Below are 57,671 nucleotides of genomic sequence, written 5' to 3'. Positions count from 1 at the left end.
GCGGAATTTCAGCTTGTCCAGCTTCGAGACGCCATCTACCAGTTCGGCGACGCTCTTGCCGAATTGTTGTTCAATATCCTGGTAGGTGGTGGGGGTATCTTCGATGGTGTCATGCAACAGCGCGGCCATCAGCGTCTCATAGTCAAGACGCATCTCCGCCAAAATGCCGGCAACAGCGACGGGATGGGTGATGTAAGGTTCACCGCTGGAGCGAGTCTGCCCCTCGTGAGCATCACGTGCAACAATATAAGCCTGCTGAAGGCGCTTGATCTGGTCTTCCGGCAGATAGCGCTGTATCAGCAGATTGAGGCTTTCGAAGATATACAAGGGCGACCCGTAGCGAGATTAACGACGACCTTCAGCAATCGCGGTGACCGCCTGGATCTCTGCGGCTTCTTGCTCTTGCTGTTCCTGACGCTCACGCACATCCAGAATCTGGTTGTTGATCAGGCCTTCTTCGATTTCGCGCAGCGCAATCACGGTGTATTTGTCGTTCTCTTCAGGGACCAGCGGATCTTTTCCGCCTGCTTGCATCTGGCGGGCGCGGCGAGCAGCGACCAACACCAGGTCAAAACGGTTACCAATTTTCTCAACAGCGTCTTGAACAGTTACGCGTGCCATAATGTGCTACTCCACAGGAAATAAAATGACTGCGCATCATACTGAAAGTGATGTCAGTCTGCCAATAGTTTGGTGATTAATGCATCATGCCGCAATGCCTGGCGGCTCAGCAATAGGCGTTCAGCACGGATGATGGTTTTCAGATCGGATAGCGCCAGATCGAAATCATCGTTGACGATCAGATAATCGTATTCCGCGTAGTGTGTCATTTCAGCCACCGCTTGCGCCATACGGCGTGCAATCACCTCATCGCTGTCCTGGCCGCGTCCGCGCAGACGGCGCCCCAACTCTTCTTTGGACGGCGGCAGAATAAAGATACTGCGCGCCTGCGGCATTCGGCGGCGGATTTGCTCTGCGCCCTGCCAATCGATATCCAGAAAAATATCTACGCCAGTTGCCAGCACCTGCTCAATGGCTGCTTTGGACGTGCCGTAGTAGTTGCCAAACACTTCGGCGTACTCAAGGAAAGCATCTTCCTGAATCATACGCTTAAATTCATCCACAGAAACGAAGAAATAGTGTTCTCCGTGGTTTTCCCCCGGGCGTTTGGCTCGGATGGTGTGGGAAATCGACACCTGGGTGTCATACAACGGCTGCGTTTTCAGTAACGCATTTATTAAACTGGATTTTCCCGCGCCGCTGGGGGCAGAAACAATGTATAACGTGCCTTGAGCCATAATGATGAACGTAATGTATGGTGAATGTGATGGGTCGATTGGACGGCCTTGCCTGTACCAATTTTTGCATTATACACGATACGCGCACTAATCTTTACCGTCACGTCACCAGATATCACATCGTGTGATGACTGGATTCGTGATCGCTTTCGATAGTTTGCTTAAATTTTCATGTGCTATGCATTTTTCGCGCGTTTTTTGGTTTCTGAGGCGTTTTGGTGTGTGCCAGCATAACGGCAGAAACGTACAAGGATGCGCTTATGAGACAATCTGTTCTCCAATACGGCACGGTGTTGTTTTTCCTGGTGCTGTTGCAATCATTGACGATGCTGGTCCGAACATCAATATCCGATCCCCACGTGCGAACCGTGACGCTGGTGGCTTAGGAAAAGCGTTTTTCAGTATGCTGGGATCGTTATTCCTGGTGGCAGCGGTTGGAAAGAAGGCTTGATTCCGCGCCTGATACGACAAAAAAACCAATACCTCACCGGCACTCTTTACAAGTGGTGAAAATAATAACGCGCTGGATTAAGCAAGGAACGAAAACTATTCGCTGTATCCATAAAATTTCCTTGCAGCGGTAAAAGACTGTCCCCGGTCTTGTCTTATCAACAGCGTAGAGGGTTATGTGCTAATCGGCGCGTCTAATAAAAACATTAGTGGTGTTTACGTTTAGCAATGGTGCGTTTGTGAAAACCAAAGTGAGCGTTAAAAAAGTATATTATTCATGAACTCATCAATTATTCCTGTGTCCTAATTTTTTAAAGAAGCCTTGGTTGATGCTGGAGCCATAATAAGATGTCGGTGATTACCTCTTTTTCACTGTCTGCTTTATTGTTGTTTCTCGCCGTGTATATTGGATTGTTTCTCAACGCCTCCGTCTATTATCGCCGCTTCGATGATGTCGCTTCTCCTGCTGGATCTGCTCTTACCAAATTCCTGCCCGCGCTGATTGAATTATCGCTCAGCGTGCTGTTTACCTTTTTTCTGATGCGGTTGATCTCTCTGGGTGGTCGTTATTTCTACCGATTTATCGCCTCACTATTAGTGTTGGTTTCTGTTGCCACCAGTTACTACATGACGTTTTTTAATGTGGTTATTGGTTACGGGATAATTGCTGCGGTGATGACCACGGATATTGATTTGTCAAAGGAGGTGATTGGCTGACGATTTATGGTCTGGACGCTGTGCGTCAGCGCCATACCTTTGGCGATCATCTGGAAGGCCGATTTGCGCAATACCCTTATCGAACAATTAAAAACGCCAGGGAAACGTATTAAACCCGTGTCAATCCTGCTGGCTGTTGTCGCGTTGGTATGGGGCACCATGGAGTATATGGAGACCGAGCAAAAGCGCATGGAAAAACGAACCAATGTCGATTTGCCCAGCTATGGCGGTGTTATTGCGCACTCGTATTTGCCATCCAACTGGATCTCGGCGTTGGGGTTGTTCGCTTACACGCAATATGATGAAAGTCAGGATGCGGCGGAGCTGTTCGACCCCGCCCAAAATTTTACCTATATAGCCCCCGCTGGCATTGAGGATACCTATGTGGTTTTTATCTTGGGGGAGACGGCCCGCTGGGATCATATGGGGCTGCTCGGTTATCAGCGTGATACCACACCGCAACTGTCAAAAGAGCGTAATCTGGTGGCGTTCCGGGGTCAGTCTTGTGATACCTCAACCAAACTCTCCATGCGCTGCATGTTCGTGAGTTCACTGGGCTTCACCTCAGAACTTTTTGCGATACAAAGTGAGGTCTGGTTTTATAACAGCATTAATGCCAACAACTACTCATTCCGCGAAATGATCGCTTCCGAAGAGCGTAATGAAGGCAAATCTGTTGACGATATGCTATTGGTCGATGAGGTGAAGGGGTCATTAGCGCGTTATCCCAAGGGTAAGCATTTGATCGTGTTGCACACCAAAGGCTCCCATTATCTCTATTCGATGCGCTATCAGCCTGAATGTATGGGGGTTGATGCCTCCTGCTCACGTGAGCAACTGATTAACGCGTTTGATAACAGTGTGTTGTACACCGACACCTTTATTAAAAAGGTGTTGGATCAGGTGCGTGACAAGAAAGCGCTGGTGTTTTATGCCTCAGATCACGGTGAATCGATTGACGAGAACTACCATTTGCACGGCACACCACGTGACGTTGCGCCGCCGGAACAGTTCCGCTCGCCAATGCTGGTGTGGGCATCAGACAAGTTTCTGGCACAGCCGCAAAATACGCAGCTGTTTGAACAACTGAAAGCGCAGCAGCGTGTGGGGGCTCCCTATCGCCATGAAGCGTTGTTTGATTCCATATTGGGCTGCCTGGGCTATTGTTCGACCGACGGTGGTATTAACGCCAGCAATAACTGGTGTGCGTTACCGTCGCGTTGATGCGAGAGGGGCTGTGCATTTTCGCGTCAACCACGCGCCGAGCGTGCTCTTTTATCAAAAAGGGATTGACGCTTTTTGGAGGGCGCAGTAAGATGCGCCCCGCATTCGGCGAGTAGCGCAGCCTGGTAGCGCAACACGTTCGGGACGTGTGGGTCGGAGGTTCAAATCCTCTCTATCCGACCAAATTTCCCTCCGTTTTGTCTGATTATTTTCAGACGACACGATAAGAAAACGGTAGATGACATCATCTGCCGTTTTTTTTGCATAATATCTTGTCGTATTGTTCATTTATTTAAAAAAAACAATAATGTATCCCAAAAGATAATAAAAAATATATTTTATAACTTGCTGATAATAATTGAATTGGCGCTTTAGTAAGGTATTTCACTGATTTACACGTCAGACGTCAACTGACATTTTACGCTCTGTCTTTGGGATGTTACATATCATAAAAGGAGCGTGTGAAAGTGAATATCAATAAAAAGCTATTGGCATTATCTGTGGTATTGGCTGCAATGGGTGGTTGTGCTATCGCTAAGGCAGATACACATACACTCAGTATGGGTTATTCTCAGGGAAAGGTGACTAATTTTAAAAATCTCCGCGGTGTCACAGCGAAATATCACTATCAGCCCGATAATTCATTGGGCTTTATCAGCTCGCTGACCTATATGGGCGGAGAGGGAAAATTTAATCTTGATGGGGATAAGGGAAAAGCTCAGCTAAAATATTATTCGCTGTTAGTGGGCCCTTCTTATCGCGTCAATGAATTTGTGAGCCTTTATGGCTTAGCGGGTGTCGCGCATGGTAAAGGAAAACTTTCTGGAACTTACGCTGACGGCGATAATATACCTTACAAGGATAAAAAATCAGGTTTTGCTTATGGAGCCGGTGTTCAGATCTCTCCAACAGCAAACTGGAGTATCGATCTGGGTTATGAAGGATCGACAGCCAAAAATATAAAAATCAACGGATTCAATATCGGCCTTGGCTATCGCTTCTGATACTGAATAGCGCGATTACGCCGAAGAAGACTTCGGCGTTCTCCAGAAAATCTGTCATGGCATGCTCGTCGTCAGGCGTAAACTGACGTTTGGCGTGGTAATGCTGCCAGACGGTAAAATTTTCATTATCCATAGGTTTGGCATATAAAAATCCCTGAATGTAGCCCACGCCGTGTTGTGTCAGGTAGTGAAGCTGACGCGCGGTTTCTACCCCTTCTGCTACTATCTTCAAATTAAGGCGGTGAGCGAGACTGATAATGGTATCTAAAATCGGAGTCTCTTCTTCCTGTGACGAAATGGTGTGAACAAACCCCTGATCGACTTTCAAATAGTCGAGCGGGAAGCTTTGCAGGTAAGACAGAGAGCAATGGCCAGTGCCAAAATCATCAATCGCGACATGTATGCCTTCCTGACGTAGTTGTTGCAAGCGCTGTGCCACTTCCGGTCCTTTGCTAATGTGACTGCGCTCGGTCAGTTCTGGCGTTATCAAAAAGCGCTGTGCCGCCACATTCGCCGCAAACTGGCGGATATCGGCGATAAATTCGCTGTCTTGCAGATGTTCAGCCGACACATTCAAGCCTAGATGAAAATTCGGCTCAATGTGCCAACTGGCAACGTCTTCCTCCACCAGTTTCAACAAATGGCGTGTCAGCGGGATAATCATATTTTCCGCTTCAGCGGCGGCAATAAACACATCCGGGCGAATCCACTGTCCATCGGCACGCCGCCAGCGCAATAACGCTTCTGCGCCAGTGCAGCGTTGCGCCGCAGTACCGTAAACCGGCTGATAGTAGACAGAAAACTCATTGTTGGTGATGCCACGGCGTAATTCGTCCTGAAAGGAGAGCTTGCGTTTTTGCCAATACAGCGGAGCCAGAATAAACAGCGCAGAAAGTACCAGTGTGAGCGGCAACAGCGTCAGAAAGGCAAATTGCCAGGCTTTACCCATTTCTGTCGCGGGGGGGGGTAATGGAGACAACAATGGGGAAACGTTCCGATGTGATGTGATATTCGACGCCAGAAAGCCATTCAGGTTGATGCGGTACTGCGCTGACACTGGGATGAATTAAATCGCCATCCCCCACCCTGATATTCAGTTGAAAGCCGCGCAGCTTGTTGACAGCATTCATTAACGTCACCAGATATTGCGCATCAACCAAGCCAAAAGCGCCCCAGCCATCGTCCGGCGTGCGAATAAAAATGAGCGTTGGGCTGATGTCGGCATCTTTGATCTGATCGACGGAGAGGCTCCAGGCGGGAGGCAGTTTTGCCGGAAGCGGCATCATGATCACGTCGCTGATGTCCAGAGCGTTATGGGCAAGCAGCGAGGAGCAGTAAATGCTCTTGTCATAGGTCAGACCGATAGCGCGAAAATAAGCGAACTGCGCGCTGAGCCGTTGGAGATCGTCTCTGATATCCTCGCACAGCTTTCCTTGCAGCGGTTGCAGGGTTTCCAGCAGTGGGTGGTAATGCTTTCCGCCTGATCGAGCGCCAGAGTTGACGTGGATTGCAGATCCCGTTGCACGATTTGTCGTGATTCGACAAAGGTAAAAAGTAATACCAATAGCAATGGGAATACCCCGGCGCAGAGAATCAGCCAGCGGCCCCGTTGTTGCGCGCGTTTATGCTGTGGACTCACGTCACTACTCCTTGGTACCACGTAGATATGACTCTGCCTGTCGTGGCGTATAGCAATGTGAAGAACCAGGCAGCCAGCGGACCCTGAAACGCGTTGCGACATAAATATGTCTACGCGCTTTTTAAGTATATCAATCCGCTGTAAATCGATCGGAAATTGTTTTGAAAGCAAAGGATGAAAAAAAGAGAGTCACGAGTGGGCTCCCTGAAGGGGTCGGCAAGCGGTAGCCTTCGTTGAGAATAAACATGCCGTAAGGGTGAATCTGCAAATATAGATCGTCGCCCACGTTGGGTTGCAACTGGGTGGCATTTACCTGTAGCAGCAGCGATTGCCGGTGCCAGATGACGCTCACTTCATACTGTGAACCCATGTATGCCACATGGCGCACCGAACAGCGCTGGCTTTCATCACCCTGCGTATTCAGCGTAATGGCTTCAGGACGAATACCCACGGTGCATGTCTCGCTTTCCGCGCCAAAATGCGTCGGTTTAGGTATGCGGTAGCCGAAAATTTCTACGCTATCAGCCTGCCGCTGTGCCGGGAAAATATTGGCCTCGCCCATAAAACTTGCCATAAAACGTGATGCGGGCTGACGGTAGAGCGCTTGCGGCGACCCCATCTGCATGATGTGACCTTTATTCATCACCGGTACGCTGTCAGACACGGCGAAAGCTTCGCTTTGGTCGTGGGTGACGTAGAGTGACGTGATGTTGAACTGCTGCTGTAATTCGCGGATTTTTTCCCGCATGCTGCGCCGCAGGTTGGAATCCAGGTTACTCAGTGGCTCATCGAACAGCAGTACTTTAGGCTTTAGAATCAATGCGCGCGCTAACGCCACGCGCTGCTGCTGGCCGCCGGAGATCTGATCGACATAGCGATCGGCAAAGCCTTCCAAATCCACCAGCGCCAGTGCTTCATTGACCCGATCGCGAATCTCACTTTTGGGCCGGCCGAGCATCTTCGGCCGTAGCCGATATTCTCCCTCAGTGACATATGGGGGAACAACGCATAGGACTGAAACACCATACAGATATCACGCTGCTGGATGGAGCTATCGGTCACGTCCTCGCCGTCGATATAGATGCGGCCTTCACTGGGTTTTTCCAGCCCGGCCACCAGCCGTAGCACGGTGGTCTTGCCGCAACCGGACGGGCCGAGCAGGGTCACCATGTGACCCTGAGGGATCGCCAGATCGAGATTTTCCAGCACGGTGTTGGTGCCAAAGCGTTTTGTCACGCCTTTGAGTTCAACGAAGTTTTTACGCGGTGCCTGCTCCGCTTCAGCGGTGGCGTGTTGGGTTAATACAGTATTCACGATAGTCACCTTCTGATTATTGTGCGTTTTTGGCTTTGGAGCGGGCGGTGCGAGATTCACCAACCAAATAGTCAAACAGGAAAATGATCGCCAGCATCACCACGATCAAGATAGAGCCGTAAGCGATAGCCACCCCATATTCGCCGTCCTCAACGCGGTTCAGGATATAGGCGGTAGCGACGCGCGTGTCCGGTGTCACCAGGAACACGATGGCGCTGACGGTGGTAATAGCGCGCACAAAGCTATAGATCAAAGCGGAAAGAATGGCCAGGCGCAGTAGCGGCAGTAAAATGTAGACGATAGTGCGCATTGCTCCGGCACGCAGGCTGAGGGAGGCTTCGTCCAGCGATTTATCCAGTTGGCCCAAGCCTGTGATACCTGGGCGAATCCCCACTGGCACGTTGCGCATCACCATTGAGATGATGACGATGGCGGCGGTGCCTGTCAGATAAATAGGCGCGCTGTTGAACGCCAGAATATAAGAGATACCTGCCACAGTGCCCGGTACGGCAAAACAGAGCATGGTGGTGAACTCGATGGTTTTTTTGCCGCGGAACTGCTGGCGCACCACGATATAGGCGATCAACAGACCAAACAGCGCGGTGATGGGGGCGGCGATCCCGGCGTAGAACAGTGTATCGAGCAGTGAAGGCCATGCGCCGTCGCTAAAACCTTGTCCAAACAGGGTAATAAAGTTTTGCAGCGTCAGCGTGTAATCCACGCCCCAGTTAACGGTGAAGCTGCCGTAGAAAATGCTGCCGTACAGCAGACCGTTAAACGCCACCCAGGCAATGAGGATAAGGTGACACCCCACACCATCAGACGCGGCAGCGGTTGTACATCGCCCCGGCTGAATTTACCGGAAATGGTGACGTAAGAGCGTTTCCCTATCCACAGGTATTGGATACAAAATACCACCAGCGAGAACACCAGCAGAATCACGCCTAGTGTATTGGCGGCCTGATAATCCAACTGTGCACCAGTGATGTAGAAGTAAATCTGCGTCGCCAACACGTCGAAGTTGCCCCCCAGCACCAGCGGGTTACTGAAATCGGCCAGAGACTGCACAATGACGATCAGGAAAGCGTTCGCCAGCGCCGGTTTCAGCAGTGGCAGGAAGATGCGGTTAAAGGTTTGATAGCGGTTGGCACTCAGCGTATAGGACGCCTCTTCCAGTGACGGGTGAATGCTCTTTATTGCACCGTCGAGGATCATAAAGGCCATCGGGGTAAAGGCCAGTACCTGTGCAATCCAGATGCCGGTGAAGCCGTACAGCCAGTTGGTGTTGGTCAGCCCGAACCAGGAAACCATCAGTTCAGTCACATAGCCGGAACGGCCCATCATCAGTGTTACGCCCAGCCCAACGATAAATGGCGGCGTGACAATCGGTAGAATGGAGAACACGCGCCTGACAATGGCGGTACGCTTGGCGATGCGTGAGGTGTAAATCGCCAGCATCAGCCCAAAGAAGGTACAACCAAAGCCAACGGCCATGGCGAGTAGGAAGGAGTTCCAGATCACCTGAAGAATGTGCGATTGCCCTAACACCGTCATAAAACCCAACGGTACAAATTCGCCCGTGCTGTTGGTGAACATGGGGATGAAAATGGCAATGCTGGGATAGAGTATAAAGATACCGATCAGCACAATGATGGTTATCAGTGAGCCGATGACGAAGCGATCGCCGCCCAGCCATTCAAGGCGCGCCATCGCCAGCGTCATGATGGAGCCTAACGCGATAAAGATTCCGGTGGTGGCATAGCCCATACCCTGTTGAACTACGGTGGCGCTGAGCAGCATAAACAGCATGCAAAACAGGGCATAGCCAGCATCAAACAGATGGCGGCCTCGCTGTTTTCGCGAGGCGGGGGTGCGAGGACGCAGTAACAGCGCACAGGGTAACAGCAGTCACAGCAGGCTGATGTTGATGCCAGACCAGCCGTAAGCGTGCAGCACTTCTTCCCGGGTGGCACCGAACAGGTCGTAATCTAAACTCCAGGCAGGCATCAGCGCAAACGAGAGCGGGATAACGGCGAGCCAGAGAAAGATGGCGTCCAGTGCCTGCGGGCGTTGAGCCGAGGCGAGTGAGTGAGACATGGGTTTCCCTCTGAGTATACTAAAAGTCACCATGGTAACGAATGACCGAGACTGAAGACAACGTCACTCCGCCGACGCGTCATCCTCCGCGTAGACGGAGGACCTCCCGCAGAAAACGTTTCGTCTGTACGAAATTCCCGCCTGCGCGGGAATGACGGAAGATGTACGGGAATAACGGTGTTGGCGTCAGTCTGTCAGCAATCTGTGCCCCGGCTTATGCCGGGGCAGTGGGCTTATTTGCCCATCTTGACTTCAATCACCCATTTGGTGATAAGCGCTTTACGCACATCTTCCGCGCCTTATTTATCCATGTCGTAATTGATCAATTTCAGCTCTTCGAGTTTGAGCGACAACGGTGATGCTTCGGCCTTGGTGTTCGTCAGGATCTGGTAAGACTGGCCCTTCTGCCAGGAGAGTTCCTGGGCTTCTTTTGACAGCGCCCAATCGACAAACAGTTTGGCATTCTCCAGGTTGCGCGCATTTTTCAGGATGCTGACGCCACCCACTTCATAGCCGGTGCCTTCACACGGTGATACCAGTTGCAGCGGTGCGCCATTCTTTTTTTCCTGCGAATAATCGTGCAGGAAGCCGATGCCGATGGCGCTTTCGCCACGGGCATCGTTACGTGCCGGGGCAATACCCGATTTAGTGTACTGCGACACGTTGGCATTGAGTTTTTTCAGGTAATCAAACGCCTGATCTTCACCCCACAGTTGTGAGAAAGTGGCCAGCGCGGTGTAAGCGGTGCCAGAACTTTGCGGGTCGGCAATCTGGATTTCCCCTTTGTAGATAGGATCGATGAGATCTTTCCAGCATTGCGGTACCGGCAGGTTTTTCTCTTTCAACCGTTCGGTGTTGACGCCAAAGCCGAGAATCCCGATGTAGACCGCTGAGGAGTAATTGCCTTTGCGTTTCGCTGGATCGCGAAACTGCGGCATGATATTCGCCAATTCAGGGGAGACATAAGGTTGCAGCAGATCCATTTCACCGGCCTGTGACTGTGGATCGAGCGTGCCGCCGTACCAGACATCGGCTTGCGGGTTACGTTTTTCCGCTTCGACCTTTGCCAGCGTACTGCCGGAACCGTTGCGGATGAAGGAGGTTTGTACATCATATTTCTCACCAAACGCTTTGGTTTCTGCTTCACAAAACGCGTTGGTGGCACTGCAATACACCACGAGGCGGCCTTTGGCTTGTGCTGCACTGGACAGCGTGGCCGCAGCGATCCCGCTAACGATAAGGGCAGAGAGAAGAGAAAGTTTCATAATGCTTCCTTATTATCAGTGGTTAACAGTGTCAAGGCGGGCCTGAAGCGTTTGGCCCCCGAGACGGATGCATTTGCGATCGACTGGTGCCCGCCATCATCAACCGCATCAGCAACAGCCCGACACAGGCTGCCGCCAGTGTCAGTAAGGCAAAGAAACCGGACCAGCCGTAGAATTGCATCCACTGTGCCAGCGGCCACCCTGCCAATGCGGCCCCAAGATAAGCAAACAGGCCAAGAAATCCGGTAACGGTTCCTGCTGCTTCCTTATGGACGTACTCTGTGGCCGCCAGACCGATAAGAATCTGAGAGTCAAAAACAAAAAAGCCGATACTGAAAAAATTCACTGCCAGCAGGGCGTAATGGTGAATTGGCACCAGCCAGATGGCGGTTACGCTGAGAAATAAGCCCAGCGAGAACAGCAAAATCATCGGTGCACGCTGACCGCGAAACAGCAGGTCTGAGCCCCATCCGGCAAACAGCGCGCCGAACAATCCCCCCAACTCGAACAGCATCACCGTGGCATTGGCGCTGAGAAGCTGAACGCCGTGGCTCTCCGTCAGCCACAAATTGCCCCAGTTATTCAGTGCGATGCGAATCAGGTACACCAGCACATAAGAGAGCGCGAGGATCCAGATAATGCCGTTACGCAAAATAGTGCGGTTTAGCATTTACCCCAGATTCATGGGCGGACTCTGTTGCTCCTGTCGTAACTCCAGCGGATCGCGCCGCCATTGCCCCACGGTGGGCAACCCCTCTTCCCGCGGCGTGCTGCACAGTTGGTGGCAAAGTATGCCACCCAACACAATCGCCACCGCGCCCGGTATCAGCAGTGCGGCTTGCCACCCCTGGCTGGCGGCCAGTACGCTGGAGAGCAGAGGGACAGCGGCACCACCAATATTGATCGAGGTGTTCCAACATCCCCATCACAATCCGCGCTCATTACGCGAATACCAGTGGGTCAGTAGCCTGACACACGGCGGCCATCCCCATCCCTGAAAGAACCCGTTTAGCGTCCAGACCAGCAACAGCGAGGGCAGGGAGGCGCTGAACGCGAAAGCGATATTCAGCACGCCGGTCATCAGCAGGCCGACGCCCATAAACTAGCGTGCGCCTATGCGGTCATGCATCATGCCGGACACAAATTTTGAACCGCCATACGCCAGATAAAACAACGTACCGAGCAGACCGATATCCGCTTTATCCAGTCCCAGCTCCACCTGCATGACGGGCATGGCGAAGGTGACACTGCGCCGGGTGAGATAAAACGCGGCGTAACACACCACCATGGAAATCAGCAAACGTCCGCGCCAGTAGCGGTAGTGTGCGGTGATACTGATAGGGTCTGCGCTCATGAGGTTATCCAGCGGTTGAGGGGAGTGTAGGAAAGCCGTGCGGTCAGCGGATGAGATAAGGTAGTAACCTGATAGGAATTATTCCTAGTTCAAACCACCTTTAAGGCAAATTTGTCGGCAGCTTAACAATTATGCGTGTTCCTTTACGTCGTTGTAACATCCATTCGCCGCCCAGCGCATGCACGCGTTCTTCAATGCCACGTAAGTCGAAGCCTTCCTGTACTTGTTCTGGTATGCCAATGCCGTTGTCTTTGACTTCCAACATCAGCATGCCGGGCAGTGGTGTCAGGAGAAAGCGCACCCGGCGTGCGTTGGCATGTTTGCTGATGTTATTGAGCAGCTCCTGCACCAATCGATAAAGGGTAAATACCATGGTATCGTCCGTTGGCGGCTGCGGCAGGCGATAATCGAGCCGGAAATCGATGCCGCGTTGCGCAAAAGCAAACTCATCCGCCAGATGGTGCAGCGCCTTTTCCAGTGACATCTCGTTTAGCACCGGTGGGCGCAATTGACGTAACAGTTGGCGCTTCGTGTGGTGTACGCGTTGCGCCAGTTGGGTAATTTGCGCGGCGGCCTGCGTGGTCAGCAGCGGTTCTGGTCGGCGGGTAATCATCGCCGCTTGTATCTGAATTGCCGTAATATTTTGTCCGATGTCATCATGCAACTCGCGCGCGATATCCTTGCGAATATCTTCCTCGGTGGAGACCAAACGCTGCATCAACTGACGCCGCCTGTTCAGCTCTTGCTCCAGGCGTTGGCGATAGCGGTTCAGGCGCTGGGCCAGTTGCTGCTGACGGCTGTTGGTGATACCCAGACCAATGCTGAGCAGCGCCTGCGTGGAGAGAGACAGCTCCAGTTCGATAATGTCATGAAACGCGCCGCTCATCTGGCGGGTGATGGTAATCAGTAAGCTGCCTAATATCGCCGCCAGCACCCCGCATTGCCAGCCAAAGGCATAGGCCATCACCACGTTAGGCAGAAATACCACAATCAGCAATAAGCGCTCGACATCCGGCGACAACGAGATTTGCACGCCCACCGCCAGTGAGAAAAACAGAGAACACCAAACCAGCAGCGAGGTACGTAACGGCGGGTTGGAGAGGTTTTGCGCCAGCAGGTTTTGCAAGTGTTGCTGCTTGAGATACTCATAGATCAGGTAGATAAACGGGATCAGCAGCACGCCGCCGGTCAGGCTTGCCAGCAACGTATGGGTAAGCGGAGAAGGCAAACCGGCACCGGGCAGTGCCATTTGCAACAGGCTGTTGAGAGAAACCGCGATCAGCAGCAGCAAGAGCCGCTGCCAGTACAACGTGTAGCGATGCCATTGGCTGTGGGTCAGCCAGGCGGGCAGCAGACTGAACCAAACCGATGCCAAAATAACCCACTGGGTTTGTAGTTGCTGCGTGTGCAGCCAGAACAAGAGGGCGGTTTCCACCCCGATGATCACGGTCCAGTAACGGCGTGTCAGCAGAATCAGCAACGCCAGACGTAGCCTTTGGGGCAATAACAATGCCGCCTGCTGGCCGTTATCATTGAGATAGAAGCTGATGGTCCACAGCGCCAGAAACAGCATCAATCCGCAGCGCCGTAGTGCAGACATGGTCGTATTACGCTTTATTAATCAAATGGTGTTGCAAGGCGAAGTGCACCAGCTCAATGGTGGATTCGCATTGCAGTTTGCCAAGCACGTTGGCGCGGTGCACGTGCACGGTTTTATGGCTCAGTGCCAGGCGCTCGGCAATGGCTTTGACGCTGACACCCGCCTCCAGCAGATCGAACACCTCACGTTCACGCGGGGTGATTTCATGCAAGACATCTGATTTTTACGGCGGATGGCGCAGAGCGCGCATCGCATCGGCACATAGATAGGTACCGCCCGCGTGCACCGCGCGTAGCGCCTGCACCAGTTCTTCCGGGCCACAGCGTTTGGTGAGATAACCGCGCGCGCCCGCATCCAGCGTGCTTTGCACAAACGCTGAAGTGTCATAAATGATGAGGATAATGGCGCGAAAATCCGGACGTTTTTGCCGCAAACGAGCCAGCAGGTTCAGCCCGCTCTCGTCGGGCATATCAATATCCATCACCGCCACATCGCTATTCATGCGCAACAGTGACGACCAGGCGCTGGCGGCCGAGGCATATTGCCCGACCACCTGCATATCAGGCTCGAGTGAAAGCAATTGGGCAAAACCGGAACGTACCACTACGTGGTCGTCAATCAAGGCTACATTAATCATGTTGCTGTAACAGTCATGAAAACTTTCTGCATCATGCGCAGGAAAAAACAGTTACAGCAACCATCAATCTATAAATTGTCGGGGGGTTAACACTATTTGCCGGGCGATGGGTTAGCAGCCGCACAGCGAAGGGCGTTTTGCCTGCCCCTGACTGCCTTCTGTGGAGTAGCCATCCCGTTTCCACCAGTCCAGTCCGCCAATCAGTTCTTTGACTTCGAACCCCAGCATTAACAGCTTAAGCGCGGTTTGCGTTGAGCCATTGCAGCCAATACCGTCACAGTAGCAAATGTAGAGCGCCGATTTGTCCAATGTCGTGGTGGTGTCAAACGAGAGCGATCGATGAGGCAGATTGACGGCTCCGGGAATATGTTCGATCTGATAATAGCTGTGTTGCCGACCATCAACCACCACCAGGTTTCTGCCTTGCTGGCGCGCCGCGTGCAGATCGGCTGCGTCAATTTCGAACGTCAATTTTTGCTGATAGTAGTTGATTTGCTCAATGATAGACATAATTTCCCCCTTTTGATGACGTTATGTAGCACAACGAGCGTGGATAAACGCTCTTGTCGTAAGCGGGAAAATAGCAGGTCTGTTAATGCGGTAAATTCAATTGTTTTTCAGTCATATGAAGTTTTTTGAGGGCGCTTGCCAACGTTTTCACGGCAATCTCCAGTTCATAGGGCGTGTGGGCGGCGAATCCCATCAGAAAACCGGTGCGGTGTTGATGCAAGGCGGATAGCGTTGAGAGCCCGAGCAGGTCAACACCCGCCTGGCGGGCGCACTCGACCGCCTCACGTTCGGGAATATCGCGGATAAATACACAGGGCATCTGCATGCCGCCGCTGGGCACTAATGGCTCCACGACATCGGCCAGATGCTGTCGAACCAGTCGCGCCAACACATCGCGACGCTCGGCATACAGCAGGCGCATGGTGCGTACATGGGCACCAAAGTGGCCATCTTCGATAAAGCGCGCCAGTGTGAGTTGGGGGATGGGGGCACTGTGGCCGTCCAGCAGGGTACGGGCCACGGTCATCGGAGCCACCAGTGACGGTGGCAGCACCATATAGCTGATACGCAGGCCGGGAAACAGTGATTTCGTGAAGGTGCCGATATAGATCGTCCGCTCGTGCAGGTCCAGCCCCTGTACGCACGCGGTGGGCTTGCCCGCATAGTGGAACTCGCTGTCGTAATCGTCTTCGATGATCCAGCTGTGGTGCTGTCTGGCCCACTCAATAACGGCCAGCCGTCTGTCCAAAGATAGCGTTGCACAGGAAGGAAACTGGTGTGACGGCGTCAGAAACACCGCTCTGGGCAGGGTTTCCGAAGCGGCAGCGGCGGTAAACAGCTGGTCCACTCTTACCCCATCGGCATCCAGCGGTACTGGCACGCTGATGAGGCCAGCCGCATCGAACGCTTTGCGCGCGCCGTGATAGGCCGGGTCTTCGAGGAGGATTTTGTCGCCCACATCAAGCAAAACCTGGGCGCACAGCGTTAATGTCTGCTGGGAACTGGTCAGTATCAGCACCCGCTCAGGTGTTGCGCGTGCACCGCGCTCCAGATTAACGTGATTGGCAATGGCCCGACGCAGAGGCTCCATGCCCTGTGGTGGGCTGTGCAGCAATGCTTGCGTGCCATATTCTTTCAGTATCTGCCGTTCCAGACGTTCCCAGACGGCGAGTGGGAAACTGCGCGTTTCCGGCACGCCCGGAGCAAAAGGGCGGGAGATAAGAAAATCGCGCACGCCGCCGCCCTGAAACATGGCGCTACCACGCTGGCTCAGGCGCGGTGTCTCGCTATCAGCCTCTGCGCGCCGAGGTTTACCGCGACCGGGGAAACGCCCAGCGATGTCGCTAATGCGCGCGATGCGGGTAATGGCTTGCCCACATCCAACATGCCATCAAGGATCAACTGGCGTACCGCCCGCTGTATGCGCACGTACAGCGGCAGGGCGCGCTGTGCTGGATCGCCGATCCAGGCTTTGACCGACTCAAGCTGAGCATGTTTGAACAATTGGTCTGTATCCCTTCAGGTAATTGGCTGGATGAATCAGGCCATTTTAGCGCTATAAATAACGGGTACAACCGCTACGCGCTACAACCCGTTTTTTTCCTTTTTCAGAAGTTAACGTCAGGCCATGTCATCTTCTACTTAACGCGCATCGCTTTCTGAGAGCACGCAGACCCATCACGATCGCCACGGCCTTTATCCTGAGGCAACGAGCGTTGAGGATTTCCGACACAACCTGACGGTGGTACAGGCGCGTATCGCGGCGGCCTGTCAGCGCGTGGGGCGCGATCCTGCCTCGGTGCGCCTGCTGCCGGTCAGCAAGACCAAACCTGAAAGCAACCTGCGACTGGCGTATGCGGCGGGGTGCCGCATGCTGGGTGAAAACAAGGTGCAGGAGGCGTTGGGTAAGTGGGAGGCCATGCAGGATCTGAGCGATTTGCAATGGTCAGTCATCGGCCATTTGCAAACCAATAAGGCTCGGCTGGTGGCGCGTTTCGCCACCGAATTTCAAGCGCTGGACAGCCTGAAACTCGCCGAAGCGCTGGATCGCCGTTTGCAAAATGAAGGACGTTCGCTGGATGTGTTTGTGCAGGTCAACACCTCCGGTGAAGCGAGCAAATATGGCCTCGCGCCCGAGAACGTACCGGCATTTATTCAGACATTGCCTGCTTTCACGGTATTGCGGGTGCGTGGATTGATGACGCTGGCGCGCTTTTCCAGCGAGGCGGAACGCGTACGCGAGTGCTTTGTGTTGTTGCGCACCCTGCGCGATCAATTGCGGCAAAGTGCTCCCGCAACGATTGCGCTGGATGCGCTATCGATGGGGATGTCGGGGGATTTTGATATAGCGATCGAAGAGGGTGCCACCGTGGTGCGCGTCGGACAGGCCATCTTCGGCGCGCGAGCACTGCCTGACAGCCATTTTTGGCCCGGAGAAGCATCGCAATAATGCGCATTCTCCACCCATGAATCCAATACGATTATTTCAATTGAGAGGACCCTGCCATGTATGACGCTTCCCTTACTCTGACCGATGTCGATCCTGAACTGGCGGATGCCATCCTGAATGAACAACTCCGTCAAGAGGAGCATGTCGAACTGATTGCTTCTGAGAACTACGCCAGCCCGTTGGTGATGGCTATCCAGAATTCCGTGTTCACCAATAAATATGCCGAAGGTTACCCTGGCAAGCGCTATTACAGCGGCTGCGAGTTTGTTGATGTGGCGGAGCGGTTAGCCATTGAGCGCGCCAAAGCGCTGTTCGACTGCGATTATGCCAATGTGTAGTCCCATGCGGGCGCTCAAGCCAATGCGGCGGTGTTTCTGGCGCTCACCAATCCCGGTGATACCGTAATGGGCATGAATCTGGCACAGGGGGGCACCTGACGCACGGTAATCCGTCTAACTTTTTCGGTCGTCATTACAAGATTGTGCCCTACGGGCTCGATCCTGAGACCGGGCTTATCGACTATGGCGAGATGGAGCGTATTGCGCTGGAAACCCGTCCAAAAATGCTGATCGGCGGTTTTTCTGCCTACTCGCGCCACAAAGACTGGGCGCGCATGCGTGCCATCGCCGATAAAGTAGGGGCGGTGTTTTGGGTGGATATGGCGCATGTTGCCGGTCTGGTCGCGGCGGGGGAATACCCTAATCCGTTACCCTATGCTCATGTAGTCACCAGTACCACCCATAAAACCCTGCGCGGTCCGCGCGGTGGCATCATCCTCGCCAAAGGGCAGAGTGAGGATTTTTACAAGAAGCTCAATGCTGCCGTATTCCCCGGCATTCAGGGCGGGCCATTGATGCACGTGATTGCAGCCAAGGCCGTCGCTTTCAAGGAGGCGCTGCGCCCTGAGTTTACCACCTACCAGCGGCAGGTGGTGACCAATGCCCGCGCCATGGCGGCGGTGGTGCAGCAGCGTGGTTACAAGATTGTCTCGGGGGGGTACGGATAACCATCTGATGCTGATTGATCTTTCCGATCGCGCATAAACGGGAAAGGACGCCGATGCGGCACTGGGTGATGCTTATATCACCGTGAATAAAAATTCCGTGCCGAACGAGCCCCGTTCGCCGTTTATCACCTCAGGGCTGCGCATTGGCACACCGGCAGTGACCATGCGCGACCGGGTGCGTAAGAAGGTGGTGGATCTGTGCTGTTGCCATCCGGTGTACCGATAATCGGTGCACACCTTGCGCTGCGTTGAAAAGGATAACAACGGCTGCTATAAAGGGAGAATCAAGGTAGCCGGGTGGTGTATGGACAGCAAGGTACTGAAGCATTTTTTAAAAATCGTCCAGTTAGGATCGCTGACAGCGGCGGCCGATGACGCTTGTCTGACGGTTCAGGCGCTGGCGGCGCAAATCAAAAAACTGGAACAGCATATGGGCCTGCGGTTGCTCAACCGCACCAACAAGGCCGTGTCGCTGACCCCGTAGGGTCAGCAAATGCTGCCAGAAATCATGACGATGGTCAGAACGGCGGAGCAACTGCAACGCAAGGTCGATCAGTTGCGCCAGCATGCGCCGACGACGCTACACATCGCGCTGAACAGCACGTTTTCGCTGGATATTAACCACTGCATCATGAACTTTATGATGGATACGCTGCACGGTTACCGCATCGTATTCAGCAGTTCTGAATCGCCGGAAAATCTGACCAAGCTGGCCAATGGCGATGCCGATATGGCTGTGGTGATTGGCTGTCCGGTGCACTGTGATGACCCCATCTACCTTATTGATGCGTTGAAGGTGTCGATCGTGGCCGCGATGGCACCGGGCAGCGCGCTGGAACAGGCGCCGTTGATCAAACCGGTGGCGGAGTGCGCTTATGCCCGTGTGTTTGAGCGCTTTGTCGCCATGCATCAGCCGTGGGTGCAAGGGAAAGCAGTTTACGATTCCGGCAGTGAACAAGTCAGTATGTCATTAATGAAAAGTCGGGGTGGGGTAGGCATGGTGATTGCTGAAGCGCACCAACTGACCGTCGTACCGGATTTCAGGGATGCGCTGGATGCGTATCTGGTGATAAAAAACCCCTTACTCTCTGAACAAGATATCGCGGCGCTCAATGTGTTACTCTCATTGCCGACGGCAAACGTGTCGCCGGCATCGGCATGGGTTTAGAACGTCACGTTAATTTTACCCCAGAAGGTTCTTCCCGGCTCATTCACCGTGGTATTGGCGGAGTAGCCAAAGCTGCTGTTACCGGCGAGATTCAGGTGTTCGCTGTAGGCGGTGTTAAACAGGTTATCGACGCCTGCGCTGACCTTCACCTGCTCAGTGACCTTATACGCCAGATTGGCAGAGAAAATGGCGAAGCCGCTGCTGCTACCAAAGTCTTTACCGACCACATTGCCTTCATTAACCGCTAACCGGTTCTGGCTGCTGACCAGTCGCAGCAAGTCGCCGCTGCTCCAGTTGCCGGATTCCCAGGAGAGCCCTAAGCGCGTTTCCATAGGTGGGATTTGCGGCAGCGGGCGACCGTTTGAACGGTTTTCTGCCCAGGAATACGCCAGGCTGGCATCGGTTTTCCAATGATCGGTCAACTGATAGCTTAAGCCGGTCTCGCCGCCCAGAGTGAGTGCGTTGACGTTATCCGCCTGGCTTATACGAGCATTGTTGGCATCGTAACGAAACAGAATAAAATCATTCACCCGACCCACATAGGCAGAGACCCAACTGGTCAGGCGCTCCCCTTTGTATTGTGCGCCGATATCCAACTGGGTAGTTTTCTCCATTTTCAGGTTATCGAATGCGCTGGCGCTGCCTCCGGGCCCGTGAGTGGGTGAAAACAGCTCCCAGTAGTCGGGGAAACGTGTGGTGTAGCCTACGCCGGCATAGACCATCAACGGCAGTGAGGCGACGGAATGCTCCACACGCAGGAAGCCCGCGGGTAGCGTGGCGCTGCGGCTAGGTTGTTCTGCTGTGGTGAAGTTATCGACCTGTGCACGATCCAGTCGGGTACTGGCAATAACCTTGTTTTGTGCGCTGGCCTTCCAGGTCAGTTCACCGAACAGGCCATAATTGTGGAAACGGGCATCTTTATCCCAACGGCCGTTGTCCAAACTGCGGTGGGTATTCAACTGAGTATCGACACCCGTTTGAAGCTGGTAATCCTGCCACAACCAGGTGGTCATCATCCTGCAGCCGACGGTGCGGCGATCCAGACGCATCGCCATTGCCATCGGCATAGACATCCCCATGCTGCCCATCGACATGCTGCCCGGCGTGCGCAAACTGAAGTTATCCATCACGTGGTCGGCATACTTGTAATAGGCGCTGGCTTCGAACTTGTCGAGCAGGGGGCCAATGTTGCTTTTTTCAAAACGTAGGCCCAGGCTTTCGCGCTTAAACTGCGAGCCATCCATGCCGCGTCCCGCGTAGCGTGCTTCGCCATCGCCCTTGCCAGCGGAGAGTTTCAGCAGCGTATCTTTATCCGGTGTCCATCCCAGTGCGATATCGCTGTTTCACTTATCCCACTTTGACGGTACGCGGCGATTGTCTCCGTCCTTGTAGTCGTTGGCGCGGGATGTGTTTCCCGTTAGCCGCAGATAGCCCTGTTTGTTGCCAACGCTGATATCCGCATTTTGATCCCAGCGGCGGTTGGAGGCAGCCAGCAGACTGACATTTCCTTTGACGCCCACCTGCGTGAACTGAGGGGGAAGCCGCTCGAAACGCAGCGTGCCCGCAGAGTTACCCGGCCCCCATAACACGCTTTGTGGTGAGTACATCGTAACTTTCCGGCGAGATATAAGAGCTGGGGGCATCCATACGCGCCGGGCAGGCACCGAGCATTTCGCCATCGTTGGTGAGCAGCCGCAAACGCGATCCGAACATACCGCGGAACACTGGGTCACCGTTGGTGCCGCCATTGCGAATTTGGCTAAAGCCGGGGATGGTTTTCAGGTAATCCGACCCATCGCTAGCGGGCACGGGTTGGCGCGGCGTTTTGGGTGAGGTCACAATGGTTAACGGCGAACAGACCGGAGCCATCACCGTCATCACATCCTCTTCATCGTGGTGGTGTGTGTTTTCTTCGCTGGCCGTTGCCTGAAGCGGCAAGGTGCATATTACCGCCAGTGATGTGGTTAACATTTTAGTTTTTTTCATTACTCTCACCTGTCTTCGATCGCACGTATGACAAACGCCACGATCGGGAGCCACCTGATCCCGGTGGATAAAAAGGGTATGTCGTTGCGAAAAGGCGGATGCGCATTTCGAACGAAATGAGATCTCCCTGGTCCATAAGCGCGAGCGTTATGGGCACGACGTATCCACGGTGTTAATCCGATAGCCGGTTACTGTGAAAAAGGAGATTTACGCTATGGGTGACAGGTGAAAGCGTAGCGGCGCGCGCGGAAGATACGTGGCATCAAGCGGGGGACAGTATGGAGGCAAAACGCGGGGTAGCGGCGGTGCCCGTGCTAACAGGACCATCAGCCATACCATAGGGATAAAGATACCGATGATAAAGGGCACATGCACCAGCAGTTCACAGTAGCTGCAGGCGAACCCTTCTTCCTGCATCATGGCGGCGTGATGATGTGCCGCAGGCGTTGCGCTGTGATGATTAATTGCCATTTCATGCGCTTGCGGTAACGGCATCCGCTCGGCGCGCCCCTTTGATATCACCGGAGCGACAAACAGCAGTAGCACCGCCAGTAATGCCATGCAGGCTGCGCTTTTTTGTGCCGTTGCGTGTGAAACGATCATCGGGGTCAGAGAAACCAGAGTGGAAACAGAGGCGTAGTTTATCGCAGGAATATTGATGAGAATGAGAAATATTATTTTATATTATCGATTTCTTGCTTTATGTCATACTTGGTTGAACCTTGCCGTATCAGACAGAGTCCCTCTGCACTTGCCATAGTGAAATTAGGGTGATGGGTGTATGATTTTAGCCGTTGGATCTCAGGAGACTGATGTGAGTACGGATATTGCGCCACGCGGCAGAGGTCGGCCGCCAAAAACCGATGCGAGCTATAAAGACACGCGCGAAGTGCTGATTCGCAGCGGGTTGCATTGCTGACGCAAAACGGCTTTCTCTCCACCGGCATTGATGCCATCGTGAAAAACGTCGGTGTTCCCAAGGGTTCTTTTTATTACTATTTTGAAAATAAAGAGGATTATGGGAGAACGGTGCTCGCGTCCTATGACAGTTTCTTTCAACATAAGCTGAATAAATTTCTGTCGGATGCCTCCGTGACGCCGATGAAACAGCTCAGCCATTTTGTGGCGGATGCAGGCCGAGGCATGCAGAAATACGCCTTTACCCGGGGTTGTCTGGTGGGTAATTTGATGCAGGAAACTCCTGGATTGCCCGATGCGTTCCGAGGACAGTTGCAGCAGATTCTCAAGGCATGGCAAGGGCTGGTGGAAACCTGTTTGCGAGCGGCACCGATCGCGGGTGAAATCCGCACGACGACGCCACCCGAGCAGCTGTCGGAGATGTTCTGGAGCGGTTGGGAAGGGGCGGTGATGAGAGCCAAGCTATACCAGTCCACACAACCGCTGAATGAATTCTGGTACTTCTTTTCCCATGCCCTGGGTTATCACTCGGATGATGAAATATCACGCTGACAGCAGCGTGTTTTTCACCGTCGTGAAATTGATAAATAACAAACTTTTCTCACTCTTCACTGCTGGTTGCTGCGCTGCGCTTGAAACGCAATGTGATGACAGTTACCGTGGTATTAATTTATAGACGATCGGTCAATAATTAATTTGGTGAATTTTACGGCTGCGTTCCCCTGATGGGCGAACGATACGGAGACGAGGTTTACATGTTCAATGCAATCGAAGGTTGAAGGCAATTATCATGCAGCGCTGGTGGCACAAGAGGAAAGTGCATTGCCGGAAGGGGACGTTACTGTCGCCATCGACTACTCCTCCATCAATTACAAGGATGCGCTGGCTATTACGGGGCGCGGTCCAATCGTACGTAAATTCCCGATGGTGCCCGGTATCGATTTTGCTGGCACGGTAATAGAAAGCATTAACCCAGAGTACAAAACCGGTGACAAGGTGCTGTTGACCGGATGGGGCGTTGGGGAAAAACACTGGGGTGGTTTGGCGGGTAAGGCTCGAGTGAGCGCTGAGTGGTTGGCTCTGTTGCCACAGGGTTCAGACGCCAGACATGTGATGGCGATTGGTACGGCTGGGTTTACCGCGATGCTCTGCGTCGAGGCAGTGTTAAACCACGGGGTGAAACCGGAGGACGGTCCGGTGCTGGTAACTGGTGCCAGCGGCGGTGTAGGCAGCTGTGCGGCCCTTATTTTGGCGCAGTTGGGGTATCAGGTGGTGGCTTCTACGGGGCGCCCGGCAGAGGCTGATTGGTTGCGCAATGACGTCGGGGTGAGTGAGGTTATCGATCGTGCCGAACTGAGTGCGCCGGGTAAACCGCTGCAAAAAGAGCGCTGGGTGGCGGCGGTGGATACCGTGGGCAAGCCATACGCTGGCTAACGTGTGTGCCAGCCTTCAGTACGGCGGCATCGTTGCTGCCTGTGGTATGGCACAAGGGTTGGATCTCCCGGCAAGCGTTGCGCCGTTTATCCTGCGTAACGTGACCTTGCAAGGTATCGACAGCGTAATGGTCAGTACGGAAAAACGCCCGGCGCTCTGGGAAAAAGCCTGCAAATACCTGCCGATGGCAAAACTGGCTGCGTTAACGACGGAGTACCCGTTGACCCAGACCATTGATGTTGCCGGAGCCTTATTGGCGGGCAAGGTGCGAGGTCGTGCCGTGATCAAGTGCTGATAGCCTGATGTGACTGGCCCGCTTGATTATCGGGGTGGGCCAGATACCTTTATTTATGTCCTGCTGGGGTTACTGTTTTGGCAGCGGTGGTGAAGGTAATGACATACCCTGTTCGCTACTCTGCCTTGCTCCGCAGCATAGCTGTCGAGATTAAACTGTCGGATAGCACTAAGTCGTTGTTCTATTTTCTTCATATCTAATGCAGCCCTGAAGACTTTTATCTTTTTCAACCTGTACTCTATTTCCCTGTTTTTATCTTGCTCAGTGAGCGGTGATGATGCAGGCGGCTGTATTGCTTCATGACTTATATTATCCAGCGTGTGTTTAACTACGGTTTTAGCGCGTATCGATGCCTGTTTATTTATTTGGTGCAATAACATCATAGCTTGGTCTGGCGTTTTTACTGTTGTCAGATATTCGTCAATGTTTCGGTGGTCTATACCAGGGGAGGTTAATGTCATGCTGCTCATTTTTTTGTAAAATCACCGGCGAATACTGCTTGTTTTATCAATCTGTTAAGCTGATCGAAAAAATTATTTTTGCTGATATGTAATTGGCTCATCGTCACGTTGAGGGTGCTACCCTCTTCGTTAAACTCTTTTTCTTTAATGATGAACTTTATGTCAGGGAGGAATAAAAATTCATTTTCTCTATTATCCATGATTTCTGATAAGTGTGCACCGGAGTATGGTGTTATTTTATCTATAGTATAAAGTACATTTATTTCTCCCTGCCCTAACGCTTCCTTATCACCGAGGAAGGATTCAGCAATATCTTGATCGTCGGAAGTACTGAAGAATATGGGGGAGGAAAAAATGTCACCCATCTTCAATGTCCTCAAAATCCTTACTTTTTCTTACTTCTTCTCGGAAAAAGGGAACGGCGTTGCTGAAATACTCACTATCATTGGCTTGCTTCATGACCAAATGGTGTAGGGTTAATGCCAGTTGAGCAATATGCGGCGGTCTGAGGGTTCCCGGTGGAAGGGTTAATAAGGTTTTATTGATATTTACGTAGCCATTCTTACCGTAGTCATAAATCGAGAACAGGTCAATGAAATGAAATTTCGCATACAGTTTTTGCGTGTTAAATGAGTCTATTAATTCATCCATATTCTCATCAGGGCCTGCAATTGATTTATTGAGATACTCTTCTGAATAGATATCTTTCAGTTGCAGAATAGCCTGTTCTTTATCATTAATAGCACCTGAAATTTTGTAAGATGAGTCTACAAAATTTCTCAGGTGTTTCAAATGTTGCCCTTCAGCAATGGAAATATATGTCATTAAACCTGTTGGCTTATAAATTGAAACCACGGTTTCTTGTTCTTGGTGCTGTGTGAATATTGCCGCATTGTTTGCAATGAGATTGAGGTTTTCCGTGACGTTTCTGCAAGAGGGACTTGGTTTGCTGTCTGTATATCGGCCATCATGGGGATTATGTTGCTCTGTGTTCAGGGAGAAAGAGGTTGGCAGCGATGGGCTGTGACTCGGGATATGACTAAACATGGCGCATCCTTATGCAACGTGCAGAACGAGCCTGTACTGAATGACATAATCCCTCTGATTTCTTTCAAAATTCAATTTTATGATTTTGACATCATTAGTGTGTTTATTAACAATTAGTCTTGGGTTCAGTCATTATGGGATAGCGTGTTTGCTATCCCATAATGACTGAACCCAAGATGAGCATTGGCGGCACGGTAGTTATCTTCCACAAACCAATGCTTTTTGCTTATCCAGCAGAAAAGGACGCAAATAACCGACGATATTGGACATCGGTAGAACATCGGCATGCAATGGAATGTGTAATACCTCTTCCAGATACGTTCTGCGTGTGAGAATACGCTGCCACAGCGCCGGGTACGCGCAGGCCAATTCGGACCGCAGGTCTGCGTCAGCCAATGCCACTGTATCTTCAATGCTGGCGCCCGCATAGCCCGCTACCGAAGGGATGATATCGATCTGCAACAGCATACCGCTGGCGAGCGCGACGGGGGAATCCTGGCTGATGGGTGAGCAGAGCCACTCTTCATCTGCCACCAAATGGCCAGGATTCAGATGCCAGTGAAACCGCTCTTTGGGTAGGACATCCTCAATTAATGCGTATATTTCCCTGCCCGTGATACCGACGCGAAGCGCGGTCAGCCAGCAAACCACGGCGTGATAATAAGGAATAGCGACACGTTCCAGACAGTCATTGGTTTTGGCTGACAGCATTTCGCGATGTTTTACCACATAGGCCGCTCGGCTGCTGAGACCCCCTTTAAAGCCGGGGTGGTGAGGGACAACTTATCGCCTGGCGCTATCTTTTTATCGCTGGGATAAAGCCGGGCTTGCTCAAAGCGATCGCCGGTGGCAGCGATGGTCACCACGGTGTGAGGTTGCCCTTCGGCAGTCAGCAGCGCGGCAATCTCTTTTTCTGTTTTATCCAACTCTATCGCATTGAGCATGGCAGTGTAGGCCAGATTCGCCCCGTATTCATAATGCGCCAGCTCGTGGGCCCCCGTTGGGCGAAATAAAAATACCGGTGGTATTCACCAACGTGGTGGTGGAGGGCTGCGTGTCCCGAATGCTTTGATAAATAAAATGTGGAATATCAAACATGGCTTGGCCTGAAGACCCGCTTAACGTCAGGTGTTTCCAGCCAGCAATGCCGACTCGCTGGCAAAGCTGAATGCCCGATCGCGCAAGCAACGTGGTGAGATCGAAATCGGGCGGCATTGGTTGATCGGGCAGTGAGAAGCAGGGGCGTGTAAAACGGCGCCGGGCAGTCGGGCGTGAGGCACCAGCTTGAGATTTTCATTCCCCATGACATAGGTAGTGGCACCATTTTTTGTGACGATCAGTAGTGCCTCTTCAAAGCGGGCAATAAACCCACTCAGGTACTCGAAATTGCCGCCATGCTCTTTATCGGCATAGATAATCAATGCATCAAGACCCTGCTGACGCATGCCCAGTAAGACGAGCTTTAGGCGTTCTCGCAGGGTTTCATCGCTAAGAGGGGTGCTCTGCACACTCGCATAGGTTTCCGGCTGAGGAATGGCTTGCAGTGTGTATGATTCCGATTCATTCACTGTCATGATCGCCTCTGAATAACGGGGAAACGGTTTCTGCCTCTGATTGTATGAACGAATTATAACCTAACCTGACTTTATCTCGCGGTGTCGGGTCTAGCGAGAATAAAGATTTTTCAGCGGATCACATTTTAGTTATTGCCATCGAAGATTTAAACTATTTTTATATAATAAAATTATTTTAATGCTATGAATTTAATGGTTTTTATTTTTTTGTTTCATCATGTGATAGTGCTGTTTTTTTACCATGTTCATTTTTTCTTAACTTAGGTTCAGTGATGCACCGTTGCGGCCCGTGTGGCTATTTCAGATATTTATGGCGAAATGTTTTTGTGTTTATACAGAGGTTCGCAATGAATGATGCTGAATATTTAGCAAAGGTCAAAACACTGACGACGCCGGAACTTGCTGATGAGCTTGATTTCTTTTTTTTGCCTCGAACATTACTGGGTCTGAAGGCAATTACGGGAAATCAAAAAATAGCAGGATGGGCCTGGACGGTGCGTTATGTTCCTGTCGATCCCGATAATCCTGGCTAGGTGGGCGATTATATCGATCAGGTTGAGCCAGGGGATGTTGTTGTTATTGATAATGCTGGCCGACTGGATTGTACCGTATGGGGCGGCATTTTAAGTCAGGTGGCGGCGGCTAAAGGTATTGCCGGAACCATTATTAATGGTGTAAGCCGTGATACCGATGAGGCGATAAATGCACATTATCCGATTTATGCCTGCGGTAATTATATGCGTACAGGCAAAGACAGGGTTCAGGTCGCTGCGGTAGCCGGTGCCGTTAATATCTGTGGTGTGTTAGTGAATCAGGGTGACCTGATAGTGGCCGATATTGATGGTGCGGTAGTGATTGGTAAAAAACATATTGCTCAAGTCATTGATCACGCATTGGAGATGAAAGCAATCGAAGAGCAAATTGTTAATGATGCTCTGGCCGGAATGTCTATTTCTTCCGCCAGGAAGAAGCATAATTATCATCTGTTACAACGCAATCCCTCTTTATAAATAAGGCCATATCGTGAAAAATGAAAATACGCTGACTGATGCCGTGGTCGAACATTTAATTCGACTGGGAAGCGCTACCGTTTATGAAGCGCAAGGGGCCGTTGGGGCATTGTCTGAAGCAATAAAGCCGCTGGCCCGCGGTATGAAAATGGCGGGGCCTGCATTAACGTTACATATGCGTCCCGGCGATAATTTGATGGTGCATTACGCCTTAATGCATGCAAAGAAAGGGGATGTACTGATTATTAATTGTGATGGTTTTACAGGCGCGGGTATTTGGGGCGATGTACTGACGACACAGGCGCAGCATATTGGTCTGGCGGGACTAGTGGTCAATGGTGCGGTAAGAGACAGCGATGCGATTATTGAATCTAGTTTTCCTGTCTTTGCACGAGAAATCTCTATTCGAGGAACGGAGAAAAAACAACCAGGCACGTTCAATGGAACGTTGATTATTGGTGACTGTATTATCCGATCGAGTGATATTGTGGTCGGCGATTCGGATGGCCTGGTCGTCATTGAGCGAGAATAGATTGATAATGTTATAAAACTCTCCGATGAGAGAGAGGAAAAAGAAAATAACTATAAAAATAAAATTATCAATGGTGCAACAACAGCGGAATTGATGCAGCTGAACCGCGTCTTTGATTATCTCGATGTAAAATGAGGTTTTGAACATGAGTCTGAATATAGAACAGGCAGCATCAGGGGTTAAACCGACTCATCATCGGTGGTGGGTCGCTTTTTTATTTTTTCTGATTTATACCATTGCGGCAGCAGACAGGGCTAACCTGGGAGTAGCTCTGCCGTTTATCAGAAAAAAATTTACCATGACCAATGCGGAAGCCGGCGCGCTTGTCAGCCTGTTCCTGTTGGCTTATGCCTTTATCCAGATCCCTTCAGCCTGGTTGATTACGCGCTTTGGTGTGCGAAGGGTCTTCACGTCATCTATGATCCTCACCTCTATCGCGACTGCGCTGACGGGATTTGCCGGGTCCATCTTGCAACTGAAAATGTGCCGGGTGTTGTTAGGCATTGCTGAAGGTCCACTGCCTATTGGCGTAACCTCCACCATTAACAACTGGTTTCCGTCAAAAGAGTAGGGCATTGCCTCGGGTATTTTTCTCTCTTCTATCAAGCTGGGGCCGGTGATAACGCCGATCATCGGTTCGTTTATTATCATGCATTGGGGATGGAAAGAGGTCTTTATATTTTTTGCTCTGCCAAGCGTGATCACTGCCAGTGATGTGGTTTCTGTTTGTGAAAGACAAGCCTGCTGAGTCAGTCTTCGTTAACCAGCAGGAAGTAGACATCATCAATGAAAAGCAGACGACGGCGCAGGTGCAGGAGAAGAAAGTCTACAAACGGATACCTTATCTGGACCGGTTTATTCGGGTACGCAATACCCCTAAAGTCACCACAACTCAGCAAGTGTATCGCTCATGGAATGTGTTTGGTTGCGGTCTGGGCTACTACTGTCAGCTAGGGATTTCCAGCTTGTTGCTGGCCTGGATCCCTACCTATCTGCTGTCAGAAAAAAACCTTTCTGTGGTGGGTATGGGGTTTGTCTCTGCGGCACCTTGGGTCGGTGCAGTGCTGGGTAATCTGCTGGGTGGCATCCTCTCTGATACGTTGCTGGATAAACGCAGAAAACCTGGCATGTTGCTCTCGGCAGTTTCGACATAGGTAATGATGCTGTGCCTGCTCTATATGCCTGCGAATCCCGCGTTGTGTGCCTTGCTGCTGTTCATGACCGGTTTGTTGTTGAGCATTGGGTTCTCAGCCTACATGGTCTACCCCATGTCTTTCGTGGCAAAAGATAAATTCCCGGTTGCCAATGCTATTGTCAACATGAGGGGGCAATTAGGCGGTGCGGCCACGCCCTTTATTGCCGGGTTAATTCTTGACCATTACGGTTGGAATACTGTGTTTCTGTTTATGGCGGGTATTTCATTACTGACATTTTTGGTTGTCGTCACCATTGATGAGCCGATGGAAAACTGTGACGCCTAACCTTTGCTATTGAGATAATAAACGTAAGTTCCGGGGAAGCTGCGTATACGCTTCCCTTTTTTACTTTATTATTCAGCGATCTTTTTCATGGTATCAATAAAGGCATGGATATTCGGGTTGGTGTTTTTCGGGTTGTAAACCGCGTAGATATAGCTGAGGCAGCGAAAATCTTCAATCGGCAGAAAGATGATGTCTTGCCGGTTATTGGGAATGGTGGTTTTCCCCACCAGAGTTACATAAGTATAGTCATTATGACATTTTTCTTTTTTGAAGAAACAATAAAGTAATTTAAAAGCAAATAATTAATAACATGGCATGCCAATTGATATAGCCCAACTATCTTATTCGCATTACCGCATAATTTGAGGTTGATATGGCTATTCATGTAAAGAACAACATCCATTGGGTAGGGCAACGTGACTGGGAAGTGCGTGATTTTCACGGCACCGAATACAAAACCTTGCGCGGCAGCAGCTATAACAGTTACCTGATTCGTGAAGAGAAAAACGTGCTTATCGACACGGTGGACCACAAGTTCAGCCATGATTTCGTCCAGAACCTGCGCGCAGAAATCGATCTGGCGCAGATTGATTACATCATTATCAAACATGCGGAAGAAGACCATGCGGGCGCGTTAACCGAGCTGATGTCGCAGATTCCCAATACGCCTATCTACTGCACCGCCAATGCCATTGACTCCATCAATGGCCACCACCATCACCCGGAATGGCGCTTCCACGTGGTGAAAACCGGCGATACCCTGGATATTGGCAATGGTAAACAGTTGGTGTTTGTGGAAACACCTATGCTGCATTGGCCGGATAGCATGATGACCTACATGACGGGCGATGCGGTGCTGTTCAGTAACGATGCATTCGGCCAGCACTACTGCGATGAACGTCTGTTTAACGACGAAGTTGACCAGACCGAACTGTTTGAGCAGTGCCAGCGTTACTACGTCAACATCCTAACCCCGTTCAGCCGACTGGTGACGCCGAAAATCACTGAGATCCTCGGCTTTAATCTGCCGGTTGATATGGTTGCTACCTCACACGGTGTGGTGTGGCGTGACAACCCGACGCAAATCGTGGAGCTGTATCTGAAATGGGCGGCGGATTATCAGGAAGATCGCATCACTATTTTCTACGACACCATGTCCAACAACAAGCGCATGATGGCGGACGCTATCGCGCAGGGTATCAACGACGTTGACCCACGCGTCGCGGTGAAAATTTTCAATATATCACGCAGCGATAAAAACGAGATTCTGACTAACGTGTTCCGATCCAAGGGGGTTCTGGTGGGTTCTTCCACCATGAACAATGTCATGATGCCCAAAGTGGCAGGCATGCTGGAGGAATTGGCGGGGTTGCGTTTTCGCAACAAGAAAGCCTCTGCGTTCGGCAGCTATGGTTGGAACGGCGGTGCGGTCGATCGCGTGCAAACCCGTTTGATGGATGCCGGTTTCGAAACCACCATTGCCCTGAAGGCCAAATGGCGTCCCGATATCGATGCGCTGGAAATGTGCAGCGAGCACGGGCGTGAAATTGGCCGCCAGTGGGCGCTTTCCCCGTTGCCGGAGGCCGTGCGCGCAACGCCGCAACCAGACGCCTGCGCGTGTGCAGCGAAAGCTGCCGACGATCTGGGGCCACAGATGCAGTGCAGCGTCTGTCAGTTGGTGTATGACCCGGCACACGGTGAGCCGATGCAGGATGTGGCACCCGGAACGCCGTGGAGCCAGGTGCCAGACAGTTTCCTGTGCCCGGAATGTTCCCTGGGTAAGGCGGTATTTGATGAACTGGCGGTGGAGGCGGTATGAGTCACGGCATCGTTATTATCGGCTCAGGCTTCGCGGCGCGCCAATTGATGAAGCATATTCGCAAGCAGGATACGGCGATCCCGCTGTCGTTGATTGCCGCTGACAGCATGGATGAATATAACAAGCCCGATCTCAGCCATGTGATAAGCCAAGGGCAATGCGCCGACGATCTGACTCGTTAGTCGATGGGGGCATTTGCTGAGTAATATCAGCTACGGCTCTACCCAAATACACAGATCACCGACATCGATGTCGCACATCATCGTGTAAAAAGTCACGACAGCGAATGGTGCTACGGCAAGCTGGTGCTGGCAACGGGGGCTTGCGCATCGGTGCCACCGGTTCCGGGGCATGAGCTGATGTTGACGTTGAACAGCCAGCAAGAATACCGCGCGTGTGAAGCGCAGTTGCAGGATGCGCGGCGGGTGTTGGTGGTCGGCGCGGGGCTGATTGGTAACGAGCTGGCGATGGATTTTTGTCGTGCCGGTAAGGCGGTTACGCTGGCCGATTGCGCTGCCAGCGTGTTGCCAACATTGCTGCCGCCGGAAGTGAGTGGCCGCCTGCAACACTGTCTGGTCGATATGAGAACGAATCTGTTGTTGAAAGCAAAACTGCAATCGCTGGAACAGACCGAGAAAGGCATTCGTGCCCGATTCAATGGCGATCGCATCAGTGACGTGGATGTGGTGGTGGCCGCGACCGGCCTGCGCCCGGAAACGGCGCTGGCGCAGCGCGCCGGGATTGTCACCCGACGCGGCGTGGTGCTAGACAGCACGCTGCAAACCAGCCAGGCGGATATCTATGCGTTAGGTGACTGTGCCGAGATTGCAGGGCAGGTACGACCCTTTCTGCAACCGATCCAGCTAAGCGCTATCGCACTGGCGAAAACGCTGCTTGGCGTTAATACCGCGCTCGCGCTGCCCGCCATGCTGGTGAAGGTGAAAACACTGGCGCTGCCGTTACATCTGGCCGGAGAATCAGGTAGCCGTGACTTGCGTTGGCAGATTGCCACGGCACCGGAGGGCATGGTGGCACAGGGAAGGGATGAGGAGGGGAAGTTGCGTGCGTTTGTGGTGAGTGAAGATCGGATGAAAGAGGCGTTCGCGTTGCTAAAAGCACTATAACCTGGTGTATGGGTAAGATTTTTTAGGCTAACTTATCGAAAAGGCTGTCTATCTTCAGTATGGTGTAAGGCATAGTGCGATAACGTATTGGTTGCGTGCCGTGAGCGTGATTAATAGGTGTCGCCTTACTCCGTTTTATTCCGCCATGAGGTTGTGATGAGTCTTGCCAAACAAGGCATGTTGTACGTGTTAGTCGCCTCCATTCTGTGGGGCAGTTCTGGTGTTTGTGCCCAATACTTGATGGAGCATCTGCATATTTCCGCCGGTTGGTTGACGATGTCGCGTCTGCTGTTTTCCGGCATTATTCTGTTAATGCTCGGTTTCTTGCAGGGGCAGCCGGTGTTCAGCGTATTTGGCGAGAAGAAAGAGGCCATCAAGCTATTTATTTTCAGCCTGTGCGGCACGTTGACGGTGCAGTTTACTTTTTTGGTTACGATTGAAAAATCAAATGCGGCAACCGGGACTATCCTTCAGTTTCTTTCCCCAACGGTGATTGTCACCTGGTTTGCGCTGACGCGGAAAAAGCTGCTGGGTGTGTTCGTTAGCGCCGCGATACTCACTTCGCTGGCGGGCACTTTTTTGCTGGTGACGCACGGTAATCCGACGTCGCTGTCGATCTCGCCTGTGGCGTTGATCTGGGGGATTGCCTCCGCCTTTGCTGCCGCCTTCTATTCCACCTACTCCTAGGGGCTGATCTCCCAACACGGCACATTGCTGGTGGTGGGGTGGAGCATGTTTATTGCCGGGGTATCGATGATGCCGTTTTTCCTGCTGCCGGAAGAGAATATTGCGGTTAACGGTCTGGGCCTGTTTGCCTTCTTCTATCTGATTATCGTGGGCACTGCCGTGACGTTTAGCCTGTATCTCAAAGGCGCATCGCTGATTGGCGGCCAAAAGGCCAGCATTCTTAGCTGCGCAGAGCCACTGACCAGCGCCGTACTGTCCTTGCTGCTGTTGGGCATTACCTTCACGCTGCCTGATTGGCTCGGCACGCTGCTTATCCTCTCATTCGTGCTGCTGATTGCCATTGATGCCAAGGGTAAATTACACCGTTAATCTGAGGGGAATCTGCTATGAAACATGAACATGTCGGTGACGTTATCCTCGATTGCGCAAGGTGTCAGTCAGGTTGCCGCGCAACTCAATCAGGACTTTTATGAGGCCGTTGTCATTACGGTAGTGCCAGGTGGTATACTCTACACGGCAGACCTGACCAGACAGTTAACATTTGATATCAATATGGATTATATTTCCTGTACACACACCCCGGGAGACAGGAATAATCATTCCCCCATCGTGTTCCATAATAATATCGATATCAGTAACCGCCATGTCATCCTCATTGATGATGCGATTGAGTCAGGTGGGACAATGAAGCGTCTGGTTAACCATATCTCCGAGCACTTCACGCCAAAATCGGTCTCTGTGGCCGTTTTGTTTGTCAAACCAGGTCGGGTTGATATCCCTGTTAAACAATATTTTGCGTATGAAATGGACAACTATGATTTACTGATTGGCTATGGTATGCCGTGGGAGAATAAGTACAGAAATCTCCCTTACGTCGCCAAATTGAAGCGTTAAGCGCCTGTCAGCAACGATCAAACCGATCATGTGGGTACACCAGACCTACTTATGTTGGACAACGTTCAACGCCTGCGCACACGCCCAAGCGGAACTCCACGCCCACTGGAAGTTATAGCCGCCCAGCCAGCCGGTAACGTCCACCACTTCGCCGATAAAATAGAGGCCTGGCACTTTACTGGCCTCCAGAGTTTTTGACGATAACTCACGCGTATCCACGCCGCCGAGGGTGACTTCTGCGGTGCGATAGCCTTCCGTACCGTTGGGTTGCACTTGCCAGGCGTGCAGATTTTCAATGAGCGCTGCGATCTGTGGGGATTGCAGCTGCTTCAGTGAAACCTCGGGCACTATCCCCAAGGTTTGCAGGCACTCGACCAAGCGTTTCGGCAGCCACAGTGCCAGCGTATTTTTCAGGCTTTGATTGGGGTGTGCTGCACGTTGCTCGGCAAGCAGTACGTTAAGATCGTGCTGTGGCAACAGATTGATTGTCACCATTTCGCCCGGTAGCCAATAGCTAGACAGTTGCAGAATGGCCGGGCCAGAAAGACCACGATGGGTAAACAGCAGACTCTCTTTAAAGCTGACACCGTTTTTCGCGATCACCACCACGGGCACGGAAACGCCGGACAGCGTCTGTATCTGCTCCAGCAGCGGTTTATGTAGGGTAAACGGTACCAGCGCGGCGCGTGTGGGCAGAACCTTAAGGCCAAACTGTTGTGCGACCTGATAACCGAAGGGGGATGTGCCTAGTCCCGGCATGGAAAGCCCCCCGCTGGCAATCACTACCTGTGGAACTGTGAGCGCGCCATTGGCGAAGGTGAGGGTGAACGTTGAGCCCGTCCGTTCAATACGCTGGAGTTCACTGCGTAGACGAAACTGCACGTTGCCGAGTTCGCACTCGCGCATCAGCATGTCCACAATCTGCTGCGCGCTGTCATCACAGAACAGCTGCCCAAGGGTTTTCTCGTGATAGGCAATACCGTGCCGATTGACCAGATCGATAAAATCCCACTGGGTGTAACGCGCCAGCGCGGATTTGCAAAAATGCGGGTTTTCAGACAAATAAGTTGCTGGCTCGGCGTACATATTGGTGAAATTGCAGCGACCACCGCCCGACATCAATATTTTGCGACCGGGTTTCTTGCCGTTATCCATCAGCAGAACGCGCAGTCCGCGTTGTCCGGCCTGTGCGGTGCAAAACAGACCAGCAGCACCTGCACCCACAATGACAACATCAAACGTATTCACAGTGCGCTCTCCTGCCAATGGCGATATAAAAAGTTAGCATTTTCACCGATAACCTACGGGCGGCTGATTGTAGTGTCAGGCGCGAAGGGATGCCAGCGTAACAAAATGTATATTTATACAAGAATATGTATTTTTTTATTTTATTGAGATAAATCCGACCAATAGCCGAATTGGTCATCTTTTCGTCAAAAAAAGTCATATTTTCCTTTTCCCGTTTAGGCTTGTCGTAGATAATGCGCCGCGTTCATGACCACAAATGGCCTAACGCTTATGCTACATTTATTTACCGGGGTTGATTTTCATACCGGTCTGATGCTGATTTTGGCACTGGTATTTGTTCTATGAAGCCATAAACTGCTTTCACGATACGGCGAATGCTGTTGCCACCGTGATATATACGCGCGCGATGCGGGCGGAATATGCGGTTGTCATGGCCGGACTGTTTAACTTTTTCGGCGTGATGCTAGGCGGGTTGAGCGTGGCTTATGCTATCGTGCATTTGCTGCCTACTGATTTGCTGCTTAACGTCAGTTCCGCGCACGGCCTGGCCATGGTGTTCTCCATGCTGCTGGCGGCGATTATCTGGAACCTGGGCACCTGGTACTTTGGTTTGCCAGCCTCCAGTTCCCACACCTTGATTGGTTATATCATCGGGATTGATTTGACCAACGCCCTGCTCACCGACACTTCCGTCGTGGATGCGCTCAATGTTCCCAAAATGATCAGTATCTTCCTGTCGCTGATCCTATCTCCCATTGTGGGGATGGTGGTCGCGGGTCTGATGCTGTTCGTGCTGCTGCGTTTCTGGAACAACAATAAGAAACGCAAACGCGTTCACTTGACGCCAGCCGATCGTGAAAAGCTGGATGACAAACTCAAGCCGCCGCTCTGGACGCGTACAGCGCTGATCATTTCCGCTATCGGTGTTAGCTTCTCCCACGGCGCGAACGACGGTCAAAAACGTATCGGCCTGATCATGCTGGTACTGATTGGCGTTGCGCCTGCCGGCTTTGTCGTCAACATGAGCGCTTCCGGCTATGAAATCAGCCGCACGCGTGATGCGGTCGTCAATTTGCAGGAGTTCTATCAACAGCATGGCAATGCGCTCAAACACGTCATCGACCTCTCTACGCCGGTGCTAGCGACAGAAACTGTGCTGCCTGCTAATGGTGTTAAAGAGTTCCACTGCGACAGTTCGTGCGTAATTATCGCCATTGAACGTTCACTGGGTCTGCTGAATAACCTGAAGAGTTATGACCAGTTGAATGCCGAGGATCGCGGTCGCGTGCGTCGCTTGCTGATGTGCATCGCGGATACCATGGACAAGGTAGCGAAGCTGCCGGAAACCACGTCTGAAGATCGCCGCTACCTGAACAATCTGCGTCAGGATATGTTGAAAACCGTCGAATATGCGCCGTTATGGATTATCGTTGCTGTCGCATTGACGCTCTCACTGGGTACCATGGTGGGCTGGCGTCGCGTCGCGGTAACTATCGGAGAGAAGATTGGTAAACGTGGCATGACCTACGCGCAAGGGGTGTCTGCACAGGTGACGGCGGCGCTGTCAATTGGTGTGGCGAGCTATACCGGTATGCCGGTGTCCACCACCCATGTTCTTTCCTCTGCGGTTGCGGGCACCATGATCGTTGATGGTGGCGGTGTACAGGGCAAAACGGTTAAGAACATCCTGCTGGCATGGGTGTTTACGCTGCCGGTTTCTCTGGTGATGTCCGGCGTGCTGTATTGGTTGGCGCTGAAACTGATTTAATCCGTTAGGGTTGAAACTGCACGCAATAAAAAGGCGATTCGAGAGAATCGCCTTTTATCTTTGTCGGTTACACATTGTTAAATACCCAATCGATCAATACCACATCAACATGGACACCAGACTCACCAGGATGAGTCCGCACAGTGCGGAGGTCAGCATAAACTGGCATCGTACCCGCTCACAGCGGCGCATAAACTCTTCATCGTGGTGTTCCAGATAGCGTTGTGCGTAAATGTAGCGAACCAGCCGAATCTGCTTACTGGGCTGTCCGTGGGAAGTGAAAAATCCTCCGCCATCCACATACTGGTACAACAGCGGGTCGCAATCGCGCAGGATCATCAGCAGTACGCGCAAAGAAGAATAATAGCGCGCCATGTTGATGACACAGACGATGCACAAGGCCCAGAAAAGCGCAAATGTACTGATCATGCTCCCCTCCCGGATAATGTTATTCGTCAGAACGAGGATGTAGTGAACATCCTACGGCGTTTCTGCGAATCGTTTTGCCACACGTTCATTACGCGATTTTATTAAGCGGGCGAAGAAAGGGTAAATCGCCCTTATCTTTTGCTCTACCGGGCAGTATGCAGTACGGTAATCGAGAGACCTCAAGCACCGCAATGGAACACCGCTCGACTCACCCTGAAATGAGAGGCTCAGCAGCCGAATGGCACGTTTATATCCCCCCTCATTGTTATTGTAGAAGAGGAAAACAGATTTTTGCCACAGAGTGACCGATATCAAATAATTTTGACGATTTTCCCTACTCTTTTTCCTGGTTTTGTAGCAGATCGTCGGGAGCCCAGACGTGATAAGGAGCTGTTTCTACTACATTTATCAAGGAGTACAAGAATTTTACGGTCAGATCGCCGTTCCTGTGAGCCGTTGTGCAGTAATCACTTGCACGGCGCACGGGCGCGGTGCGGGTCATCTCGCAGAATGCGGTAAATATGCGGCGGTGTGATCTGCTGAACATAACAAAAATCGGCAGGGGTGGTATTCTATAACCAAGCCGTTAAGTATTGGATTAGCAGGCGGAAAAATCTGCTGAACCATTAATGTGTCTTTACGGAAGGAGCTTATTATGGCTTATAAACATATCCTGATTGCTGTTGACCTTTCTCCAGAAAGTAAAGTGTTAGTGGAAAAGGCGGTCTCGATGGCAAGGCCGTACAATGCCAAAGTCTCGTTGATCCACGTCGACGTCAATTACTCCGATCTGTACACCGCCCTGATTGATGTGAATCTGGGCGACATGCAGCAGCGTATTTCTGAAGAAACGCAAAACGCGTTGACCGATCTCTCTAAAAACGCCGGTTATCCGATCACAGAAACCTTGAGTGGCAGTGGCGATCTGGGGCAGGTATTGGTGGATGCTATCAAGAAATATGATGCTGACCTGGTGTTATGTGGGCACCACCAGGATTTCTGGAGCAAGCTGATGTCTTCCGCGCGTCAACTTATCAACACCGTGCATGTGGACATGCTGATCGTTCCGTTGCGTGATGACGAAGAGTAACGTCCTCGTTCTCTTCCTCTCCCCGGTTAAGGCCGGGGAGCCTTTTTAGCTAGTGCATTTTTTTGCAAATTGACCGATTTTTTAGTCGATCGCATTTTTTTACCTCCCCTCTGTTAACCGCTTTTTTGTGCACTGAATTGCACTTTCTTTTGTTATATAATAGAAACTTATGACCAATTTTTATCATTTTTTATGTGAGGATAAGTGCCTATCTCATTGGTTTTTAAGCATATAAAACGTTAAAAAACGCTTGCTTGAATATCCACCAGCAGTGCTATAGTCGAAGCGGCACAACATCATTCAACCGCGATCCCACAGGCTTTTAACGTGCATAACTTTCACCGTTTTCACGCGGCCAGGCACTTTGCTGCGCGTGAAAGGGTGCGAGATAAAAAAAGCACAGTCCACCGGACGCTTTTTCTTTTTTGCAGGAGTTGGTAATGGCTCAATTAGTCTCTCTGGAAAGTTTTCTTAATCAGGTTCAGCAGTGCGACCCGCATCAGCCGGAGTTTTCTCAGGCGGTCAGGGAAGTTTTCTCTACCCTGTGGCCGTTTCTGGAACAGAATCCGCGCTATGCAGAGCAAAGCCTGCTGGAACGTCTGGTCGAGCTAGAGCGTGTTATCCAGTTTCGAGTTGCCTGGACGGATGACAAAGGTCAGGTGCAGGTCAACCGCGCCTGGCGCGTGCAGTTCAGTTCCGCCATTGGTCCGTATAAAGGCGGGATGCGTTTCCACCCTTCGGTGAACCTCTCCATTCTCAAATTCCTCGGTTTCGAGCAAACCTTTAAAAACTCGCTGACCACGCTGCCAATGGGGGGCGGTAAAGGCGGTTCTGATTTCGATCCTAAGGGTAAAAGCCATGGTGAAGTGATGAGCTTCTGTCAGTCGTTGATCACGGAACTGTATCGCCATCTGGGGCCGGATACTGACGTACCTGCCGGAGACATCGGCGTGGGTGGTCGTGAAGTGGGCTTTATGACCGGGATGATGAAAAAGCTGACCAACAACACCGCGTGTGTGTTTACCGGTAAAGGACTCTCTTTTGACGGCAGTCTGATTCGCCCGGAAGCGACAGGGTATGGGCTGGTCTACTTCACGCAGGCGATGCTGGAGCGTCACGGCCTTGGGTTTGAGGGCATGCGTGTTGCAGTCTCCAGATCTGGTAACGTGGCACAGTATGCCATTGAAAAAGGGTTGTCTCTGGGCGCTCGTGTGATTACCGCTTCGGACTCCAACGGCACGGTAGTGGATGAAGCGGGCTTTACGCCGGAGAAACTGGCGCTGCTGGCGGATATCAAAAACCAACGTTATGGCCGTGTGGGAGATTACGCGCGCGAAGCCGGTCTCACGTACCAGCCAGGCCAAACGCCGTGGAACGTGCCGGTAGACATCGCACTGCCGTGCGCCACGCAGAATGAGCTGGACCTGACTAGTGCCAAGACGCTGATTGCTAACGGCGTGAAAGCCGTGGCGGAAGGGGCCAACATGCCGACCACGATCGAAGCGACGGATGCCTTCCTGGAAGCCAACGTGCTGTTTGGGCCGGGCACAGCGGCAAACTCCGGTGGTGTCGCAACCTCTGGGCTGGAAATGCCACAGAATGCGGCGCGTATGGGCTGGAAAGCGGAGAAAGTGGATGCGCATCTGCACCACATCATGCTGGATATCCACCATGCGTGCGTGGATTTTGGCAGTGAAGGCCAGCACACCAACTACGTGCGCGGCGCGAACATCGCGGGCTTTGTGAAAGTGGCAGATGCGATGCTGGCACAGGGCGTAGTGTGATCGGAATGCCTTGTCATCATTGATGGTGTCGATTCGGTTTTGGTCTTTTGGCCTTCACTCGCGTAAAAAATTACTCTGAGGTGGGCGTGACCGCCGGGTGAGCGGCATGGATGCCGCGAAAGTCAGCGCCGCGCCGGGAGCGCGCCGCTGGCGGCTCGAACCGCGGGCACGAACGCCGAAGGAACCGCATAGCGGCGTGATTTCTCGCGAAAAGCCTGGAGTCACGAGGCGGCGGCGATTAAGCGCCTCGTGTCGGGCGCGTGCTGCAACGGTTGCAGAAATCCGTGTTGGTTAACGCGCACGAAACATCATCGGTCTTGCAGAGAGTCGCTTCTTTTCCGCGGCGTTCTCCGTCATAACGGGGAAAATAGCTTCAGCCCAAGTACTCAATTATCGAGAGCCCACCGTTATAATCCGTGCTGTAAATAATGCCCTGTGCGTCCACAAACACATCACAGGACTGAATGACTCGTGGGCGGCCCGGACGGGTATCCATCATTTTCTCTGGTGCAGCAGGCACCAACGCGCCGGTTTTCACGGGGCGATACGGGTTGCTGATATCGTAAGCGCGTACGCCTGCGTTCTGGTAGATGGCGAAAATCAGGGTTGAGCTGATAAAGCTGCCCGGTCGGTTCTCGTGCCGGTTATGCGGCCCGAAGTGCGCACCTTTGGCTACGTAATCCACTTCATCCGGTTGCGGAAAGGTGGAAATGCTGACCGGGTTGCTCGGCTCGCGAATATCGAACAGCCAGATTAGTTTCTCGCCATCTTCCTGATTGTCCAGCACCGCCTCATCCAGTACCACCAGCAGATCGCGATCCGGCAACGGCAGCGTGGTGTGGGTGCCGCCGCCGAACGGTGGGCTCCAGTTACGGTGGCTGATGAGCTGCGGCTGATGGAGATCGCTCACGTCCAGCAGCGTCAGGCCACCGTCACGCCAACTGGCGTACGCGGTATTGCCGCTGATAATCGCGTGGTGCAGCGCATAGCGTTTTCCTTCCGGCCAGTTGAGCGTTTCGCCTGCGGCGCTGTGCATGCCCGGCAACCACCAGCGCCCCGCCACTTCCGGTTTACGCGGATCGGCAAGATCGATAGTCAGGAAGATATAATCACTAAAACCGTCCAACAGGGCAGAAACGTAGGCCCAACGCCCGCCGACGTACCAAATACGGTGAATACCAATGCCGTTCAGCGGCAGAAAGCCGATTTCACGCGGCATGTCCGGCGTTGAGATACCAAACACGCGCAGTCCGGTGCTCCAGCCTCTGTCTTGCACGTCACTCACCGTATCGGCAACGGAGCGCGTTTAATAGACCTTTTCATCGGCAAAGCGGGTGTCGGCAAACAGATCGCGTGCGTTAATCACCAGCAGCAGATCGTCATGTGCCTGCAAATGCACATTCCAGGTGCCAGGCGGGGCGGGCACATAACCCGCCGCCCTGGGGTTTTTCGCATCACGCACATCGACGATGGAGAACCCCTGCGACACCATGTGCCCGATATAGGAGTAGCCGCGATGGACCATCACCTGTACGCCGTCTGGCCCACCACCCTGATCGCTATGCCCGATCAACCGCATATTGCGGCTGTAATCGGGACGCGGCAGTTCCTGCTTTGCCATACTGTAGTTCCTTATTTTTTCTGTTTGGCTTCCAGTGTAGCGAACCACGTCGCAATGAAATCATCGCTCTGGCCCCAGCCGGGAATAATCTTGCCGAGTGAAGAGACGTTAACCTGTCCCGGCTGGCTCACCAGTAGCGCCTGTGGAATGGTGGCGGCTTTGAAATCATAGGTTGCCGGGGTAGGTTCGCCTGCAATCTTGTTGGCAATCAGGCGCACGTTAGTAGCACCGATCAGTTTCGGGTCAACCGCCACACTCACTTTCCACGGGCTGTTGGCCTCGCGCATCAGTTGCACATCCTGATTGGAAATATCGATTCTGTAGAGTTTGATTTCGGTGCGGCCATTCTCTTTTAGCGCCTTGTAAGCGCCCTGGCTGAAGGCATCCCAGGTCCCCCAGATGGTATCGATCTTACCTTTAGGGTATTTCGCCAGCACTGCACCCACTTTGTTGGCGGTGTCACCTTGTACATCGGAAGAGACCGCGCCAATGGACTCCAGCTCTTTAATGCCAGGATGGTCTTTCAGGATGTTTTGGTAGGCCGCCTGACGGCGCTCCATCGGCGGGAACCCGGCTACCCACAGCTTGATGATGTTGGCCTGATCGTTGAAGTCTTTCACCAGTTGGCCGAAGGAGAGCTCGGTGAGCGACGCGTCATCCTGCTGAGTCAAGGTCACACCGGGAACGGTGCCATTAACGGCGGTATCGAAGGTGGAGACCGCAATGCCACTGTCAACGATGCGCTGAACCAGCGCAGTCGAGTACGGATCGCGGCCCTGAGACAGGATAATCCTGTCATACTTCTGGCTGATGGCCTGATTGACGAAATCCTGAAAGCGGGCGTCATCGCCGTTGCTCAGGAAGGTATTGACGGTGAACCCCAGTTTCTTCCCTTGCTGGATGGCTCCCGTAATAAACTGGGTGGTGTTATCGTCAGAGCCAAGGTTACGGATGACGGCGATGCGAATCGGCCCGTCCTGTTTGGCGATAGCGTCCGGCACGGGGGCAGGTGTGGCGGCAAAGGTGGGGGCGATGGTCAGCAGGCTCAGCGCCAGCAGTGAAAACGTCAATTTCTTCATTATAGTTTCCTGTCTTTCGGGATTAACGGCGTTGAGCGTAAGTGATTGCCAGAGCGGCGGCCAGCACCAGCCCTTTGATAATATCCATGGCGTAATAGGGAACGGAGAGCATGACCAGTCCGTTCTGCAACACGTCGAGGATCACGGCGCCGACCAGCGTACCCAATGCGTTAGGTTTGCCAGAGCCAGCGAGTGAAAAACCGATCCAGGTCGTTGCCACTGCATCCATCAGGTAACCGCTACCGGCGTTGACCTGGGATGAGACGATGCGCGATGCCAGCAAAATACCGCCCAATCCTGCCAACAGTGAGGCAGGCCGCCACGCGGTAACGGGTGGTACGGATGCCGGAAAGCCGTGCGGCTTCGGCGTTACCTCCGATGGCATACATGCGGCGGCCGTGTTTGGTCAATGACAGGCCCAACTGTGCCACCAATGTGACAGCCAGCATGATAATCACGATGGTCGGCACCTGACCGAGCAGTGAGAAGGCATCAGGGATAACGCCCTCTGCCATCTCCCCGCTGGGTAGCACCATATTTTGTGTGATGGAGCCACCATAGCTGTAGCTCATCGCGACGCCCTGAATCACGAACAGGCTGGCAAGTGTTGCTAACATGTCGGGAATTTTCAGTACCACGATGAGAAAAGCATTAAACAGGCCGACCAGTGTACACAGCAGCAGTGTCACCAGAATCGCTTCTGTGGTGCCAAAGCCGTGCCAGACAAACAGTGAAATCACCAGTGCGTTAGCCAGCGAGGCGGTTGAGCCCACCGAGAGATCGAACCCTCCCACCGTGAGTGAGATGGAGACGCCAATGGCGATCACCGTGACGATGGCAATTGAGCGCAGAATATTTATGATGTTGTACGGATCGAGAAAGTTGTAGGAGGCGATACCAAACAGCGCGATCAGCGCTACCACCGTCAGCAGCATTCCCCACTTGTAGAGAAAATCAAACAGCTGTTGGCGGCCCGAAACTGTCGCCTTAAGGGAAAGTGCTTTGCTCACGCAGGGGTTCCTCCGTTGGAGTAAAGTAAAAGGGTTTCTTCGCTGGCTTTGCGGCCATCCAGTTCTGCCACAATGCGGCCATCCCACAGCACGCAAATGCGATCGCACAGCCCGACCAGTTCAGCGAATTCGCCGGAGGCGTAAATCACGCCTTTGCCTTCGCGAGCCAACTGATCGATTAAAAGAAAGAGATCGGTTTTGGCTTTGACATCAACGCCTTTGGTCGGCTCATCAAAGATCAAAACGTCGGCATCGTTGCGCAGCCATTTGCCAATCGCGACCTTCTGCTGGTTGCCACCTGACAAGCGACGCAGCGTCTGTGCTGGCCCGGTGGTACGCACGCCGAGACGTGAAATAATCTCCTGTGCCCAGCGCCATGCGCGCCGATGACTAAAAAGGCTCCAGCGAGAAAAGCTGTCGTTTGCGCTGATGCTCAGGTTCATCGCCACCGACTCGTCAATAAAAATGCCTTCTTTGCGGCGCTCTTCCGGCACCAGAGCAATGCCTGCGGCGACGGCATCCGCCGGTGTGGTCGGCTGCCAGGGCTTGCCGCGCAGTTCGCCGGATCGCACGCGGCTGGCATTGGCTCCAAACAGCGCTTTGCACAATTCGGTTTTCCTTGCGCCTGCCAGCCCGGCAATGCCAAGAATTTCGCCTCCGCGCAACTGCAACGAGATATCGTGCAGCAGTGTATTGTCATGCAGACCTTCAATCGCCAACAGTGGTTTACCGGTTATCGCCGGTCGGCGCGGCGGATAGATGCATGGCCGAGCATCTTTTCGACGATCGCTTCGCCGCTTAGCCTATCCATTGGACTGCTTTCAATCAGGCGACCATAGCGCAATACCGTCATGCGATCGCAAATCGCTTTTAGCTCATGAATACGGTGCGAGATAAACACCACGCCGATACCGCTGTGCTGCAAGTGGCGCACCACGTTGAACAGACGCTCGCTTTCATTCTGATCGAGCGGTGCCGTGGGTTCATCAAGGATCAGGAAGCGACAGTGGTGGGAGAGGGCGCGCGCCAAGAGAATCTGCTGCTTTTCGGCCAGTGAGCATTGCTCGATGCGACGACGCACGTCCAGATCGATACCCATTAGCTCCAGCGCGTTGCGCGCGCTATGGCGAATACGCCGCCAGCGATAGCTATGACCTGGCTCCGCCAACTGATCGAGCATAATGTTTTCCGCCACGCTCAGGCCTGGCACTAACGCGACGTCGACTTCCTGCTGTACCACATGGATGCCGAGCTGCTTGGCCTGACGCGGTGAGCGAATCTCAACGGGTTTTCCATCAATGACAATGGTCCCCTGATAGTGCTCATGCGCACCGGAAAGTACCACCATCAGCGTTGATTTGCCTGCGCCATTGGCACCGGTCAGCGCGTGGATAGAACCGCCTTTCAGGGTGAAATCGACCTGCGTCAGCGCAGCGAAGCCGGAAAAGGCAATGGAAATCCCGCGCATTTCCAGTTTGTGTGGCGTTGGCCGATGTGTGTGCGTCATGGCGGTCATCCCAGGAAAAAAATCATCTGATCGGCCAGATCTTTCACGGGGTGATAACGCCTGGCAATGAACGAAAACGCATAAGATAAAGCAAAATATTATTAGCCTTACAGATGTCCAGATGTAACATGAAGATAATTCATAAAACAGACGCTTACAGAGCAACATGAAAAAAATGCATCATGATGCCCTTAATATTTATAGCCATCCAGAAGTCTGTTTGTGATAAGGTAGTGATTATTCACCGATGACAGTCAACACACGACAGGATGTAGCATCATGACCAGCACGGCAATTCGCGTGGTAACCGGCCCCGCCAACTATTACTCCTACCCCGGCGCGTTGCAGGAGCTGGAAAACCTTTATACCCCGGCACAGTTGGAAAGCGCGGTTTGGATTTATGGTGAACGGGCGATTGCGGCAGCCACCTCGTTTTTGCCCGCAGCGTTCAACGTAGTCGGTGCGAAGCACATTGCTTTTGGCGGTCATTGCAGCGAAAGCGCGGTGGTGCAACTCTGTGCTCAAGCGGGTGACGATCGTCAGGTGGTGATTGGTGTCGGCGGCGGTGCGTTGTTGGACAAGGCTAAAGTGGTGGCGCGTCGCCTCGGCTTACCGTTGGTGGCTATCCCTACCATCGCTGCCACCTGTGCCGCCTGGACGCCGCTTTCCGTTTGGTATAACGATGAAGGTCAGGCGCTGCGTTTTGAAATTTTCAACGATGCCAACCATCTGGTGTTGGTGGAGCCCACTATCATTCTGCGCGCGCCGCAGGAATACCTGCTGGCAGGGATCGGCGATACGCTGGCGAAATGGTATGAGGCGGTGGTGCTGAGCCCACAACCGGAAAATCTGCCGCTGACGGTGAGTTTGGGGATTGAAGCGGCGCTCTCTATTCGTAATGTGCTGCTCAATAGCAGCGAGCAGGCGCTGGCCGATCAACGGCGTGGCGAACTGACGCAGGCTTTCCTTGATGTGATCGATGCGATTATCGCTGGCGGTGGTATGGTTGGCGGCTTGGGCGAACGCTACACCCGCGTGGCTGCGGCGCATGCGGTGCATAACGGGTTGACCACTTTACCGCAAACCGAGCGTTTCCTGCACGGCACCAAAGTGGCTTATGGCATTCTGGTGCAGAGTGAACTGCTCGGACAGCGCGACGTGACCGAGCAGTTGATTGCGGTGTTTGCGCGTTTCAACTTGCCTACCAGCCTGAAGGCGCTGGATGTGGATATCCATCATCACGCCGATGTGGAGAAGGTCATTGCACGCACGCTGGCACCGTTCGAATCGATACCATGCGCTGCCTGTGCCGCTGAATGCAGAAAGCCTGCGCGCTGCCATCGAGCGGGTTAAGGCGTTATCGGTGTAAGGTTGCTGAGTGACCTGTCAGGGACTAACAGGCCACGCGTTATCCTATCAATTGTGCAGCGCGTCGCATTTGTGGATTATCAAATGCAGGGATAAAGGCGTCGATATCAGCGTTGGTCATGCCGACAGTGTAGCGGATTGCTGATGCCTTCCAGTTATTCACCGCATGGTAGACCTGCGTTAGGATTGCATTGGCCTGTTGAGGCGACAAACGGAAGTAGGTTGCTCTTGCCAGAACGGCGTCGATCGAATCGACGGGGCCGTAATCCTCATCGAGCCACAGTTTTAACTCTTGATCCTTATCGGGGAACGGGTTGAGGTCAAAGGCAGGAGCCAGTCGCCATTGCCCGTGTTCGACGTGCAGAAATCCGTGATTTTGTACGTGATCGTCCACATTGGTGATTAGCAGGTTAAAGACAATACGCCGCCATAACTCTGCCAAATCTTCCAACGGTGAGATGCTGTGCATGAGAATAACGTCGGCAATTTGGCTGTAAGCATACTCTTCCGTCCGCGTGGCTTGCAGCATGGAACCTGCGGAAAGGTAAGGGATTCTGCCACCGTTTGGCGTGCGATCAAAGCGGCGTATCAACGCCACAGGAATATCCTCTGACATAACGGTGCGTGATTCGGCTACCCGAATACCCGCCGTTGCAGCGAGTTGTAGTGCCAACACTTCGCCCCGCGTGACGCTGCGATCGTCCTGTATGCTGGGAAACTTGCCGATAGCCAAATATCCGTCATCATCCATGATGGAACATTTGGGCCGCATGCCACCCAGAGAAGTCCCTTTACCTCGCAGGTATTTCAGATCGGCGGCCGTTTCTTTGTTCATTTCGACGGCGTGAGTGGCACTAATCAGTTGCTGTAATTCAAGCAGCGGTGGTGTACCTCGACCACCGTCCACCGTTGAGCGTAAAAAATTACCTTCGGCATCCATCAGCCGCAATGCACCGATACGGCTCGCATCATCCACGCCTAACAGAAAATCCATTTCTGTCAGGGCAGTACTTACACTCTGGCCAACCTGGGCATTCTTGCGGAGTTTAGCGTGATCGCGTGCAATCACGCGGCAGCCCCATCCGTCAGGTTCGGTATCGGCAAAAGCAAAATGGAACAGGGAGTCTTCCTTGCCGGGCGCTTTGTGGTATTGATAGCCTGCAATCAGCGCAAGGTCGGGCGAAATTTCAAAACGATTGGCCGTCGCTAACCACGTTTCATCATAAGAAAATGCGGAAAATTCTCTGCGCCCTTCCTTGCTATATACCAATTCTCTCACCGGCAGTGCTGATTGACCGATGGCGACCCGAACTGCTTGCTGTTTTGCCGACATGACTATAATCCTCCCGAACCTGACGTGATGCGTTTGGTGCGTACGCGCTGAGGAAGCGCATCATTCATCATCATCAGCCCAATGTCATCCGTGGCGGTGTCCAGCAACTCGTTTATTTTTGCTAATTCACCCAGTATCAGCAGCGCCTGTGCCAGCGTTCCTATGGAGATACGCGGATCGCCCTTTTCCAAACGGCGTAACGTAGCGACAGAGATACCAAAGCGTTCTGCCATTGATACTTGTGTAATATGTCGCCGCCGCCGTGCCAGAGCGATATCAGCCCCTAACTTTTTGAGTACCCGAACGACAGGGGCGGAAAGCGACCGGGTATTAGGTTTAGCGATCACATATGATCCTTTAAGCATGTTAAGCGCTCATCTATAAGCGCTTAATAAGATTTTATCATTGCTTCCTCAAGTGTAGCAGTCGTTATATTTTAATCAATACACAGAGAGTTAAACGCTCATACATAAGCGCTAATATAGGTTAAGTGCTCATATGTGAGCGCTTAAATGGATAGAAGACAAAAATGAGGGCCGTGAACTACAGCGGCAAATAAAAATCAAAGCGGTGGCTTTTGGTGGTCAGCATCGATTGGGCGGCAATGCCCGCCAGCGGTGGGGCGTAGTCAGGGCGTTTTACCACCACGCGCTTTTTCGCCAACGCCCGCGCGGGAGCCAGCAGGGCATCGGCATCGTCGTCCGCGCCCACCAGTGATTGAAACACCCGCATCTCTTTCTTTACCAGCGCACTTTTTTGCCGATGAGGAAACATGGGATCGAGATAGACCACATCCGGTGGCGGTGTGATATCGCTCAGGGCTGTGTGGCTTGAGGCATGAATCAGCGTCAATCTTTCGCGCAGCCACGCGCCTATCTCGGCATCTTCATAGCCACGTCGTAAACCATCGTCGAGCAGCGCGGCAACTACCGGGTTACGTTCCAGCAGACGTACACGACAGCCTAACGAGGCCAGTACAAAGGCATCACGGCCTAATCCGGCGGTGGCATCCACGACGTCCGGCAGATAATCCTTTTTGATGCCGACCGCTTTAGCAACCGCTTCGCCGCGCTCGCCGCCAAAGCGACGGCGGTGGGCCATTGCACCAGAGACGAAATCGACATAAATAGCGCCGAGCTTCTCTTCATCCTGCTTGTGCAGCTCCAGACGTTCTGGCGTCAGCACCAGCGCCAGCGTCACGCTGGGGTCGTCCTGCAATCCCCAGCGTGACGCTAATGCATCAAGGGCGCCTCTATCGGCGCCCCCTTCTGTCAGCAGGCTGATGTTCACCCTTTAATACCATAGTGGTGCAGCATGGCATCAAGCTGTGGTTCACGGCCACGGAAGCGCTTGAACAGATCCATCGGCGCTTCGGAACCGCCACGCGACAGAATATTATCCAGGAAAGACTGGCCGGTGGTGCGGTTGAAAATGCCTTCTTCTTCAAAGCGCGAGTAGGCGTCCGCTGCCAGAACATCTGCCCACAGGTAGCTGTAGTATCCTGCGGCATAGCCGCCTGCGAAGATGTGGCTGAAGGCGTGCGGGAAACGATTCCAGCTTGGACTCGGCACGACGGCGACCTTGGCTTTGACATCGGCCAGTGTCGGCAGAATTTGTGCCCCTTTTGCCGGATCGTATTCTGCATGCAGACGGAAATCGAACAGGCCGAACTCAAGTTGGCGCAGGATAAACAACGCAGCCTGATAGTTTTTGGCCGCCAGCATCTTGTCCAGCATGGCCTGTGGCAACGGTTCGTCGGTTTCGTAGTGACCGGAAATAAACGCCAACGCTTCCGGCTCCCAGCACCAGTTTTCCATAAACTGGCTCGGCAGTTCGACGGCATCCCATGGCACACCGCTAATGCCAGCCACCCCTGCGGTATCTATCTGCGTCAGCATATGGTGCAGGCTGTGACCAAATTCATGGAACAACGTGGTGACTTCATCGTGGGTGAACAGCGCGGGTTTGCCGTTGACCGGACGGTTGAAGTTACATACCAGATAGGCCACCGGTTTTTGCAGTTCACCGTTGCTCTTGCGCAGGCGTCCCGCGCAGTCATCCATCCAGGCACCGCCACGCTTGTGTTCGCGCGCATAGAGATCGAGATAGAAGCTGCCGCGCAGTTCGCCGCTTTCATCAAACAGGTCAAAGAAACGTACTTCGGGGTGCCATACGTCTACGTCGTGACGTTCTTTGGCCGTAATGCCATAAATGCGTTTCACCACTTCAAACAGCCCTTCAACCACGCGCTGTTCTGGGAAATAAGGGCGCAGTTGCTCATCGCTGATGGTGTAGAGGTGCTGCTTTTGTAATTCGCTGTAGTAAGTGATGTCCCACGGTTGCAGTTCGCCAGCGCCATTATGCGTTTTGGCGAAGGCGCGCAGTTGTGCCAGTTCCGCTTCCCCTTGTGGGCGGGCACGCGTTGCCAGATCGTTGAGGAAATCCAGCACTTGTTGCGGATTTTCTGCCATTTTGGTGGCAAGGGACTTATCAGCGAAGCTGCCAAAGCCTAACAGTTGCGCCAGTTCATGGCGCAGCGCCAGCTCCTCGGCCATCACTTCACTGTTATCCCATTTGCCCGCATTCGGCCCCTGATCGGAGGAGCGGGTTGCGTAGGCACGATACATCTCTTCACGCAGCGCCTGATTGGCACAGTAGGTCATGACAGGCAGGTAGCTGGGGATATCCAGCGTCAGCAGCCAACCTTCCAGTCCTTTAGCCTCGGCTTGTGCGGCGGCGGCGGCCAGTGCGCTTTCCGGCATCCCTTCAAGCTGCGCAACGTCAGTGATGTGCTTATTCCAACCCATGGTTGCGTCGAGCACGTTGTTGCTGTACTGCGCGCTCAGTTCAGACAGACGCGCGGCAATTTCGCCATAGTGTTTCTGTTTTTCCGGCGGCAAACCGATACCGGACAGTTCAAAGTCGCGCAGCGCATTATCCACCGCTTTTTTCTCCGCGACGCTCAATGTGGCGTAGTGGGATCCTTCTTTCAGGTCGCGATACGCCTGATATAACCCGGTGTGTTGTCCAACCCAGGTGCTGTATTCAGAGAGTAGCGGCAAGCATTGCTCATAGGCAGCACGCAGCTCAGGGCTATTTTTCACGGCATTGAGGTGGCCGATCGAGGAAAACAGACGGCCCAGACGATCGTCGCTCTCTGCCAGCGGTTGACACAGATTTTCCCAGGTGAACGGTGCACCCTGCGCTACCACGCGCTCAACCGCACTGCGGCAGTCTGCCAGCGCAGACTGAACGATGGGGACGATGTCATCAACAGTGATGGCGGAAAACGGGGGCAGGGTAAACGGGGTCAATAATGGATTCGTCATATCACGGTCCTATCGTTATGTGTCAGCCAGTGACAAAGGCAGTCGCGCGAGCGGCGGCGCTGGCAAAAAAAGCGAATTACTGATTAACATGAGGCCAGAAAGGGCAAAAATCAATGAACGGGGGAAAATTCCCTGGGCATGTGAAAACCGCGCGTATTGCACACGTCAGCATGGGTTACTGTGCAGATGTTTCACTGCGGTGTGGCGGGCAGTCTGAAGAGAGCGGTGCTGTGTTTAACGTATGGTACGTGCTGCCTCATTCCCCCCTCCCCAGCGTATCATAACCAGCATAAAAATAGACCACAGTTTGTGGATTGCCGTATTCGCTAAAAAACTCGGTGATACGGTCACGCTCCAGCCCATAGCTCCGTGAAAGCAGGCCAGCCTCAAACGCGGCTTTTTGTCGATCGCCCACCGCTTCCGACAGGTTATACGAGTAGCCACAGATATAACCACGTCGATATTCGAGACCGTGGTGCTGAATTTCGCTCAGGGGTTGTGGCGTTTGGGCCTTAAGCCCGTCCATAACGCCATCGCCAAAGGGGTTTGCCATGATGTTCTCCACTCACTATCGCTATATATTTAATAATATAATGATCGATCGACCCTTTCGGCAAGGGGATTGCAAGAGGATTGCGTTATGGTTTTCCGGTGATATTTTCTGCGGCAGAACGTTTATATGTGCGGGATATGATCTTGCCTTCGGGCGCCCAGTTTATTTCACCGGAACAAAAACCGTTATGTTGAGTTATCGCCACAGTTTCCATGCCGGCAACCATGCCGACGTACTGAAGCACACCGTTCAGAGCCTGATCATTACTGCGCTCAAAGAAAAAGAGAAACCGTTTCTGTATCTGGATACCCATGCAGGAGCCGGGCGTTATCAGCTCAGCGGTGAACATGCGGAGCGTACCGGGGAGTATCTGGAAGGTATTGCCAAACTGTGGCAACGGGACGATATTCCCGAAGCGTTGACCCCTTATCTGAACGCGGTTAAAGCCTACAACAGTAATGGCACGCTACGTTTCTACCCCGGTTCGCCGCTGATTGCCCGCCAACTGCTGCGTGAGCAGGACAGTATTCACCTGACGGAGTTGCACCCTAGCGACTTCCCGTTGCTGTGCGGTGAATTTCAACGTGATTCGCGAGCCAAAGTGGTGCGTGAAGATGGCTATCAGCAGTTGAAATCCCAACTGCCGCCCGCCTCTCGCCGTGGATTTATCCTGATAGACCCTCCCTACGAATTGAAAATCGACTATCAGGCGGTGGTCAAAGGGATTCAGGAAGGTTACAAACGTTTTGCCACCGGCGTGTACGCGCTGTGGTATCCGGTGGTATTACGCCAGCAAATCAAACGCATGCTCAAAGACCTGGAAGCCACCGGTATCCGTAATATTCTGCAAATTGAACTGGCAATGCTGCCGGACAGCGATCGCTATGGCATGACGGCGTCAGGCATGATCGTGATCAACCCGCCGTGGAAACTGCACGCGCAAATGCAAGCGCTGCTGGCGTGGCTGCACAGTGTGCTTGCGCCTAATGGCACTGAGCATACGCTGATTGAGCAGGTGGTGCCGGAATAGCCTGACAGGTTTTGACTGTTGCACTCATCGGCAAAACCGACGTTAACGGTTTTGCCGCAGACCGAGTTCAGGGGTTACACTGTGTTTTATTCTCTTCACTTAACCATGGATCTTCTCATGACAAAGCATTATGACTATCTCGCCATCGGTGGCGGCAGTGGCGGTATCGCGTCCATTAACCGTGCGGCAATGTATGGGCAAAAATGTGCGTTGATTGAAGCAAAGTACCTGGGCGGCACCTGCGTTAATGTCGGCTGCGTACCGAAAAAGGTCATGTGGCACGCGGCGCAGATTGCCGAAGCGATCCACCAGTATGGGCCGGACTATGGTTTTGATACCACCGTTAACGCCTTTAACTGGGATGTCTTGGTGAAGAAACGCAGTGCCTATATCGATTGTATTCATCAGTCCTATAACAATGTGCTGGGCAAAAATCAGGTGGACGTTATCCACGGCTTTGCCCGCTTTGTCGATGCGCACACCGTTGAAGTGAATGGTGAAACCATTACTGCCGACCATATTGTGATCGCGACGGGCGGCCGGCCGACGCGTCCTTTGATTCCCGGTGCTGAGTACGGCATCGATTCCGACGGTTTTTTTGCGCTTGACGGGTTGCCAAAGCGTACGGCAATTGTCGGTGCGGGCTATATCGCCGTTGAGATCGCTGGTGTTGTGAATGCGCTCGGTTCCGAAACCCATCTGTTTGTGCGCAAGCACGCGCCGTTGCGCAGCTTCGATCCGCTGATCTTCAGCACGCTGGTGGAAGTGATGAAGGCAGAAGGGCCGATGCTACATACCGAATCCACGCCGCAGGCGGTTGAAAAAAACGCTGATGGCAGCCTGACCCTGCATCTGACCAACGGTGAATCTTATACCGTGGATTGCCTGATTTGGGCAATTGGCCGTGAACCGGCAACCGATAACCTGAATATTGAAGCGGCGGGTGTCATCAAAGATGAGCGCGGTTTTATCAAGGTAGATAAATACCAGAACACCAACGTGCCGTGCGTTTATGCGGTGGGTGACAACACCGGCGCTGTCGAACTGACGCCGGTGGCTGTTGCGGCAGGGCGCCGCCTCTCAGAACGGCTGTTTAACAACAAGCCGGAAGAGCATCTGGATTACACCAATATCCCGACCGTGGTGTTCAGCCACCCGCCGATTGGCACCGTCGGGTTGACCGAACCGCAAGCGCGGGAAAAATTCGGTGATGATCAGGTTAAGGTCTACACCTCTTCCTTCACCGCGATGTACACCGCAGTAACCCAGCACCGCCAACCGTGTCGCATGAAGCTGGTGTGTGTTGGGCCGGAAGAGAAAATCGTTGGCATACATGGCATCGGCTTTGGCATGGATGAAATGCTGCAAGGCTTTGCCGTAGCGGTGAAAATGGGCGCGACCAAACGCGACTTCGACAATACCGTGGCGATTCATCCGACCGCATCGGAAGAGTTTGTGACGATGCGCTAAGGTCGCTGTCTGACGACCTGTTCAATGCCCTAAAAGAAGCTCAATCCTGAGCTTCTTTTTTATGGGTGGCACTCTACGGTTTACTGCTTCGACGCTTCAGCCCGATAAGCGAGCAGAAATACTGTGATGGCGCGAGAGACCGCGTCTTCAATGCGTTTGGCGTCTGGTGCAGTGTCGACGCCCAATGCTGCGACAAGAAACAACTCTGCTTCAATCAGCCCTTTCAAATGCATCGCTCATACCCAACTGTCTGAGTGACGCAGAATGCCTTCGTCGCTTTTTTTACTCAGGTAATGGCTTAACCGTTTCCAGCCCTTTTGTGGCCCTTCGGCATAAAACAAGCGGCCAATGTCGCTACGTTCTGATTCACTGATCGCGATGCGCCAGATTGCCATCAGGCCGCTGCTCAGCACTGAGGAGAGGTAATTGCGGCCAAATTGGTTAAGCGTCGTTTCGATATCTTTCTTTGGGTCTAGTGATTCGAACGCTTCCGCGATGTCGGTTTTGGCTGACGATGCCATGACAGCAGAGAAGATGTCTTCTTTGGAACTGAAATAGTTATAGAGCGTTGATTTGGAGCCCCCGACGCGACTAGCGATCTCCGACATCGACGTGTTGTTGAATCCCTGCTCTATAAATGCGCGCGTCGCGATATCCAGAATGGTTTGACGCTTGGTTTCACTTTTAACTCGCATACGCTTCACTTTTCTTTCCGTCCAATGCGCAAGCTTCTCTTGACTATCGTTTTATGTCAAATTATAACAAAACCGTACTGTTCGGTATTAAAAAGGTGTATCTTGAAAATCAATAAGTTAATAAATCGCAGCCTGTTACCTCCTTATTTGCGGTTTTCAATGCTTGCCGTGGTGCTCATCCTGGCGGGCTGTTCAACCGCCCCAGACAACACACTGAGCCACATAAAACGTGCCGATGAGTTTGCCTCTTCACAGTCGCTGACCACCGAAAAAGAGGGCCGCTGGCCAGACGCGCAGTGGTGGCTACGCTACCACGACGGGCAGTTGGACAGCCTGATGGAAGTGGCACTGGCTTCTGCGTCAACCTTGAAAATAGCTGAGTCTCGATTAAAGAACGCGTCCGGGATCGCCGAGCAAATTGGCGCGATTTGTTCTGTACAAGTTGGCGCGTCAGCGTCTGCGTCAAAGAGTAAAGTGAGCTATGCCTATCAGGCCTATATGCCACCGCACGGCTGGAATGACTATGGCTCTGCGACGGCTAATCTGAGTTTTAATCTCGATTTTTGGGGCAAAAACCGTGCTGAAGTCGCTGCTGCAACGTCAGATTATGCGGCGGCGGGTGCGGAAATGCAGTCGGCAAAATTACTGCTCCAAGCCGCTTTGGTGCAGTCCTATATGGAGCTGGCACGTTTGTACCTCAACCGTGACACGACGCAGAATGCGTTGGAGATCCGTAGCAAAACCGTTGAATTGATGACAGAGCGAAATCTCAATGGGCTTGAAACTGACGGCGTGGTCAAACAGGTGCAGGCGTTGAAAGCGAGCGCTGAGGCCGAATTGATTGCCTCCGATGAGGCCATCCAGCTACAGAAAAATGCCATTGCCGCACTGTTGGGCGACGGGCCAGACCGGGGGCTTTCTATTCAGCGTCCGGCGATCCATCTGGATGAATCCTTTAATTTGCCTGCTAAAACTGGCATCAAAATTCTGGGCCACTGTCCGGACATCAGCGCCGCGCGTTGGCGTGTTGAAGCTGCGGCAAAACGCATTCATGTCGCCAAAACCGCGTACTACCCCGATGTCAGCATTACCTGTTTTATTGGCTATCAGTCGTTCAGCCTGAATAATCTGACGTGTTCTGGCAACGATGCCGGAAGCATTGGGCCTGCGCTGTATCTGCCTATTTTCACCGGTGGCCGTTTATCCGGGCAATTAACCTCCGCTGAGGCCAACTACGAAGAGTCTGTTGCGACTTACAACAACACGCTGACGCTGGCATTGCACTATGTGGCGAATGTGGTTACCCGCGCCAAGCTCATGCAGTTTTTGGCGACGTGTCCATCTTCAACTCTGGTGATGGAAG

At 52.7% G+C, this 57,671-nt stretch carries 39 protein-coding genes, 1 tRNA gene and 21 pseudogenes (1 of these 61 running past the window's edge); 27 read left to right on the top strand and 34 right to left on the bottom strand.

Annotated elements, in window-relative coordinates:
• The 3 genes in view from spoT to gmk are tightly spaced (at most 53 nt apart) and all read right to left on the bottom strand, a layout consistent with a single transcriptional unit that may run on beyond the window.
• On the bottom strand, window positions 1-327 hold the start of the coding sequence (gene spoT / locus CS369_RS19300) for a bifunctional GTP diphosphokinase/guanosine-3',5'-bis pyrophosphate 3'-pyrophosphohydrolase (protein ID WP_196908323.1). The gene continues 1,776 nt to the left of window position 1, outside the view; 327 of the gene's 2,103 nt are visible here — the first part of the coding sequence; the start codon lies at window positions 325-327; its stop codon lies beyond the left edge, outside the window.
• Window positions 328-345: 18 nt separating this feature from the next.
• Window positions 346-621, bottom strand: coding sequence for a DNA-directed RNA polymerase subunit omega (gene rpoZ / locus CS369_RS19295; protein ID WP_195316190.1), 276 nt, complete (start codon window positions 619-621; stop codon window positions 346-348).
• A 53-nt stretch (window positions 622-674) separates the two neighbouring features.
• The gene (gene gmk / locus CS369_RS19290; protein WP_196908322.1) at window positions 675-1,298 is read right to left on the bottom strand and encodes a guanylate kinase; all 624 of its coding nucleotides are present in this window, start codon (window positions 1,296-1,298) and stop codon (window positions 675-677) included.
• 260 nt (window positions 1,299-1,558) lie between these two features.
• On the opposite strand from gmk, the gene CS369_RS24710 reads away from it, so the two are divergent.
• The 4 genes and pseudogenes from CS369_RS24710 (at window position 1,559) to CS369_RS19275 (ending at window position 4,693) form a co-directional block, all read left to right on the top strand.
• Complete coding sequence (locus CS369_RS24710; RefSeq protein WP_280514829.1) at window positions 1,559-1,684, top strand: hypothetical protein; 126 nt, start codon at window positions 1,559-1,561, stop codon at window positions 1,682-1,684.
• Window positions 1,685-2,096: 412 nt separating this feature from the next.
• Window positions 2,097-3,689: pseudogene (locus tag CS369_RS19285) on the top strand (lipid A phosphoethanolamine transferase).
• A 106-nt stretch (window positions 3,690-3,795) separates the two neighbouring features.
• Window positions 3,796-3,872, top strand: a tRNA-Pro gene (locus CS369_RS19280).
• Between the two features lie 284 nt (window positions 3,873-4,156).
• Window positions 4,157-4,693: an Ail/Lom family outer membrane beta-barrel protein gene (locus tag CS369_RS19275; protein ID WP_244665113.1), complete on the top strand. Its 537-nt coding sequence runs from the start codon at window positions 4,157-4,159 to the stop codon at window positions 4,691-4,693.
• Here CS369_RS19275 and CS369_RS24070 read toward each other — a convergent pair.
• From CS369_RS24070 to CS369_RS19230, 12 genes and pseudogenes are all read right to left on the bottom strand, one after another.
• Complete coding sequence (locus tag CS369_RS24070; protein WP_244665112.1) at window positions 4,665-5,642, bottom strand: EAL domain-containing protein; 978 nt, start codon at window positions 5,640-5,642, stop codon at window positions 4,665-4,667. The two genes, CS369_RS19275 and CS369_RS24070, sit on opposite strands and share 29 nt — an antisense overlap.
• A complete protein-coding gene (locus CS369_RS24065) occupies window positions 5,635-6,108 on the bottom strand; it encodes a CSS-motif domain-containing protein (protein ID WP_244665114.1) in 474 nt (157 codons plus the stop codon). Before CS369_RS24065 ends, CS369_RS24070 begins: the two co-directional genes overlap by 8 nt.
• On the bottom strand, window positions 6,048-6,332 hold the full coding sequence (locus CS369_RS24060) for a hypothetical protein (RefSeq protein WP_244665111.1): 285 nt from the start codon (window positions 6,330-6,332) through the stop codon (window positions 6,048-6,050). The genes CS369_RS24065 and CS369_RS24060 overlap by 61 nt, the downstream gene beginning before the upstream one ends.
• A gap of 130 nt (window positions 6,333-6,462) precedes the next feature.
• Window positions 6,463-6,894: a TOBE domain-containing protein gene (locus CS369_RS25335; protein ID WP_374191089.1), complete on the bottom strand. Its 432-nt coding sequence runs from the start codon at window positions 6,892-6,894 to the stop codon at window positions 6,463-6,465.
• 276 nt (window positions 6,895-7,170) lie between these two features.
• A pseudogene (locus CS369_RS25330) lies at window positions 7,171-7,502 on the bottom strand (ATP-binding cassette domain-containing protein); the annotation flags it as partial.
• Window positions 7,503-7,662: 160 nt separating this feature from the next.
• Window positions 7,663-9,743, bottom strand: a pseudogene (locus CS369_RS19260) (ABC transporter permease).
• Between the two features lie 233 nt (window positions 9,744-9,976).
• A pseudogene (locus CS369_RS19255) lies at window positions 9,977-11,008 on the bottom strand (ABC transporter substrate-binding protein).
• A 31-nt stretch (window positions 11,009-11,039) separates the two neighbouring features.
• Window positions 11,040-12,362, bottom strand: a pseudogene (uhpC, locus tag CS369_RS19250) (MFS transporter family glucose-6-phosphate receptor UhpC).
• Between the two features lie 100 nt (window positions 12,363-12,462).
• Window positions 12,463-13,962 carry an MASE1 domain-containing protein gene (locus CS369_RS19245; RefSeq protein WP_196908321.1) on the bottom strand — a complete coding sequence of 500 codons (1,500 nt, stop codon included), beginning with the start codon at window positions 13,960-13,962 and terminating at the stop codon, window positions 12,463-12,465.
• Window positions 13,963-13,969: 7 nt separating this feature from the next.
• Window positions 13,970-14,599 (bottom strand): annotated as a pseudogene (locus CS369_RS19240) (response regulator).
• Window positions 14,600-14,710: 111 nt separating this feature from the next.
• Window positions 14,711-15,109, bottom strand: a complete 399-nt coding sequence (locus tag CS369_RS19235) for a rhodanese-like domain-containing protein (RefSeq protein ID WP_196908320.1) — start codon at window positions 15,107-15,109, stop codon at window positions 14,711-14,713.
• Between the two features lie 82 nt (window positions 15,110-15,191).
• Window positions 15,192-16,612 (bottom strand): annotated as a pseudogene (locus tag CS369_RS19230) (PLP-dependent aminotransferase family protein).
• A gap of 151 nt (window positions 16,613-16,763) precedes the next feature.
• Here CS369_RS19230 and CS369_RS19225 point away from each other — a divergent pair.
• From CS369_RS19225 to CS369_RS19210, 4 genes and pseudogenes are all read left to right on the top strand, one after another.
• Window positions 16,764-17,558, top strand: a pseudogene (locus tag CS369_RS19225) (YggS family pyridoxal phosphate-dependent enzyme); the annotation flags it as partial.
• Window positions 17,559-17,614: 56 nt separating this feature from the next.
• Window positions 17,615-18,790: pseudogene (gene glyA / locus CS369_RS19220) on the top strand (serine hydroxymethyltransferase).
• Window positions 18,791-18,802: 12 nt separating this feature from the next.
• Entirely contained in the window at window positions 18,803-19,048 is a 246-nt protein-coding gene (locus tag CS369_RS19215) for a LysR family transcriptional regulator (protein ID WP_196908319.1), read from the top strand.
• Window positions 19,049-19,057: 9 nt separating this feature from the next.
• A complete protein-coding gene (locus tag CS369_RS19210) occupies window positions 19,058-19,732 on the top strand; it encodes a LysR family transcriptional regulator (RefSeq protein ID WP_196908318.1) in 675 nt (224 codons plus the stop codon).
• Here CS369_RS19210 and CS369_RS19205 read toward each other — a convergent pair.
• Both CS369_RS19205 and CS369_RS19200 read right to left on the bottom strand, forming a co-directional pair.
• Window positions 19,729-21,718 (bottom strand): annotated as a pseudogene (locus tag CS369_RS19205) (TonB-dependent copper receptor). The gene CS369_RS19210 and the pseudogene CS369_RS19205 overlap by 4 nt on opposite strands.
• Before the next feature lie 207 nt (window positions 21,719-21,925).
• Window positions 21,926-22,321 carry a DUF2946 family protein gene (locus tag CS369_RS19200; protein ID WP_196908317.1) on the bottom strand — a complete coding sequence of 132 codons (396 nt, stop codon included), beginning with the start codon at window positions 22,319-22,321 and terminating at the stop codon, window positions 21,926-21,928.
• A 178-nt stretch (window positions 22,322-22,499) separates the two neighbouring features.
• Here CS369_RS19200 and CS369_RS19195 point away from each other — a divergent pair.
• Window positions 22,500-23,188: pseudogene (locus tag CS369_RS19195) on the top strand (TetR/AcrR family transcriptional regulator).
• A gap of 210 nt (window positions 23,189-23,398) precedes the next feature.
• Window positions 23,399-24,365 (top strand): annotated as a pseudogene (locus CS369_RS19190) (MDR family oxidoreductase).
• Between the two features lie 53 nt (window positions 24,366-24,418).
• Here the strand turns inward: CS369_RS19190 and CS369_RS19185 are convergent.
• The 4 genes and pseudogenes from CS369_RS19185 to CS369_RS19170 form a co-directional block, all read right to left on the bottom strand.
• On the bottom strand, window positions 24,419-24,826 hold the full coding sequence (locus tag CS369_RS19185) for a hypothetical protein (RefSeq protein WP_196908316.1): 408 nt from the start codon (window positions 24,824-24,826) through the stop codon (window positions 24,419-24,421).
• A gap of 5 nt (window positions 24,827-24,831) precedes the next feature.
• A complete protein-coding gene (locus CS369_RS19180) occupies window positions 24,832-25,191 on the bottom strand; it encodes a hypothetical protein (protein ID WP_196908315.1) in 360 nt (119 codons plus the stop codon).
• On the bottom strand, window positions 25,184-25,873 hold the full coding sequence (locus tag CS369_RS19175; protein ID WP_196908314.1) for a hypothetical protein: 690 nt from the start codon (window positions 25,871-25,873) through the stop codon (window positions 25,184-25,186). Before CS369_RS19175 ends, CS369_RS19180 begins: the two co-directional genes overlap by 8 nt.
• Before the next feature lie 198 nt (window positions 25,874-26,071).
• Window positions 26,072-27,447 (bottom strand): annotated as a pseudogene (locus CS369_RS19170) (M24 family metallopeptidase).
• A gap of 347 nt (window positions 27,448-27,794) precedes the next feature.
• On the opposite strand from CS369_RS19170, the gene CS369_RS19165 reads away from it, so the two are divergent.
• From CS369_RS19165 to CS369_RS19140, 6 genes are all read left to right on the top strand, one after another.
• On the top strand, window positions 27,795-27,980 hold the full coding sequence (locus tag CS369_RS19165) for a hypothetical protein (protein ID WP_196908313.1): 186 nt from the start codon (window positions 27,795-27,797) through the stop codon (window positions 27,978-27,980).
• Entirely contained in the window at window positions 27,981-28,457 is a 477-nt protein-coding gene (locus CS369_RS19160; protein ID WP_196908312.1) for an RraA family protein, read from the top strand. It begins immediately after the preceding gene.
• 13 nt (window positions 28,458-28,470) lie between these two features.
• Window positions 28,471-28,989 (top strand): RraA family protein, encoded by a 519-nt coding sequence (locus tag CS369_RS19155; protein ID WP_196908311.1) that lies wholly within the window; start codon window positions 28,471-28,473, stop codon window positions 28,987-28,989.
• Window positions 28,990-29,134: 145 nt separating this feature from the next.
• Window positions 29,135-29,560 carry an MFS transporter gene (locus CS369_RS24705; protein ID WP_196908310.1) on the top strand — a complete coding sequence of 142 codons (426 nt, stop codon included), beginning with the start codon at window positions 29,135-29,137 and terminating at the stop codon, window positions 29,558-29,560.
• 142 nt (window positions 29,561-29,702) lie between these two features.
• Window positions 29,703-30,143: a hypothetical protein gene (locus tag CS369_RS24700; RefSeq protein WP_280514830.1), complete on the top strand. Its 441-nt coding sequence runs from the start codon at window positions 29,703-29,705 to the stop codon at window positions 30,141-30,143.
• Window positions 30,144-30,146: 3 nt separating this feature from the next.
• Window positions 30,147-30,470, top strand: a complete 324-nt coding sequence (locus CS369_RS19140) for an MFS transporter (protein ID WP_196908308.1) — start codon at window positions 30,147-30,149, stop codon at window positions 30,468-30,470.
• A gap of 68 nt (window positions 30,471-30,538) precedes the next feature.
• Here the strand turns inward: CS369_RS19140 and CS369_RS19135 are convergent, their stop codons facing one another.
• Window positions 30,539-30,697: a hypothetical protein gene (locus tag CS369_RS19135; protein WP_196908307.1), complete on the bottom strand. Its 159-nt coding sequence runs from the start codon at window positions 30,695-30,697 to the stop codon at window positions 30,539-30,541.
• Window positions 30,698-30,843: 146 nt separating this feature from the next.
• Between CS369_RS19135 and norV the strand changes: the two genes are divergently transcribed.
• From norV to CS369_RS19115, 4 genes and pseudogenes are all read left to right on the top strand, one after another.
• Window positions 30,844-32,289 carry an anaerobic nitric oxide reductase flavorubredoxin gene (norV, locus tag CS369_RS19130; RefSeq protein ID WP_196908306.1) on the top strand — a complete coding sequence of 482 codons (1,446 nt, stop codon included), beginning with the start codon at window positions 30,844-30,846 and terminating at the stop codon, window positions 32,287-32,289.
• Window positions 32,286-33,413 (top strand): annotated as a pseudogene (gene norW, locus CS369_RS19125) (NADH:flavorubredoxin reductase NorW). Before norV ends, norW begins: the two are co-directional and overlap by 4 nt.
• A gap of 156 nt (window positions 33,414-33,569) precedes the next feature.
• Window positions 33,570-34,469, top strand: a pseudogene (locus tag CS369_RS19120) (EamA family transporter).
• 30 nt (window positions 34,470-34,499) lie between these two features.
• On the top strand, window positions 34,500-34,994 hold the full coding sequence (locus CS369_RS19115; protein ID WP_244665110.1) for a phosphoribosyltransferase: 495 nt from the start codon (window positions 34,500-34,502) through the stop codon (window positions 34,992-34,994).
• A gap of 45 nt (window positions 34,995-35,039) precedes the next feature.
• Here CS369_RS19115 and CS369_RS19110 read toward each other — a convergent pair whose 3' ends face one another.
• Window positions 35,040-36,242: an NAD(P)/FAD-dependent oxidoreductase gene (locus CS369_RS19110; RefSeq protein ID WP_196908305.1), complete on the bottom strand. Its 1,203-nt coding sequence runs from the start codon at window positions 36,240-36,242 to the stop codon at window positions 35,040-35,042.
• Between the two features lie 270 nt (window positions 36,243-36,512).
• On the opposite strand from CS369_RS19110, the pseudogene pitA reads away from it, so the two are divergent.
• Window positions 36,513-38,010: pseudogene (gene pitA / locus CS369_RS19105) on the top strand (inorganic phosphate transporter PitA).
• A 93-nt stretch (window positions 38,011-38,103) separates the two neighbouring features.
• On the opposite strand, the gene uspB reads toward pitA, so the two are convergent.
• A complete protein-coding gene (uspB, locus tag CS369_RS19100) occupies window positions 38,104-38,439 on the bottom strand; it encodes a universal stress protein UspB (protein WP_196908304.1) in 336 nt (111 codons plus the stop codon).
• A gap of 655 nt (window positions 38,440-39,094) precedes the next feature.
• On the opposite strand from uspB, the gene uspA reads away from it, so the two are divergent.
• Together uspA and gdhA are read left to right on the top strand one after the other, a co-directional pair.
• On the top strand, window positions 39,095-39,529 hold the full coding sequence (gene uspA, locus CS369_RS19095) for a universal stress protein UspA (protein ID WP_196908303.1): 435 nt from the start codon (window positions 39,095-39,097) through the stop codon (window positions 39,527-39,529).
• Between the two features lie 440 nt (window positions 39,530-39,969).
• Entirely contained in the window at window positions 39,970-41,313 is a 1,344-nt protein-coding gene (gene gdhA / locus CS369_RS19090) for an NADP-specific glutamate dehydrogenase (RefSeq protein ID WP_196908302.1), read from the top strand.
• A gap of 373 nt (window positions 41,314-41,686) precedes the next feature.
• Here gdhA and CS369_RS19085 read toward each other — a convergent pair.
• From CS369_RS19085 to CS369_RS19070, 4 genes and pseudogenes are all read right to left on the bottom strand, one after another.
• Window positions 41,687-42,934: pseudogene (locus CS369_RS19085) on the bottom strand (LVIVD repeat-containing protein).
• 11 nt (window positions 42,935-42,945) lie between these two features.
• The gene (locus CS369_RS19080) at window positions 42,946-44,013 is read right to left on the bottom strand and encodes a sugar ABC transporter substrate-binding protein (protein WP_196908301.1); all 1,068 of its coding nucleotides are present in this window, start codon (window positions 44,011-44,013) and stop codon (window positions 42,946-42,948) included.
• 22 nt (window positions 44,014-44,035) lie between these two features.
• Window positions 44,036-45,023: pseudogene (locus CS369_RS19075) on the bottom strand (ABC transporter permease).
• Window positions 45,020-46,530: pseudogene (locus tag CS369_RS19070) on the bottom strand (sugar ABC transporter ATP-binding protein). Before CS369_RS19070 ends, CS369_RS19075 begins: the two co-directional pseudogenes overlap by 4 nt.
• Before the next feature lie 279 nt (window positions 46,531-46,809).
• Between CS369_RS19070 and CS369_RS19065 the strand changes: the two are divergent.
• Window positions 46,810-47,899 (top strand): annotated as a pseudogene (locus CS369_RS19065) (oxidoreductase).
• A gap of 39 nt (window positions 47,900-47,938) precedes the next feature.
• Here the strand turns inward: CS369_RS19065 and CS369_RS19060 are convergent.
• From CS369_RS19060 to CS369_RS19040, 5 genes are all read right to left on the bottom strand, one after another.
• Complete coding sequence (locus CS369_RS19060; protein ID WP_196908300.1) at window positions 47,939-49,231, bottom strand: type II toxin-antitoxin system HipA family toxin; 1,293 nt, start codon at window positions 49,229-49,231, stop codon at window positions 47,939-47,941.
• Between the two features lie 2 nt (window positions 49,232-49,233).
• Entirely contained in the window at window positions 49,234-49,578 is a 345-nt protein-coding gene (locus CS369_RS19055; RefSeq protein ID WP_244665109.1) for a helix-turn-helix domain-containing protein, read from the bottom strand.
• Between the two features lie 196 nt (window positions 49,579-49,774).
• Window positions 49,775-50,521 (bottom strand): 16S rRNA (guanine(1516)-N(2))-methyltransferase RsmJ, encoded by a 747-nt coding sequence (gene rsmJ / locus CS369_RS19050; protein WP_196908298.1) that lies wholly within the window; start codon window positions 50,519-50,521, stop codon window positions 49,775-49,777.
• Window positions 50,518-52,560: an oligopeptidase A gene (gene prlC / locus CS369_RS19045; protein ID WP_196908297.1), complete on the bottom strand. Its 2,043-nt coding sequence runs from the start codon at window positions 52,558-52,560 to the stop codon at window positions 50,518-50,520. The genes rsmJ and prlC overlap by 4 nt, the downstream gene beginning before the upstream one ends.
• A 256-nt stretch (window positions 52,561-52,816) precedes the next feature.
• Window positions 52,817-53,113, bottom strand: coding sequence for a DUF2623 family protein (locus tag CS369_RS19040; protein WP_196908296.1), 297 nt, complete (start codon window positions 53,111-53,113; stop codon window positions 52,817-52,819).
• Between the two features lie 187 nt (window positions 53,114-53,300).
• Between CS369_RS19040 and CS369_RS19035 the strand changes: the two genes are divergently transcribed.
• Both CS369_RS19035 and gorA read left to right on the top strand, forming a co-directional pair.
• Window positions 53,301-54,143, top strand: coding sequence for a 23S rRNA (adenine(2030)-N(6))-methyltransferase RlmJ (locus CS369_RS19035; protein WP_196908295.1), 843 nt, complete (start codon window positions 53,301-53,303; stop codon window positions 54,141-54,143).
• A 117-nt stretch (window positions 54,144-54,260) separates the two neighbouring features.
• Window positions 54,261-55,613, top strand: a complete 1,353-nt coding sequence (gene gorA, locus CS369_RS19030; protein ID WP_196908294.1) for a glutathione-disulfide reductase — start codon at window positions 54,261-54,263, stop codon at window positions 55,611-55,613.
• Window positions 55,614-55,693: 80 nt separating this feature from the next.
• On the opposite strand, the pseudogene CS369_RS24050 reads toward gorA, so the two are convergent.
• Window positions 55,694-56,308, bottom strand: a pseudogene (locus tag CS369_RS24050) (TetR/AcrR family transcriptional regulator).
• A 159-nt stretch (window positions 56,309-56,467) separates the two neighbouring features.
• On the opposite strand from CS369_RS24050, the gene CS369_RS19015 reads away from it, so the two are divergent.
• The coding region (locus CS369_RS19015) for an efflux transporter outer membrane subunit (protein WP_196908291.1) at window positions 56,468-57,671 on the top strand (1,204 nt) is incomplete at its 3' end.

Source organism: Candidatus Symbiopectobacterium sp. 'North America', from assembly GCF_015762685.1.
In the GTDB taxonomy this organism is placed as follows: domain Bacteria; phylum Pseudomonadota; class Gammaproteobacteria; order Enterobacterales; family Enterobacteriaceae; genus Symbiopectobacterium.
Note: the sequence above shows the minus strand (reverse complement) of the source record. Positions and strands in the feature narration are given on the sequence as shown.

What these genes read in the sequence shown, in the direction of transcription:
- rpoZ (WP_195316190.1), bottom strand. Translation starts at nt 621, where the DNA reads ATGGCACGCGTAACTGTTCAAGACGCTGTTGAGAAAATTGGTAACCGT.
- gmk (WP_196908322.1), bottom strand. Translation starts at nt 1,298, where the DNA reads ATGGCTCAAGGCACGTTATACATTGTTTCTGCCCCCAGCGGCGCGGGA.
- CS369_RS24710 (WP_280514829.1), top strand. Translation starts at nt 1,559, where the DNA reads ATGAGACAATCTGTTCTCCAATACGGCACGGTGTTGTTTTTCCTGGTG.
- CS369_RS24070 (WP_244665112.1), bottom strand. Translation starts at nt 5,642, where the DNA reads ATGGGTAAAGCCTGGCAATTTGCCTTTCTGACGCTGTTGCCGCTCACA.
- CS369_RS25335 (WP_374191089.1), bottom strand. Translation starts at nt 6,894, where the DNA reads ATGGGCGAGGCCAATATTTTCCCGGCACAGCGGCAGGCTGATAGCGTA.
- CS369_RS19245 (WP_196908321.1), bottom strand. Translation starts at nt 13,962, where the DNA reads ATGTCTGCACTACGGCGCTGCGGATTGATGCTGTTTCTGGCGCTGTGG.
- CS369_RS19235 (WP_196908320.1), bottom strand. Translation starts at nt 15,109, where the DNA reads ATGTCTATCATTGAGCAAATCAACTACTATCAGCAAAAATTGACGTTC.
- CS369_RS19210 (WP_196908318.1), top strand. Translation starts at nt 19,058, where the DNA reads ATGCTGCCAGAAATCATGACGATGGTCAGAACGGCGGAGCAACTGCAA.
- CS369_RS19200 (WP_196908317.1), bottom strand. Translation starts at nt 22,321, where the DNA reads ATGATCGTTTCACACGCAACGGCACAAAAAAGCGCAGCCTGCATGGCA.
- CS369_RS19185 (WP_196908316.1), bottom strand. Translation starts at nt 24,826, where the DNA reads ATGACATTAACCTCCCCTGGTATAGACCACCGAAACATTGACGAATAT.
- CS369_RS19180 (WP_196908315.1), bottom strand. Translation starts at nt 25,191, where the DNA reads ATGGGTGACATTTTTTCCTCCCCCATATTCTTCAGTACTTCCGACGAT.
- CS369_RS19175 (WP_196908314.1), bottom strand. Translation starts at nt 25,873, where the DNA reads ATGTTTAGTCATATCCCGAGTCACAGCCCATCGCTGCCAACCTCTTTC.
- CS369_RS19165 (WP_196908313.1), top strand. Translation starts at nt 27,795, where the DNA reads ATGAATGATGCTGAATATTTAGCAAAGGTCAAAACACTGACGACGCCG.
- CS369_RS24705 (WP_196908310.1), top strand. Translation starts at nt 29,135, where the DNA reads ATGAGTCTGAATATAGAACAGGCAGCATCAGGGGTTAAACCGACTCAT.
- CS369_RS24700 (WP_280514830.1), top strand. Translation starts at nt 29,703, where the DNA reads ATGTGGTTTCTGTTTGTGAAAGACAAGCCTGCTGAGTCAGTCTTCGTT.
- CS369_RS19140 (WP_196908308.1), top strand. Translation starts at nt 30,147, where the DNA reads ATGATGCTGTGCCTGCTCTATATGCCTGCGAATCCCGCGTTGTGTGCC.
- norV (WP_196908306.1), top strand. Translation starts at nt 30,844, where the DNA reads ATGGCTATTCATGTAAAGAACAACATCCATTGGGTAGGGCAACGTGAC.
- CS369_RS19115 (WP_244665110.1), top strand. Translation starts at nt 34,500, where the DNA reads ATGTCGGTGACGTTATCCTCGATTGCGCAAGGTGTCAGTCAGGTTGCC.
- uspB (WP_196908304.1), bottom strand. Translation starts at nt 38,439, where the DNA reads ATGATCAGTACATTTGCGCTTTTCTGGGCCTTGTGCATCGTCTGTGTC.
- uspA (WP_196908303.1), top strand. Translation starts at nt 39,095, where the DNA reads ATGGCTTATAAACATATCCTGATTGCTGTTGACCTTTCTCCAGAAAGT.
- gdhA (WP_196908302.1), top strand. Translation starts at nt 39,970, where the DNA reads ATGGCTCAATTAGTCTCTCTGGAAAGTTTTCTTAATCAGGTTCAGCAG.
- CS369_RS19080 (WP_196908301.1), bottom strand. Translation starts at nt 44,013, where the DNA reads ATGAAGAAATTGACGTTTTCACTGCTGGCGCTGAGCCTGCTGACCATC.
- CS369_RS19060 (WP_196908300.1), bottom strand. Translation starts at nt 49,231, where the DNA reads ATGTCGGCAAAACAGCAAGCAGTTCGGGTCGCCATCGGTCAATCAGCA.
- prlC (WP_196908297.1), bottom strand. Translation starts at nt 52,560, where the DNA reads ATGACGAATCCATTATTGACCCCGTTTACCCTGCCCCCGTTTTCCGCC.
- CS369_RS19040 (WP_196908296.1), bottom strand. Translation starts at nt 53,113, where the DNA reads ATGGCAAACCCCTTTGGCGATGGCGTTATGGACGGGCTTAAGGCCCAA.
- CS369_RS19035 (WP_196908295.1), top strand. Translation starts at nt 53,301, where the DNA reads ATGTTGAGTTATCGCCACAGTTTCCATGCCGGCAACCATGCCGACGTA.
- gorA (WP_196908294.1), top strand. Translation starts at nt 54,261, where the DNA reads ATGACAAAGCATTATGACTATCTCGCCATCGGTGGCGGCAGTGGCGGT.